Genomic DNA, 57671 nt, shown 5'->3' with positions numbered 1-57671 from the left:
ATAGGCATATTCAGGCAAATGTGGACAGTTCGGATTCATTGTCTTGAATCAATCTCTTGCGAGCCAGATGCCATCATGAAAATCTGTGGATAGCGTGTGTGGCAGACAAGTGCTTTTGCCAGTTATCCCCAGTGTCCCCAACTGCCGCGAAATCGGCCTCACAGGAGCCTTCGTTGTGGATAAATCGGCAGTTGTTAGTCCGGCTCAGTCCGGTCGCTCCAGAGGCCATGGTTTATCCCGAGTTATGAACAGAGGGTGAAGTTTAACGTGGAGAACCGCAAAAGTTTCTTTCATCTGCACCTGATTTCTGACTCAACGGGCGAGACCCTCATTTCGGCGGGACGTGCAGCTTCGGCGCAATTTCAAGGGTCGCTTGCCATCGAGCATGTCTATCCGCTCATTCGAAACCGCCGCCAGCTCTCGCCGGTTCTCGATGCGATCGACGAAAAACCGGGTATCGTTCTCTATACCATCGTCGATCAGGAGCTTGCCGATCACGTGGATCAACGCTGTCGGGAAATTGGGGTTCCCTGCGTGAATGTACTGGAACCGGTGCTCGCCACGTTCCAGACCTATCTCGGCGCCATGTCGCGCCGCAGGGTCGGCGCGCAGCACGCGTTGAACGCCGACTATTTCAAACGCATCGATGCGCTGAATTTCGCCATGGACCATGATGACGGGCAGATGCCGGAGACCTATGACGAGGCGGATGTGGTGATCATCGGCATCAGCCGAACCTCCAAGACACCGACTTCGATCTATCTCGCCAATCGCGGCATCAAATGCGCGAATATTCCCATCGTTCCGGATGTGCCGCTGCCGGAAAGTCTGCTGAAGGCAACACGGCCGCTGATCGTCGGTCTTGTGGCGACAACGGACCGGATCTCGCAGGTGCGTGAAAACCGTGAACTGGGCACGGTCAGCGGTTTTGATCGTGGTCATTATACCGACAGGGCGAACATCAATGAGGAGCTGAAATATGCCCGCACGCTCTGTGCCCGCCACCAATGGCCGATCATCGACGTGACCCGGCGCTCGATCGAAGAAACGGCTGCTGCCATCGTTGCCCTGCGTCCGAAGCTGCGTTAAGCCGAATCCAACTGTCAAAGCCTGGAATGAACCGTGACCCAACCGCTTGTTCTTGCCTCCTCCAGCCCCTTCCGCCGCATGCTGATGAAAAATGCCGGTCTCGCCTTTGAGGCCCAGGCCGCAGACATCGATGAACGCGCCATCGAGGCCCGTCTTCATGAAGAGGGAGCAGATCCGCAGCAGGTGGCCCAGGCGCTTGCGCGTGAAAAGGCGCTTGCGGTCAGCCGGCATTGGCCCGCAGCCTTCGTCATCGGGTCCGACCAGACGATGTCGCTTGGAGACCGTGTCTATCACAAGCCGGCAAACCTTGCCGAAGCCCGCGAAACGCTTCTGTCTTTCTCAGGCGAGAGGCATCAGCTGAACAGCGGCGTCGTGATTGTTCGCGATGGCGTGTCGCTGTGGGAAGACGTCGTCATGGCCAAACTGACGGCGCGGCGGCTGAGTGAAAGCTTCATCGATGGCTATCTTGCCCGCGTCGGCGACAAGGCCCTGACCAGCGTCGGCGCCTATCAGCTGGAAGGAGAGGGCATCCAGCTGTTTTCGCATATCGATGGCGACTACTTCACCATTCTGGGCCTGCCCATGCTGCCCCTCCTGCAGGCGCTGCGTGACCTTGGAGCGATCAATGGCTGATTCACGTGAAACGTTAGCCGCGTTCGTTGTCGGCAGCCCTATCCGCCATTCGCGCTCGCCGCTCATCCACGGCCATTGGCTGCGCCAGTTCGGCCTTGATGGCAGCTATCGGGCGATTGAAGTTTTGCCGGCGGATTTTCAGCATTTTATTGCGTCCTTGAAGACCGATGGCCCCTATCGCGGCGGCAATGTCACCATTCCGCACAAGGAGCGCGCCTTTGAACTGGCCGACCAGCCGGATGAACTGGCCGAGGAACTGGGCGCTGCCAACACGCTTTGGCTGGAAGACGGCCTGCTGAAAGCGACGAATACCGATGGTTATGGCTTTACCGCCAATCTCGACCAGCGTCATGCCGGCTGGGACAGAGCGGACCGCGCTGTCATTCTGGGTGCAGGCGGTGCAAGCCGGGCGATCATCCAGGCGGTGCGAGATCGCGGCGTTGCCGAAATCCATGTGGTCAACCGTACGGTATCGCGCGCAAGCGCGCTGGCCAACCGGTTTGGCGTGCGCGTTCATGCCCATCCGATGGAGGCACTGGGCGAGGTGATGGCGGGCGCCGGGCTTTTCATCAACACCACCTCGCTTGGCATGGATGGCGAGGCAGCGCCCGAGATTGATTTTTCCACCATGCGCGCCGATGCGGTTGTGACCGACATTGTTTATGTGCCGCTGGAAACGCCGATCCTGGCCATGGCGAAAGCTGAAGGCCTGGCAACGGTGGATGGTCTGGGCATGCTCCTGCACCAGGCGGTGCCCGGTTTTGAAAAATGGTTCGGAATGCGCCCGGTGGTGGATGACGCTTTGCGCGCCCTCATCGTCAAGGATATGGAGGGCCATGCATGATCAGGATCGGCCTTACCGGATCGATCGGCATGGGAAAGTCGACGACAGCGGCGCTCTTTGCCGCCGAAGGCATTCCGGTCAACGATGCCGATGCGGTTGTGCATGACCTTTACCGCGACGAAGCCGTTGCACCCATCGAGGCAGCTTTTCCCGGCGTGACGGCAGAGGGTGTGATCGATCGCGCTGCCCTTTCAAGCGCGCTTGCGGCAGAACCCCAGCGTTTCAAGGAACTGGAAGCTATCGTGCATCCGCTGGTGCGGGCGCGGGAGGCGGTTTTTCTGGACACGCAACGGGCCGCCGGCCGCACCATGGTGGTTCTCGATATTCCGCTTCTGTTTGAAAGCGGCGCGGCCGACCGGGTTGATGTGGTCGTGGTGGTTTCCTGCGATCCACACATCCAGCGGCAAAGGGTACTTGCGCGACCGGGCATGAGCGAGGACAAGTTCAACCTGATCCTTTCGCGGCAGGTGCCGGATGCGGACAAGCGGGCGCGGGCAGATTTCATCATCGATACCGGCCATGGCATCGAAGCGGCCAGAATCCGCGTGCGCGATATCATCGCCACTGTGCAGGCAGGCATTAAAACGGGACAATGGAGCGCAAAAGATGCGTGAAATCATCTTCGATACGGAAACGACCGGCCTTGAGAACAAGATCGACCGGATCATCGAAATCGGTGGCATCGAGCTTCTGAACCACTTTCCGACCGGCCGGACGTTTCACGTCTATATCAACCCGGGCGATCGCAAGGTTCATCCCGATGCGCTGGCTGTGCATGGCATTACCGATGATTTCCTGAAGGACAAGCCACGTTTTGCCGAGGTGGTCGATCAGATCCGCGAGTTTTTCGACGGCGCCAAATGGGTGGCGCACAATGCTAACTTCGACATGGGCTTCATCAACGCCGAATTCGACCGGCTTGGCCTGCCGCCTGTTCCGTCCGATCAGGTGATCGACACGCTGTCGATGGCGCGGCGCAAGAACCCGATGGGACCGAATTCGCTGGATGCGCTCTGCCGGCGTTATGGCATCGACAATTCGCACCGCACGAAACACGGCGCGCTCCTCGACTCTGAATTGCTGGCCGAAGTCTATATCGAGATGATCGGCGGACGGCAGGCAGCGCTGGGGCTTGCCAGCAATGAGCGGACACGCACCGTTGTTGAAGAGGATGTGGTGGAAATTACCACGCTGGAGCGACCACGTCCGCTGCCGCCGCGTCTGGGTGCAGCAGAGATCGAAGCGCATGAGGCGCTCATCAAATCGTTTGGCGAAAAGGCCATCTGGTCGCGCTACCAGTAACGCCTCCAATCAGAGACCATAAAAAAAGCCCGGCTCGACCGGGCTTTTTCGATACAGCAATTGCAACAGGGCGATCAGCTGTTCAGCGTCTGCGAACGGTTCTGTTCTTCAGAAACACGCTGGGCAAACATCTGGCCGAAATCGATCGGGTCGATCATCAGCGGCGGGAAGCCGCCATTGCGCGTGATGTCGGAAATGATCTGGCGGGCAAACGGGAAGAGCAGGCGCGGGCACTCGATGAAGAGAACCGGCAGCATGTGTTCCTGCGGAAAACCGGTGATGCGGAAAACGCCGCCGTAAACAAGCTCGGCTGCAAACACCACTTTGTCGCCATCCTTGGCTTCAGCGTTCAGCGTCAGCACCACGTCGAAATCGGTCTCCGACAGCGGATTGGCGTTGACGTTCACGTTGATGTTGATCGCCGGAGCCTTGTCGCGAGCCTGCAGCGAATGCGGAGCGCCCGGGTTCTCGAAGGAGAGATCCTTGGTGTACTGCGCAAGAATGGTGAGGGAGGGGGACTGCGTTTCGTTTTCGTTTGCCATTGGCTGTTCCTCGTCTTCGATCTTTTGCGCCGTCTATCACTTAGACCTGCTCCTTACAACCCTTTGGCCGGGGCGGCAGGCTGTCTCAGCGCTCGTCGTCAGGCTTGCGATCCGGCCCTTCGGACCAGGGCGATGAGGGGTTTGGCTTGCGTTGATAATCATCCGAATCCAGATCGAGCGTGCGCGCAACCGGGCCTTTGCCTGGCTCGGCATTCTGACGTGGATTCTGGAACGGGTTGCCGCGGGCTGAGGCCGAATAGCTTGATTTCACCACCACGCGCTGGCCGATCAGACCCCAGAGCAGCGTGCGCACCGCGGGGATGAACAGCAGAAGGCCAAGGATATCGGTGAGGAAGCCGGGTAGCACGAGGAGGATGCAGGCAAAAACGATCATCGCGCCATGGATGATGGCTTCTCCCGGCACGCGGCCTTCGCGCCCTTCCATCTGGATCTGGCGCAAGACGCCGAGCCCCTGCACGCGCAGCAGCATCGCACCCAAAATGCCGGAGAGGATGACGAGCCCAAGCGTCGGCCAGAGGCCAAGCCACCGCCCGACCATCACGAAGCCGGCAATTTCCGCGAGAGGAAGGCCGAGAAGAAGAAGCGGAAACAGGAACAGGCGCATGATATCCTTTGAAGGTCCGTTGCACGGCATGAACGCGAAGACACGGTCACGCTATTTGAATGAGCGTCATATCAGACTATATGAGGTGGAACCTTTCCAATTCCAACGATACTGCGGGTGAAAATGGGCGCGAACGATTTCATAACTCTGTTTTTTCTCGTGGCAGCGGTGCTGATCTTTCTGCAATTGCGCAGTGTGCTTGGCCGCCGCACCGGCCATGAGAAGCCGCCTGCAGATCCCTTCAGCGCAAGGGATACGGCGCGCGGACCGGCAGCCGATGACGGCAAGGTGGTGACACTGCCGCGCCGCGAACCCGTGGACGACGAACAGCGCTGGAGCGAGATCGATGCGGTGGCCAAACCCGGCACTGCCCTGAACGAGGGTCTGCGTGATCTCGTGAAGGCCGATCCGACGTTCCGGCCGAAGGAATTTCTCGCCGGCGCCCGCATGGCCTATGAAATGATCGTGATGGCATTTGCCGATGGCGATCGCAAAACATTGACCGGTCTTCTGTCGAAGGAAGTTTTTGAAGGTTTTGGTGCAGCCATCAGCGAGCGCGAGGCCCGCGGCGAAACCATCAAGTCCACCTTCGTCGGCATCGACGAGGCCGATATCACTCATGCGTCCGTCAAGGATCATGACGAGCAGATTACCGTGCGCATTGTCAGCCAACTGATTTCGGCGACCTATGACAAGGCCGGCACGTTGATCGATGGCGATGCGGAAAACGTGGCTGAGGTCACCGACATCTGGACCTTTGCTCGTGACCTGCGCTCGCGTGATCCGAACTGGAAGCTGGTGGCAACCGAATCCGAGCAATGACCGTTTCCGAAACCTTTTCGCTGACACAGCTGGCATTCTCCGATGTGAGGGGGTGGGAGATCGATGATCCCCGCCCCCTCTTTTCCGTCATGCGCCAGTGTCTTGCGCATCTTGAACGCGGCAAGCCCTATCGAACCGGGTCGCTTGGCCTCAGCTCGGACGACCTTTTGCCGCTTCTTTCGGCTGCCGGTCAGGCTGACATCACCGATGCCGCTTCGGCTCGTGCCTTTTTCGAGGCCCATTGCATTCCCTTCCGCATCGCGCAAGCCGAGGCGAAACCGGGTTTCGTGACGGCCTTTTATGAGCCGGAAGTCGAGGTTTCTGACCGGCCGGAATCCGGCTATGAGTTTCCGTTCTATCGGCGCCCTGCCGATCTTGTCGATCTTAATGACAGCAACCGCCCGGCGGACATGCCTTCATCCTATGCCTTCGGACGTGAGCGGTCCGGTGTGATCGGTCCTTATCCGGACCGGCGGGATATTGATCTCGGTTATCTCGATGGCAGGGGGCTGGAGATTGCCTGGGCGAGATCCAAGGTCGATGTCTTCTTTACTCATGTGCAGGGCGCGGCGCGTCTACGCTACCCCGACGGCAGCCTGCGGCGGATCACCTATGACGGAAAGGCCGGCCATCCGTTTTCCGCCATCGGCAAGCTGTTGATCGATCGGGGAGAGATCCGCCCAGCAGATATTTCGATGCAGGCGATCCGAAAATGGCTTGCAGAGAATCCGGCTAAGGTGGATGAAGTGTTGTGGCATAACCGCTCCTACATCTTCTTTCGCGAGGCAGACGTGAGCGATCCGGCGCTCGGGCCGATTGCTGCCGCAAAAGTGCCGCTGGTTCCCGGTCGCTCGCTTGCCGTGGACCGGCTGATCCATACGTTCGGGTTTCCCTTTTTCATCGCCTCCGACACGTTGACGCATCTGGACGGCGGCCGGCCTTTTGCTCGGCTGATGATGGCGCTCGATACCGGGTCTGCCATTGTCGGCCCGGCACGCGGCGATATCTTTACCGGGTCCGGCGACGAGGCCGGAGACAGGGCCGGTACGGTGCGCAACAACGCCGATTTTCATCTCCTGATCCCCAAGGCAGCAGCCGTTCGGTACGGCCGATGAAGGGCGGGCGGAAGCTGAGCGCCGAAGAGCGCATTCTCTGGGGCACCGTCGCGAAGACGACGAAGCCGCTCTCCGGCCGCATGGAAGAGCTTTTGTCCTTCGAAGAGGAGACGGCTCTGCCGGAGCCTAAAATCAAGGAGGGAAAGGCGCGCGGGCAGAAGGCAGGCGCGTCCAGTGAGCCCGCAGATACAACGCCGAAAAAGCCGCAACCGACGGGTCTGCACCATCCGTTGGAAAAGCCGGTCAAGCGCAAGATCGCCCGTGGCCGCCTCGCGCTCGAAGCACGTATCGACCTGCACGACATGTTCCAGAGCGAGGCGCATGGCATGCTCCTGGATTTCCTCATGCGCGCTCATGAGCGGGGCTTGCGTCATGTGCTTGTCATCACCGGCAAGGGAAGTTCCTATGGTAGCGAAGGCGCCCTGAAGCGGGCCGTGCCGATGTGGTTTTCCAAGGCCGAATTCCGCTTCCTGATATCTTCCTATGAGCCTGCGGCACGCCAGCATGGCGGGGAGGGCGCGCTTTACGTGCGGCTGACCCGGCGCGGTGGCGAGCGGTGACGCCGTTTGGTGAAGCCATGCGGACGCTGCGTCTGCGAAAGGGTGTGAACCAGCAGCAGATGGCGGCAGCATTGCGCGTTTCGCCGGCCTATCTCTCGGCGCTGGAACACGGCCGGCGCGGTCGCCCGAGCTTTGATTTCCTGCAGCGTGTGGCCGGCTATTTCAACATCATCTGGGATGAGGCGGAAGAACTGTTCATGCTGGCGGAAACGTCGGATCCGCGGGTAGTGGTGGACACGGCCGGTTTGCCGCCGAAATATACCGCCCTTGCCAATCTTCTGGCGCGCCGCATTAGCACTTTGGAACCGGACGTGATAGACGACTTGACGGAGCTGCTGGAAAAAGCCTCAAATCGGGGCTAACGGCGCATGTCATCCCCTGTTTTCGCGAGCCAACGCTTTGGAAACAGGGCCGGAACTTCCTATAGTCCGTGTCAAGGACAACGGTGATTCGACGCCTCACCGTCCGCAGCCAAGAAACTAGAAAGTTGATTGATGAGCGATACACCCGTCAGCGATAGCGCGAGTGCAGAATACGGAGCCGATTCGATCAAGGTCCTGAAAGGGCTTGACGCGGTTCGTAAACGTCCCGGCATGTATATCGGGGATACGGACGATGGCTCCGGTCTCCACCATATGGTCTACGAAGTCGTCGACAATGCGATCGACGAAGCGCTGGCGGGACATGCCGACATCGTCACCGTTACGCTGAACGCCGATGGATCGGTCACCGTTACCGACAACGGCCGCGGTATTCCGACCGATATCCACACCGGCGAGGGTGTGTCGGCCGCCGAAGTTATCATGACCCAGCTGCATGCCGGCGGCAAGTTCGACCAGAACTCCTACAAGGTCTCGGGTGGTCTGCACGGCGTTGGCGTGTCCGTGGTGAACGCGCTCTCCGTCAAGCTGAACCTCAAGATCCGCCGCAGCGGCCGCGTTCATGAAATCAGCTTCACCCACGGCGTTCCCGACAGTCCTCTGAAGATCATCGGCGAATACGAAGGTCGATCCGGCACGGAAGTCACCTTCCTGCCGAGCACAGACACTTTTACCAAGACGGATTTCGACTACGGGACGCTGGAGCATCGCCTGCGCGAACTCGCGTTCCTGAATTCCGGCGTGCGCATTCTGCTGACCGACAAACGTAAGTCCGATATCCGCCAGGAAGAAATGCTCTATGACGGCGGCCTCGAGGCCTTCGTGCGTTATCTCGACCGCTCCAAGAAGCCGCTGGTCAACACGCCGGTGGCGATCAAGGGCGAAAAGGACGGCATCACCGTCGAAGTCGCCATGTGGTGGAACGACAGCTATCATGAAAATGTGCTGTGCTTCACCAACAACATTCCCCAGCGCGATGGCGGCACGCATATGGCCGGTTTCCGCGGCGCGCTGACCCGCCAGATCACCTCCTATGCCGACACATCCGGCATCACCAAGAAGGAAAAGGTGACGCTGCAGGGTGAAGACTGCCGCGAAGGCCTGACCGCCGTTCTCTCCGTCAAGGTTCCGGATCCAAAATTCTCGTCGCAGACCAAGGACAAGCTGGTTTCGTCGGAAGTGCGCCCGGTCGTTGAAAACCTCGTCAACGAGGCGCTCAGCACCTGGTTTGAAGAGCATCCGACCGAAGCCAAGATCCTCGTCGGCAAGGTTGTGGAAGCAGCCGTTGCCCGCGAAGCGGCCCGTAAGGCACGCGAACTGACACGCCGCAAGGGCGCGCTCGATATCGCTTCGCTGCCCGGCAAGCTTGCAGATTGCTCCGAGCGCGATCCGGCAAAGTCCGAGCTTTTCCTCGTGGAAGGTGACTCCGCTGGCGGCTCGGCAAAGCAGGGCCGTTCGCGCGAAAGCCAGGCCATCCTGCCGCTGCGCGGCAAGATCCTCAACGTGGAACGTGCGCGCTTCGACAAGATGTTGTCGAGCCAGGAAATCGGTACGCTGATCACCGCCCTTGGCACGTCGATCGGCAAGGACGAGTTCAACGCCGACAAGCTGCGTTATCACAAGATCATCATCATGACGGACGCTGACGTCGACGGCGCCCATATTCGCACGCTTCTGCTCACCTTCTTCTTCCGCCAGATGCCGGAACTGATCGAGCGCGGTCATCTCTATATCGCCCAGCCGCCGCTCTATAAGGTGACGCGCGGCAAGTCCGTGCAGTATCTGAAGGACGAAAAGGCGCTGGAAGAGTACCTCATCGGCCAGGGCCTTGAGGATGCAACGCTGACGCTGGGGTCCGGCGAAGTGCGTGCTGCTGCCGATCTGCGCGATGTCATTGCCGATGCGCTGCGTCTGCGCTCGCTGCTCGATGGTCTGCATTCGCGTTATAGCCGCGCGATCGTCGAACAGGCGGCCATTGCCGGCGCGCTCAACCCGGAACTCACCGACAATCCGGTGCGTGCGCAGGAAACGGCCGACGAAGTCGCCCGTCGCCTCGATATCATCGCGGAAGAAACCGAACGCGGCTGGTCTGGCCACGTGACGCCGGAAGGCGGCATCCGCTTCGAGCGCATGGTGCGTGGCGTGAAGGAAGCAGCCTTCCTTGACGTGGCGCTGATCGGCTCGGCCGATGCCCGCCATATCGACCAGATGACGGCGCGCCTGCACGATATCTATGGTACGCCGCCGATCCTCACACGCAAGGAAGGCAAGTTCGAGATTGCCGGCCCCCGCGCTCTGCTCGATGCGATCTTTGCGGCTGGCCGCAAGGGCCTGTCGATGCAGCGTTACAAGGGTCTCGGCGAAATGAACGCCGAACAGCTTTGGGAAACGACGCTTGATCCGAACGTCCGCTCGCTTCTGCAGGTGAAGGTTCTCGATGCCACGGATGCGGACGGCATGTTCGCCCGGCTGATGGGGGATGAGGTTGAACCGCGCCGCGAGTTCATCCAGGAGAACGCGCTCAGCGTTGCCAACCTCGACATTTGATCAAAAATTGTTTCACGTGAATCTTTCCTGTGGATTGATTCACGTGAAACATTCTTTTTGAACCTCTGGTTCGAAGATGCCCGCGTCGAATGCGGCCCAAGCCAAAAAAGCCAGTACGAACAATGTTGCAGAACGGCTTGCCCTCGCAACGGAACTTTATGTCTCTCTTCGGATTGAGGCAGGGCGCTCCATCACGCTTGATAGCGTCTACCGCTTTCGGCGATATTGCGCCGCACATGTAACCTGTTAGTTTACCTCCCCCATGCTAGATCTCGTCTTGCGCCCCTTATGGCGCAGGCAAGTACATCGGAAAGAAAGGTGGCGCCTCGCATGTTCTACCAGCTTTATGAGTTGAACCACGCCGCGATGGCGCCTCTTCGCGCCTCAACTGAAGCCATGCGCTTCCTCTATGACAATCCCATGAACCCGTTTGCGAAGACCACGATGGGCCGCACCTATGCGGCCGGTCTTGAAGTCTTCGAACGGATGACGCGGCGTTACGGCAAGCCGGAATTCGGCCTTCCCACAACCACTGTCGATGGCGAGACTGTCGCCGTCACGGAAAAGGTGGTGTGGTCAAAGCCGTTCTGCGATCTCCTGCATTTTGAACGGGCGCTGCCGAAGGGCAGGGATGCTGATCCGAAGATCCTCGTCGTTGCCCCGATGTCCGGCCACTATGCCACGCTTCTGCGCGGCACGGTCGAGGCGCTGATACAGGGCGCTGACGTCTACATCACAGACTGGCAGGACGCGCGAAATGTGCCGGTGACGGACGGTCTCTTCGATCTCGACGACTATATCGACTACATCATCGAGATGCTGCATCATCTCGGGCCGAACACCCATGTTGTTGGCGTCTGTCAGCCGTCCGTGCCGGTGCTTGCTGCTGCAGCCGTGATGGAAGCAGCCGGCGATCCGCTGGCGCCTGCCTCCATGACCTTGATGGGCGGCCCGATCGACACACGCATCAACCCGACTGCCGTCAACAAGCTTGCCCAGGACCGTCCGCTGAAGTGGTTCAAGGACAACGTCATCATGACGGTGCCCTGGCCGCAGGCCGGTTTCATGCGGCCGGTCTATCCGGGCTTCCTGCAGCTCTCCGGTTTCATGTCGATGAACCTTGATCGCCACGTGGTCGCGCACAAGGAGTTCTTCCAGCATCTCGTCAAGAACGACGGAGAATCGGCGGAAAAGCATCGCGACTTCTACGATGAATATCTGGCCGTGATGGACCTGACGGCGGAGTTCTATCTGCAGACGGTCGATACCGTGTTCATCAAGCATTCGCTGCCAAAGGGCGAGATGATGCACCGTTCCGCCAAGGTCGATACATCAGCGATCCGCAACGTCGCGCTGCTGACGATCGAAGGCGAAAACGACGATATCTCGGGTGTCGGCCAGACGAAGGCTGCGCAGACCATCTGCCCGAATATTCCAGACGCTCTGCGCGAACATTATGTGCAGCCGGATGTCGGTCATTACGGCGTCTTCAACGGCTCGCGCTTCCGCCGCGAAATAGCACCGCGCATCCTGGCTTTCGCCCGCGCCCACACAAAAGCGGCCCGCAAGGCACCGGTTCCACGGGTTATCAAGGGCGGCAAGTCCGCCTGATACCTTGAGTACATGCCGATTTCCTGAAATAAAATCAGGGCCTTTGCCGATTTGGCAAGGGCCCTTCTTGAAGGCGGGTGCAGCACTTACCAAATCGAGATCAGACGAGCAGGCATGAGGCCGGTTCGTATGACAACTGAGGTAACGCACCCCATGAACCAGCAAGCATTGATACGTCCGGAATGGACGCCGGCGACCATCGCCCTGATGGTGCTCGGCTTTGTGGTCTTCTGGCCGCTGGGCCTTGCCATGCTCGCCTATATCCTGTTCGGCGATCGACTTCGCGATTTCAAACGCGAGGCGAATGCACGGGCAGATGGCTTCTTCTCCGGCCTGCGCCGGTCCGGCCGCCGCTCGCCATTTGCCAACGGCACCTATTCCACCGGTAATGTTGCGTTTGACGATTGGCGCAAGGCAGAACTTGACCGCATGGAAGAGGAACGCCGCCGGATGGACGAAATGCGCGAGGAATTCGATTCCTACCTGCGCGAACTGCGCCGTGCCAAGGATCAGGAAGAGTTCGACCGTTTTATGCGTGAGCGTCGCGGTCGCGGATCAGACACCCAGTATCCAGCGGTCTGATACCTGCCATCCTGACGAAAGATCCCGGCCGGCACCGCAAGGTGCCGGTTTTCTGTTGCGCCCCCGTGGCAAGGCTGGCTAGAACCACCGCATGTTCGCCCTCTTGAAAAAGTCGAAGAAGACCAAGCCCCCGGTCAAGAAGACCGAGCGCGTGCTGCATGTCGGCGATCGCGCCATGCCCTTGACGATCCGCGAGCATCACCAGGCAAGCCGCATCACCCTGCGCATCGAACCGGGTGGACGTGCGCTGCGGCTGACCGTGCCGACAGGCCTTGCCAAGCGCGAGATCGACGCTTTTCTCATCCGCCATGACGACTGGCTGCGCATGAAGCTTGCAAAGTTTGCCGCCGATTCTGGTTTACGCCCCGGCGGTACGCTTTCTCTTCGCGGCGTGCCGCATCGCATCGTTCATACCGGTTCTCTTCGTGGCCTGACCGAAAGTGGCGAAGAAGACGGTGAGCCCGTGATCCGGGTGAGCGGGCTGGAAGACCATCTGGGGCGACGGCTTGCCGCATTCCTGAAAAAGGAAGCCCGGGCGGATCTGGAAAAGCTGGTAGCCCGCCATGCGGCCGCAGTAGGCAAGCCGGTCAAATCGCTCTCGATGAAAGATACCCGCAGCCGCTGGGGATCCTGTTCCTGGGACGGTAACTTGAGCTTTTCCTGGCGGATCGCCATGGCACCGCTCTTCGTGATCGACTACCTCGCCGCCCATGAGGTGGCGCACCTGAAGGAAATGAACCACGGGCCGCAATTCTGGGCGCTTTGCGAAAAGCTTTGCCCGGGAATGGAGCCGGCCCGGAGCTGGCTGAAACAGAACGGGTCGCAACTGCACGCCATCGATTTCAGCTGAGACGGGCGCCTTGGTCGCAGGGCCGCAATATGGCTCGACTCAACGCCCAAAACATGCGAATCCGCCTTTCCATGACACCAGATATCAAAATCTGCGGATTGAAGACACCGGAGGCCGTCGATCTGGCGGTGGCCCGCGGCGCGACCCATATCGGCTTCATCTTCTTCGAGAAGAGCCCAAGGCACATCGATCCGATGAGCGCGGGCATTCTGGCTGACCGGGTGAGGGGACGCGCAAAAATCGTCGCCGTCACCGTTAATGCCGATAACGAAGAGCTGGAAGACATTATTGCCTTCCTGAAACCGGATATCCTTCAGTTGCACGGTGCCGAGACCCCTGATCGCGTCCTGACGGTCAAGGCGCTGTATGGCCTGCCTGTGATGAAAGCGTTTTCCGTGCGCGGCATGGATGATCTGCGCAAGATCGAAGCCTATGACGGGCTTGCCGATCGCTTCCTGTTCGATGCCAAGGCCCCTGAAGGCTCTGAACTTCCCGGCGGTAACGGTGTTTCGTTTGACTGGGCGATCATGGACGCGCTTGACGACAGCGTCGATTACATGCTTTCCGGTGGCCTGAACAAGGATAACGTGGTTCAGGCGCTGACGGCGACGCGCGCGCGTGGCATCGACTTGTCCTCGGGCGTGGAAAGCGCACCTGGTGTCAAGGACCTCGACAAGATGAACGCCTTCTTCGACAGGATCGATGCGTGGCGCGTCAGTGGATCAAAGGGAGTAGAGACGTGAACCAGCCTCTGAAACCGAATTCCTTCCGGGCCGGTCCCGATGAAGATGGCCGCTTCGGCATTTATGGCGGCCGCTTTGTCGCCGAAACCCTGATGCCGCTGATCCTCGACCTGCAGGACGAGTGGAACAAGGCCAAGACCGATCCGGAATTTCAGGCCGAGATTGCGCATCTCGGCAAGCATTATATCGGGCGTCCGAGCCCGATGTATTTCGCTGAGCGCCTGACGGCGGAACTCGGTGGCGCAAAGATCTATTTCAAGCGCGATGAGCTGAACCACACGGGCAGCCACAAGATCAATAACTGCATTGGCCAGATCCTGCTCGCCAAGCGCATGGGCAAGACCCGCATCATCGCTGAAACCGGCGCCGGCCAGCATGGCGTGGCATCAGCCACCGTTGCCGCCCGCTTCGGCCTGCCTTGCGTCGTCTATATGGGCGCAACCGATGTGGAGCGTCAGGCACCGAACGTGTTTCGCATGAAGCTGCTCGGCGCCGAGGTGAAGCCTGTCACATCCGGCCACGGCACGCTGAAGGACGCGATGAACGAGGCCCTGCGCGACTGGGTGACCAATGTGGATGATACCTATTACATCATCGGCACGGCCGCCGGCCCGCATCCGTATCCGGAAATGGTGCGCGAGTTCCAGTCGGTCATCGGCAAGGAAGCCCGCGGACAGATGATGGAAGCCGAAGGCCGCCTGCCGGACATGCTGGTGGCAGCCGTGGGCGGTGGCTCGAACGCCATCGGCCTCTTCCATCCGTTCCTTGACGACGAAAGCGTTTCGATCGTCGGCGTCGAAGCCGGCGGCAAGGGGCTGGAGGGCGAGGAACACTGTGCTTCGCTGACGGCTGGCCGTCCCGGCGTGCTGCACGGCAACCGTACCTATCTGCTGCAGGACGATGACGGCCAGATCAAGGAAGGCCATTCCATCTCGGCCGGTCTCGATTATCCCGGCATCGGGCCTGAACATTCGTGGCTGCGCGATACCGGCCGCGTCGAATATGTGCCGATCAAGGATGACGAGGCGCTCGCCGCGTTCCAGATGCTGACGCGCACCGAAGGCATCATCCCGGCGCTCGAGCCCAGCCATGCGCTGGCCGAAGTCATCAAGCGCGCACCGAAGATGGACAAGGACCAGATCATCCTGATGAACCTCTGTGGCCGTGGCGACAAGGACATCTTCACCGTCGGCAAGCTTCTCGGAATGGGTCTCTGATCATGACTGAACGTATGGATGCACGTTTCGCCGACCTGAAGGCTGAGGGCCGCCCGGCACTCATCACCTATTTCATGGGCGGCGATCCCGATTTCGAAACCTCGCTCGGCATCATGAAGGCGCTGCCGGAAGCCGGTGCCGATGTCATCGAGCTTGGCATGCCGTTTTCCGATCCGATGGCCGATGGCCCGGCGATCCAGATGGCGGGCCATCGGGCCCTCGCCGGTGGTCAGACACTGGCGAAGACGCTGGATCTCGCACGCGCTTTTCGTGAAGGCGACCAGAAAACGCCGATCGTGCTGATGGGGTATTACAACCCGATCTATTCCTTTGGTGTCGACCGCTTCCTGGATGAAGCGCTTGAGGCGGGCATCGACGGCCTGATCGTTGTCGACCTGCCGCCTGAGATGGACGATGAACTGTGTATCCCGGCTTTGGCCAAGGGCATCAACTTCATTCGCCTTGCGACGCCGACGACTGACGAAAAGCGCCTGCCAAAAGTTCTGCAGAACACATCAGGCTTCGTTTATTATGTCTCGATGAACGGCATCACCGGCTCGGCCCTGCCGGATCTCTCCAAGATCGCAACCGCCGTCAACCGCATCAAGGCGCATACGGACCTGCCGGTCTGTGTCGGCTTTGGCGTGAAGACGGCCGATCATGCGCAGGCAATCGGTGCCGCCGCCGATGGCGTGGTGGTGGGTTCTGCCATCGTTGCCCAGGTGGCCGGCAGTCTCGATGCTGAGGGACGTGCGACGAGCCACACGATTTCCGCAGTCTCGACGCTGGTGCGCGGCCTTGCGACCGGCGTTCGTTCGGCACGCCTTGCTGCTGCCGAATAAAGTTACCACATTGACGATGGTCAATCAGGAGTTTTGCCCGTGAACTGGATCACCAACTATGTGCGCCCGCGCATCAATTCCATGCTGGGTCGCCGGGAAGTGCCGGAGAACCTCTGGATCAAGTGCCCGGAAACCGGCGAAATGGTCTTCCACAAGGATCTGGAAGAAAACAAGTGGGTCATTCCCGCCTCCGGTTTCCACATGAAGATGCCGGCCAAGGCGCGTTTGGCCGACCTGTTCGATGGCGGCGTTTTTGAAAACCTGCCGCAGCCGAAGGTGGCGCAGGATCCGCTGAAGTTCCGCGATTCGAAGAAATATGCCGACCGCCTGAAGGATAGCCGCGTCAAGACCGAGCAGGAAGATACGATCCTGGCCGGTCTCGGCAAGGTCGAGGGCCTGACCCTTGTCGCCGTCGTGCATGAATTCAACTTCATCGGCGGCTCGCTCGGCATGGCTGCCGGCGAAGCGATCGTGAAGGCTGCCGAACGGGCTCTGGCCGAGCGCTGCCCGCTGGTCATCTTCCCGGCCTCCGGCGGCGCGCGCATGCAGGAAGGCATTCTCTCGTTGATGCAGCTGCCGCGCACCACTGTTGCCATCGACATGCTGAAGGAAGAGGGCCTGCCCTATATCGTGGTTCTGACGAACCCGACGACCGGTGGCGTGACCGCATCCTATGCCATGCTGGGCGATGTCCATATCGCCGAGCCGGGCGCGGAAATCGGCTTTGCCGGCAAGCGCGTCATTGAGCAGACGCTGCGCGAAAAGCTGCCGGAAGGGTTCCAGACGGCGGAATATCTGCTGGAGCACGGCATGGTCGACATGGTGGTCAAGCGCCACGATATCGCTCATACGCTGGCAACGATCCTCAAGATCATGCTGAAGCAGCCGGCTGGCGATACGAGCGACGAAGCAGGACAACCGCTCGCACTCAGCGCCTGATTTTCCGATGAACGCCTCGGGGACTGACATGAACGACGTGGCCCATAGCGAGGCGGAACAGGTCATCAACGACCTGATGAAACTGCACCCCAAGGGTTTTGATATGACCCTTGAGCGCATGCGTCGCCTGCTTGAGGTTCTGGGCAATCCCCAGCTGAAACTGCCGCCGATGATCCACGTCGCCGGCACCAACGGCAAGGGCTCCGTCTCGGCCTTCTGTCGTGCGCTTCTGGAAGCTGGCGGTTATTCCGTTCACGTTCACACCTCGCCCCATCTCGTCCACTGGCATGAGCGTTACCGGATCGGCCGCAAGGGCGAACCGGGGACGCTGGTGGAGGATGCCGATCTTGCCGATGCCCTGCGCCGGGTGGCCGAGGCCAATGCGGGCCAAGCCATCACCGTGTTCGAGATCCTGACGGCCGCGGGTTTTCTGCTGTTTTCCGAACGGCCCGCCGATGCCGTGATCATCGAGGTCGGCATGGGCGGGCGTCTCGATTGCACCAATGTCGTCGATAATCCCGCCGTATCCGTCATCATGCCGATCTCCTTCGATCACCAGGCCTATCTCGGTGATCGGGTGGAACTGATCGCAGCGGAAAAGGCCGGTATCATCAAGAAGGGCCGCCCGGTGGTGATTGGCCACCAGGAATTCGAGGCGGCGCGCGAAACGCTTGCGGCGACCGCCGATCGTCTTGGTTCTCCGGCAACCATTTACGGCCAGGACTTTACCGCCCACGAAGAATTTGGGCGCATGGTCTATCAGGATGAGTTCGGCCTTGCCGACCTGCCTCTGCCGCGCCTGCCGGGCCGCCATCAGCTGGCCAATGCGGCTGCTGCAATCCGCGCCGTCAAGGCTGCGGGTTTTCCCGTCACCGAAGCGATGATGGAAACGGCGATGACATCGGTCGAATGGCCGGGCCGTCTGCAGAAACTGACGGAAGGTGCTCTTCTTCAATACGCGCCGGCCGGGGCGGAAATCTGGGTGGATGGCGGGCACAATCCCGGTGCCGGCGAGGTGATTGCCGAAGCCATGGCCTCGTTTGAGGAAAAGCAGGCCCGTCCGCTTTATCTCATCATCGGCATGCTCAACACCAAGGACCCAATCGGCTATTTCCGCGCCTTTGCCGATATTGCCGAATATGTTTTTGCCGTGCCGATCCGCGGCAGCGATGCCGGGCTTGATCCGGTGGTTCTGGCCAATGCGGCCTATGATGCGGGCCTCGTGGCCGAGCCGTCGCTGACGGTTGCCGACGCGCTGAAGGAAATCACCGAGCGCCAGATCGAAGGGCAGTTGCCGCCGCGCATCCTCATCGGTGGTTCGCTTTATCTGGCCGGAAACGTGCTGGCCGACAATGGCACCCCGCCGCGCTGACGATGTGAGCTTCAACGCAAGCCATGAAAAAAGCCCGGTCATGCCGGGCTTTTTTCGTCTCATACGAATGGATGCGCTTAGATGGCGCCGGAGATCCAGGCGGAAAGCGCGGTTTTCGGCGCTGCACCCACCTTGATGTCTGCCACTTCGCCACCCTTGAACATGGCAAGGGTCGGGATGGAGCGTACGCCGAACTTGGCGGCCAGTTCCGGGTTTTCATCGATGTTGAGCTTGGCGACCTTCACCTTGCCGGCCATCTCGTTGGAAATCTCTTCGAGGCTCGGACCGATCATCTTGCAGGGGCCGCACCATTCAGCCCAGAAATCCACAACGACGGGCTCTGAGGATTCCAGAACTTCCGACTGGAAGTTCGCATTGTCGACTTTCACGGTAGCCATGGGGCTCTCCTTCAACGATTTCGTGTTGGCAAGAATGTGATGCGCGGCCGCGTCAAATTCAATGCTGCCTATCTCACTTTGTATTGAGTTCGGCAAGGGAGCGGGAAAGCAGCGCCGGTGGAAGCGTGATGACGGCTGCTGTTTCCGTGTAAACCAGCACGCAGGAAATCTCCCGGTCCGGATAAAGCGGCTTCAGGGTTTCCCGGTAGATGGCAAGCTGGGCCCGGTGGGCCAACGGTACCTCGGCAGCAGATCGGGGCGCAAAGCGGTTCGTCTTGTAATCGAGAATGGTGACGGTTCCATCGGCCGCAACGCTCAGGCGGTCGACGCGGCCGGATACGGCGTGATTGCGGCCGTTCAGGAGCAGTGTGCCCATGATCGATACTTCCGGCTGCGCGTGGGCCTCAAAGACGGATTGAAGGTCTGGATGGAGCAGCACTGCCATGATGGAGGTTAAAAGCGCCTGCCGTTCCGGCTGTGACCAGAAACCCGCCGTGCGGGAGAGATAACGTCGGGCGGCGTCCTCCTGCTCTGCCGGTGGGAAGCTTGGCAACATCTGCAGCATGCGGTGCGTCAGCCGACCCTTCTGCAGGGCACGCCCTGAGGATGCCTTTTCTCCGAACAGCGGAGAGACAAAGGCCGCCTCGCCATCTTCTTCATCGATCATCACACCGGCGCCGGAGGGGCTGAGTGGTCGGGGCAGGGGGCGTGATGGCGGCAAGGGGCGAGATAAGGCCTCGGGTAGGCTCTCCTGCGCCGGTGCAACGGTTGCTTCCTCATGCTTTGCAATCTGGCGAAGCGGGCCGGCCGGTGCCCGCCACTGGTATCCGCTCCATTCCCCCTCTGCGCCGGAAAAACTTGCCGCCTTGCAGCGGTCACCATCGGCAGACAATGCGCGGGCCACCATGGCCTGCCAGCTTTCGTCGTTTTCCAGCTTGCCGCGATAACCGCAGACGACCAACCGGTCGGCAGCCCGCGTCATCCCGACATAAAGCAGGCGGCGATATTCTTCCTCGGCCGCCAGCTTCACCCGCTCGTCATCGGCCGAGGTCAGCGCGTTGGAGAGAGTTTTGCCCGGCACCCAGGCCGGCACGTCGTGACCGTCGATCTTCAGGAAGCGGAACTTTGGCACATGCGAGTGGATAAAGGCCTTTGAGCCGCTATCGACCAGAAACACCACCGGCGCCTCCAGCCCCTTGGAGGCATGCACGGTCATGATGCGCACCTCGTCGCGTCCGCTGTCCTGCTCACGCTTGATGGTGGGCGATTCCAGCTCCAGCGTCGAAATGAAGCTTTGCAGGCCCGGCAGCGTCTTGTCCTCATGGTCAAGCGCAAGGCTCAGGAACTCGTCGAGAATATCGGCGGCCTCGCTGCCAAGCCGGGCAAGGAAACGTTTGCGCCCGCCATCGGCTCCGAGAATCCGGGCAAAGAAGTCATGCACGCTGAAACGTGCCGCCATGCCGATGATGTCATGCAGACGGGAAACCACGGCGGAAAGCCTGATGTCGCCGTTTTGCCCCAAGTCCTGCATGTGCTGCCAGACGCTGGTGTCGGCCGGTCGCAGTGCTGCCAGCCCAAAGATATCCTCTTCGGTCAGATCAAAGAGTGGGCTTTTCAGGGCTGCGGCCAGCGACAGGTCGTCATGCGGCTGAAGGACGAAGCGGGCGAGCGCCATCAGGTCCTGCACGGCGATATGGTTGGTGAGCTTCAGGCGGTCTGCCCCGGCAACGGGGATTTCGCCGCGCCGCTTCAGGGCCCGCGTCAGCGCATTAACGAAGGCATCGCGCTTGCGCACCAGAACCAGAATGTCGCCGGGACGGATCGTGCGTTCGTGATCTTTTTCGATGATGGTCTGGCGGCCGATCATCTCGCCGATCACATGCGCCATGCGGGCAGCCAGAATGGCAGAGGGTGCCCGGTCGGGCGTTGCGTCGAAGGGGGCCGTCCAGTCGTCCTCGATATCGGCGACATCAGGCACCACGGTTTCCCAGAGGTCCACGGCGCCCGCATGGCCGATGCGGTTTGACCGGTGGATGACGGGATCTCCGACAGCGCTCAAGCCCCGCGCATTGGCCTCCAGCGAAAACACCTGATCGACGGCGCTCAAGACATCGGCGGTTGAGCGGAAGGAGAGGGGCAGCCGCACCGGATGAAAGGCCTGACCGCTGAGATCTACCCGCTTCTGCGTCTCGGAACGCTCCTGCGCAAACCGCTCCGGACGGGCCCCCTGGAAAGAATAGATCGATTGTTTTTCATCGCCGACGGCAAAGATCGTGCGTCGGGTTTCGCGCGCGCTGTGGCCGGAGAAAAAGTCTTCCGCCAGCGATTTGATCACCGCCCATTGCACCGGGCTCGTGTCCTGAGCCTCGTCCACCAGAATGTGGTCGATGCCCTGATCAAGCTTGTAATGCACCCAGGCGCCGACCCCGTCGCGGGTCAGAAGATCAGCGGTGCGGGCAATCAGGTCTTCGAAGTCCAGCAGGCTGCGGCGACGCTTCAGCTCTTCGTAATCCTCGTTCAGCCGGTCCGCGAGTGTGAGCGCCGCACGGGTCGCCTCGAACATACGCAGGATGCGCAATCGTTCTCTGGTATCCACCACATGCTGGCGCGCTGCCGCCACGGCATCGGCCAGTTGCGGGGCTGCCGTCAGCATGGCTTTTGCGACAAGCGAGCTGTCCGCCTTCGGCTTGCCGGCCTGTGTGAGGAACACCTGATCGAGAATTTTGGCACGCGCGAACGGATCTGGCTCGGCTAGCGCCCGCTTCAGCAAAAGTCCGGCTTCGCCCGCCTTTGCGCCGCCCTTTGCCTCGGCAAGCTCAAGATAAAGGCCAAGCAACGGGCCGGAGAGGCCGGGAAGCGGCCAATAGGCCTCGATGAGCGTGGCTTCACTGTCATTTTTGCCGAGGTCAAACGCTTTTCGCAACAGCGCGTCCGGACCGCCATGATCGTCTGCTTCGGCAAGGAACCGGCGGATGGCGGTGCGGTTGGCGATGATGTCGGAGATGAGGCCTTCCAGGCCGGTTTCGTCCCCGAGATCCAGCACATGGGCAAAGGCTGCGGCGAGGGCTGAATCCTCTTCCGCGGAGGTGGCCGTCAGCAGCGACCGGCGGGCTTCAGCCAGAAGTGCTGAGGCCGAGGCATCGTCCAGCACCGAAAAATGCCCGGCAACATTCGCTTCCAGCGGGAACTGGTGCAGCAGCGCCTCGCAGAAGGCGTGAATGGTCTGGATCTTCAGGCCACCCGGCGTTTCAAGCGCTTTGGCAAACAGGCGCCGCGCATCGGCAAGCTTGAAGGAATCCGGCTCACGGCCTTCGATGCCGGCGATCCGTTCGGCCAGTTTGGCATCTGGCAACACCGCCCATTCGGCCAGACGCTGGAACACGCGGTTCGACATTTCCGAGGCGGCCGCCTTGGTATAGGTGAGGCAGAGAATGGCGGATGGGCGGCAGCCGGCGAGAAGCAGCCGGATCACCCGCTGCGTCAGCACATGGGTTTTTCCCGAACCGGCATTGGCCGAGACCCAGGCCGAACTTGCCGGATCGGAAGCAAGCGCCTGCTGGCGCGCCGTCCAGGTGAGCCAAGTGGCCGGATCATCCGCCAGCTGCGCGATATCCGGCAGGTCGTCTTGCAGCTCACTCATCGGCATCACTTTCTTCGGCATCGGCTGTCGACCATTCCGCCACCCGCGCCAGATGATCGTATTCGCCGCCGAAATTGCTCTGCATGACCGGGATCAGCCGCGAGGCAAAGCCGACATCGCCGTCGCGTAGGCGAATGACGAAGGCGGTCAATTGCTCGATCGAATCCTCGCCGAGTTCCTGAGCCGACTTCGGTTTGCTGCGCGCCGTTTCGCGCCCACCCTCGTTATTCACAGTGTCGCACGTGAAACGTTCGCCGGGACGAAGACGGACGTAAAGCAGGTTATCCGGCCGGAGCGCACCAATACCCTTAAAGCCACCGGCCTGAAGGGCTGCAGCTTCGAGCGGCAATTGCGGATCGAGCAGCGCCCGGGCCTGCGCCACCGAGGGGCTGAGGCCCGTCTTGTAATCGATGATATCGGCGTATCCGGAGCCCTTGATATCGATGCGATCGGCAATGCCGGTCAGCCGAATGCCGGCGCCGGGAATTTCAAATCCGGCCGGCAGTTCGGTATAGGTGCGACGGATATCCGGCGCGCGGTCTGCCTCCCAGCGCAGGAAGGCGCGGGCTACCTCGCGAAAACGCGGACGCCACACCTGGTCGATATGAACCGGCAGCGTTTCGGCCAAAAATTCCTCATCGATCAGCCGTTCCATCACCTGCCACGCTTCGGGAGAGCCGGGAACGGGAGCGATCCGGGTGTAGCGCTCGATGATGCGGTGATAGAGTGTGCCGCGCTCGGCCACACCCGGATCCTCGTTGAAGGGAGAGAGCGGATCGAGCTTCAGGATGCGGCGGGCATAAATGGAATAAGGGTCGCGGCGCAGCCGTCCGACCTCGCTGAAGGAATATTTCGTCGGCTGCAGTTCCGCGGGCGCCTTGGGGGCTGGACGGCGCGCAAGCGGTTGGCGCTCGCCGGCATCGGCTCGGTCAAGAAGCCGCGCCCATGTCCGGTAGACATCGCCGCGGGCCCGCAGATCCTTTGCCAGCGCCTCGCCGCCGAGCGCCAGAAGACGCTGGAGCCATCGCGAGGCAACCGTCGGCGCCCCGCCTTGGCGCAGCGCACGCGAATAGATGATGTGGCGCGTGCCGTTCGCCATCTCAAAATCATGCGCCAGCTGGCCGATCCGCCGCTCCGGCGGCTCAAGCCCTATATCGGTCTTCATGGTGCGCGACAGGAAGGGGTTGTTGACCGACTGTCCCGGCCAGGAGCCTTCGTTCATACCGCCGAGAATGAGCGTGTCCACCCTCTGCAACCGCGCTTCCAGCGTGCCGAAGATGAAGATGCGCGGATGGCTGAGCGCCCGCGGCTTGACCGCTTCGCTGGTCAGCAATGCGGCGATGATGTCGATCCATTGCAGGCCATCAGCCTCGATCTGGCCATCCGTCTCGATGATTTCTGCAAGAAGTGCCGCCAGCCGTTCGCCGGCTTCTCCTGTCCAGAGTGCCCGCAGATCGCCGTCGGGACCGGCCGCAATGGCCTCCAGCGCGCGGCCGGTTCGTTCTGCCCAGTCAGACAGCGGCAGCCGTGCGGTTAGGCTGCGGCCATCGGGCCGTTTGGCAATGAGCGCGGAGGCGAGTGGTTCAACGGCGCGGGCAATGTTTTGCGCGAGTGTCTGCGCGTCTTCGGCAGCGTTTTCCGGCAGCGACAGCCGCCATTGCGGTGTATGCCGATCCTCTTGCTGTTCTCTCAGCCGTCGCGCGAGAAGCGCCGCAAGCGTTGCGATATCCGGCTCACCGATGCCGCCGCGCAGTGCCAGAAGCTCCAGGGCTTCGCCCGCCTGCTTGCGTTGATCGGCGGGCAGACCGAACACGGCGAGCGGATGTTTGATGAGTGCGGTGATGGCCACCGGATCGCCCGGCCGCAAAATGGCTTCCAGCGTCAGCGCCAGAAGCGTGCCCTGTGGCGTCGCGGACAGCGGCGTACCGGCGGTATCGTCGGCGGTGATGCCGAAACGGGCAAGTTCTGCCGAGACCCGTCGAGCCAGCGCCCGGTCCGGCGTGATCAGTGCCGCCTGCGATTCGCCGCCGTCGATGCCGGGCTTTTCCAGCGCCAGCCGCAGCGCGATTGCAATGGCTGCGGCTTCCTCGCGCTCATTGGCGGTTTCGATCAGGCTGATATCGGCAAAGGCGGCTTGGATCTCTGAAAGCTCGGTTTCCTGCCGCCAGTCGTTCCAGCGGTCAGTGGCCTCGGCGGGCGCAAGGGCCTGTGAGAGGAGTTTTGCCCTCGTTGTCAGGTCTTCGGGGGCGTTTCCAAGCGGCTCCACCTCATCGCGGCGGATCTGGAGCTTTTGCAAAAGCCGGTGAAGGCCATATTGCGGGTGGCTGCGGCCGGAAGGGTCGGGCCGGGTGCCCGGCATCTGCTCGCCCAGCATCTGCCACTGGTCTTCAGGCATAAAGAAATCAAGCCCCGGCAGCACCACGGCGCCGTTCGGCAGGTTGGCAATCGCGGCGATGAGATTGGCAGCGGCCGGCACAGCGCCGGTGGAGCCGGCCACGATCACCGGCCCATCGTGCAGGCGCTCGCCAATGCGGCGTGCTTCACCGTTGAGGATCGCGGCCTTGTGGCGGGCGGGGGAGGATCGGCGAAGCTCTTCCAGCCGTGCCGGCCAGAAGCTGCTGGCAATCTTCAGGAATTCTGCCGTCAGCTGCCACCAGAGCGAATGATCGCCGGTTTCCAGCCGCTCGAGATCCGACCAGTCGCGTTCCTCGGTTTCGATGGCATCGATCAGTTCGGCGAGCGCCCGGGCAAGCCAGATGGCATCTGCGGGACTTGCCGGCGCCACAAGCGGCGATTCCTGATGCACATCCATGATGGCGCGGGGCAGGGCATTGCGCCAGGCAAGGATCAGGCGGCCAAGCTCCAGAAGCCGGGCTGTGCTGCTGATCGGCATGGAAAGATCCATCTCCTCCGGTGCCACCAGATCGAAAAAACCGGCATCATCATCGGTTTCGCCCAGCGGCCGGATCAGCGGCAGGATAGCTGAGCGCCCGCCCAGGAGATCGACGAATTCCGAGCGCAGTACGCGCGCCGCGCGCCGCGTCGGAACGTAGATCGTCACCTTCGAGAGCGACAGCGGATCGCTTGCCTCGTAGCGGAAGGAGGAGAGGAGACGGCCATCGCAAAGACTTTCTGCCACCGTGCGCAGGAAGGGCACCGCCGCGGGCACAGTCAGGACGCGTTTTTGCCCGCGCGCACTCATGCTCCGCCCGTTGGCGAAGAATTCTTTAGGAAAGTCTCGGCCTCCTCAAGCCCTTCCGGCGATCCGACGGTGATCCAGTCGCCATGAAGCTCGATGCCGTGGAGACGGTTGCGGGCAATGGCCTTGTCGAAACAGAGGTTGAGGTTGAAGGCATCGTCGGGCGCATCATCAAAGAAGCTCGTGTCGACGGCAAAGGCGCCGGCATACACCACGGGATGGGCGTCGCCCACCCGGTAACGCGTCAGGCGGCCCGCCGGGTCCATGTGGAAATCACGCGTGCCATTGTGGCCGATTGTCCGGTCCATCGGCGCACACAACATCAGCATGTCCATCGCGTCCGGATCGAAGGTCTTGATGAGGCGGGTGAGGTTGGAGGCTTCGCCGGCGGGTTCGTTGACCCAGAAAAGATCGGCATTCATCACCAGAACCGGTCCCGGCGGCAGAAGCTTCAAGCCTTTGACCAGCCCGCCGCCATTGTTCATCAGGCGCTGCCGTTCGTCGGAGATGAGGATGTCGAGATCGCTGCGGGACGAAAGATAGGCTTCCATCTGCTCGGCATGGTGATGCACGTTGATGGCGAGCCGTTTCACGCCGCATTCCACCAGAAGGTCGAGCACGTAGTCCAGCATCGGCCGCCCGCCCACAGGCACAAGCGGTTTTGGCGTGAGGTCGGTCAAGGGGCGAAGGCGGGTGCCGAGCCCTGCGGCCAGCACCATGGCGTTCTCGATGATCATCCGGAACCTATGACTGTCTAAACTCTATTCCAGCTTCTGCCATCCAATCGCGCAAGGGCGCAAGCACCGGATGTTGCAGGGCGGATGCGAGATAGGCAAGCGTGCGCGGCATATGCTTCATGTATCCCGGCTTGCCGTCGCGGTCTTTCAGGCGCACCCAGAGGCCGGCGAGTTTGCAATTGCGTTGTGCTGCCATGATCGCAAAGGCTTGCCGGAACCCGGCCTCATCAAATTTGCCGCGCTGGTGGCGCAGCGTGAGATAATGCTGCAACAGGTCCTCGCCAAGGGCAGGCGGAATGGTGACGCGGGCATCCTGCACCAGCGAAGCAACGTCATAAGCGGTCGGGCCGATCATCGCATCCTGGAAATCGATAAGGCCGACGCGCTGGAGCCCGCTCTGTTCTGCGCGCCAGATCAGGTTGGGCGAATGCATGTCGCGCAGCAGCAGGTGGTGCTCGCAAGCCCCAAGCTTTTCGATCAGGCCATCCCAGATCGCGCCATAGGCCAGCCGTTCCGCCTCGCTGACGGTGCCGCCGCCTCGCTGCCACGGCAGATACCAGTCGAGGATCAGCCGGGTCTCGATCTTCATGGCGACGGGATCGAAGTCCGGCACCTTGTGCGTATGGTCGGGCGTGACCGGAAGTTCCCGCAGCAGCGGGCTTTGGTGCAGGTGCGCAAGGCAGGCGATGCTTTCGCGGTAACGCTCCCCGATCGGCTGCCCGTCTTCATCCAGCACGCCGTCAAAACCCAGATGCTCGATCAGCAGGATCCCGGCTGCATAGTCGACCGCCAGAATTTCCGGTGCGGCAAGCCCCATGCGCCGCAAATGTTCGGCAATGGCGACGAAGGGATAGGCGTCTTCGGCGAGATGCGCGACCTTCGGATAGGGTTTTCCATCCAGCACCGGCGGACCTTCCGGGCGAAGCGGCCAGTCCATCAGGATGGTGGGTTTGCCGTCGATGCCGGTGATCGTTTCATAGGCGCGCAGGGACGCATCGCCGGTCAGGAAGCGCCGCCGGGCATCGCCATGACCGTGGGTCTGGAGAAAGGCGCGGATGGCCAGCACCCGGCGAATGCGATCGAGCGCGGCTTTCGGGCCGTTAAATTCCGCCCGCCGGCCTTCGCCGTCATGCACGAGGGTGAGGCGGATCCGGTCACCTGGCAGTTGCGCATCGGCCATCTCAGGCCATTCAACGAGGCATATGCCGTCGTTCAGCGCTTCGTCAAAACCCAGTTCATCCAGCTCAGAACCATCGGCCAATCGGTAGAGATCGAAATGGGCGACAGGAATGCGCAGATCATAGGCCTGCACCAGCGTAAAGGTAGGGCTTGGCACTTCCAGATCATCATCGTCTGCCATGGCGCGCAGGAAAGCCCGCGCCAGCGTCGATTTGCCAGCGCCGAGGTCGCCCGACAGCGCCAGGCAATCGCCGGTCTTCAGCGCGAGGGCCAAGTCTTCACCGAGACGGATCGTGTCCGCCTCGCTCAAGAGGTCAAGCTGGAGAGGGGCGTTGTCGTTCATTCGGCGGCAATGGACCGGGCGGTGATGGCGCTCGGGATTCGACAGGTGACGGTGGTTCCTTCACCGGTCTGGCTGTCGATCTTGACATCGCCATGATGCAGCGTGACGAAGCTTTCAACGATGGACAGCCCAAGCCCTGCGCCGCTTTTCTTGCCGCCCTTGCCGCTGGAGAAACGGTCGAACACCGTCTTCAGCATGTCTTCGCTCATTCCGGGGCCATGGTCGGCGACGGAGAAAAAGAAGTCCGAACCCTTGCGCCAACTGCTCAAGGTAACCGTCGCGCCTTCCGGAGAGAAATTGGCCGCATTGGTGACGAGCTTGATCAGGATCTGCTTCAGGCGCTGCTGATCTGCGACAATCGTGCCGAGATTTTTCGCCGCTATGATTTCCAGCGTCACGGAGTTTTCGTAAAGCCGGTCGGAGATCTGCATGGCGACGTCATCCAGCAGATCGTCAATGTCCATCTCGGTATAGTTCAGCTCCATGATGCCGGCATCGACGGTTGCCAGATCGAGGATATCGTTGACGATGGTGAGCAGCACCGCCGAAGATGTGGAGATATGGTCGACATATTCCGTCTGGCGCTCGTTGAGCGGACCGATGCCCGGCGTCTTCAACAGATCGGTAAAGCCGATGATGTTGGTAAGCGGCGAGCGCAACTCGTAGGAGACGTGTTGAACAAAATCGTTCTTCAGCTCGTCCGCCTTGCGCAGCGCTTCGTTCTTTTCCTTCAATGCCCGTTCGGCACGCGCACTGTCGGTCATGTTGACGAAGGTCAGCATGGTCTGGGCATTCGGCAGCGGAATGACCGCGTAATCCAGCACGATGCCGGAGAAAAGCTCGAACGTTCCCTGCAGCGAGGGGCGCTCGTCATCGAAATTGGTCAGCATCTGGCCAAACAGACGCCAGCCATCCGGCTTGTCGTATTCCATGGCGCAGGCCGCTTCGATGGCCTTGATATGGGTGCCGGGTTTTGTCTGGTCGTCGGTGATGCCCCAGATGGCGCGAAACGCCGGGTTGGAGAGGCGGATGCGCCCGTCCGGCCCGAACACGGCAACGCCTTCGGCCAGATGATCGATGGTTTCGCCCTGCACCTTGACCAGCGTGTTGTAACGGGTTTCCAGATCCACCTGTTCGGTGAGGTTTTCAAACACCCAGGTCACGCCGCCCTGTGGATGCGCGGTGGCGATCACCTGCAGGGTCTGGGCGTTCGGAAGGTGCCAGCGGTTGGTCTGGGTATCCAGCGACCGGTAGACGGAAAGCACGCTTTCCTTCCAGTTGCGCCAGTTCAGCTGCTCCGGCAGCTTGTTCTGGCTGCGCAGCCGGTCGAGAAGCTCGTTGTGGTCAGGCCGGCTTTCCAGGAAGCCGAGATCGAGATCCCACAGGCGCGCAAAGGCCTGGTTATAAAACTGCAGTCGCTGGTCGCGGTCGAAGATGGCAACGGGCGTTGCCAAATGGTCGAGCGTCTCGGCATGGCTTTTGAGCGTGCGCGTCAGTTCGGCACGGATGGCATCGGCCTCCGAGACATCCACTGCCATACCGGCAGATCCGCCCTTGCCGATCACATCCACCACGTCAAAAACGCTGCGATTGCCGCGCACCACGGTCGAGACCCGCTCATGGAAGGGGGAGGCGATGGTGGCGCTGGCGCGGATCTTTTCGCGCGCGATGGTTCCGAGAAACTCGCGGCCTTCTTCGACGGCCTGCGCCGCGTTTGCCGCTTCCACGGCTTCGCCATAGGCATGATTGACCCAGGCCAGATTGCCATCGGGATCACGGTGCCAGACCGGCTGTTCCAGTGCATCGAGCAGCGACTGGAACAGACCCATGGAGGTGACGAGGCGTTCGCGCTCGATCTTCAACTCCGCGAGTTCCGCGCGAAGATTGTTGAGCGCGATAAAGCGGATGAAAGCCTTGCCGCCGGAGACCCGACCCTGCACTTCGAGAATTTCGTCGCGCTGCGTCTCCACCACCATTTCGAAACTGCGGGCATGGCCGCGCAGCGTCTCTATGGCGCGCTCAAGCTCTGCAGCCGAATGCGGCCGGAGCCATTTGCCAAAGGCAAGAAACTCGCGGTCTTCCTGTGGCGCACCGGTTTCCGCCGGCAGCTGGCCGAGGAATTCCGGGCGCGAGGGCCCTGCTTCCCAGATCACGATCCGGCGGTTCTTGTCGGCAATCAGCGCTTCGTATTTGGAAATACGCTGCTGAGCTTCAGACAGCGCGCTGCGCATGTCCTCGCTTTCGGCCTCCAGATTGCCGCGCTGGCGCACCAGCCAGATGGTGGACAGCAGCGCTGCTGCAATCGCACCGATGGCCAGCGACGAGAAGATCACCTCGGACGAGGTGAACAGCCGTGTTGCGCCATAGGCGGCATCCTGCGCAAACGCTGCACCGGCAAAACCGGAAAGCGCCGTGCCCGCAAGGCCCGCCCGTACCAGACGATACAGTCGATTGAAGCGAAAGCGCCCGGCTTTCGCCAGGCCCTCAGCCTTCAGAATATGTGTCGATGCCGGTGCCTCGTCGCAACCAACATCTATTGGAGCCCCTACAAGAGGAGCTGTGGAATTTACCGCCATTCGGGTCTGTCTCCGTCCCATGTGCCGCATCGCCGACAAGACATCCCAGTCCGCGCGACACGAAACAGGTGCGCGAATCAAGTCTGAGAACAATAACTGCTTCGGGAATCCGGGCAAAGGGTGGCGGCAAAAAAAGAAGCCGCGCATTTGTCAAGTGCGCGGCTACCATATATTGTGGATAGTTTAGTGAAAATTAGTACCTGTAGTGGTCTGCCTTGAACGGGCCCTGCTGGGACACGCCGATATAGGCCGCCTGTTCGGTGGAAAGCTCAGTCAGCTTCACGCCGAGCTTGGCCAGATGCAGGCGCGCGACCTTTTCGTCGAGGTGCTTGGGCAGGATATAGACGCCCGGCTTGTATTCGGCAGGCTTGGTGAACAGCTCGATCTGGCCGAGCACCTGGTTGGTGAACGAGGCCGACATGACGAAGGACGGATGGCCGGTGGCGTTGCCGAGATTGAGCAGACGGCCTTCCGACAGGATGATCATGCGGTTGCCCTTGGGGAACTCGATCATGTCCACCTGCGGCTTGATGTTCGTCCACTTCAGGTTCTTCAGCGCGGCGACCTGGATCTCGTTGTCGAAGTGGCCGATGTTGCCGACGATCGCCATGTCCTTCATCTCGCGCATATGCTCGATGCGGATGACGTCCTTGTTGCCGGTGGTGGTGATGAAGATATCGGCAGACGAAACGACGTCTTCGAGCTGCACCACTTCAAAACCGTCCATGGCAGCCTGCAGGGCGCAGATCGGGTCGACTTCCGTCACCTTCACGCGCGCACCGGCACCGACCAGCGAAGCGGCCGAGCCCTTGCCTACGTCGCCATAACCGCAGACGACGGCAACCTTGCCGGCCATCATCACGTCGGTTGCGCGGCGGATGCCATCGACCAGCGATTCCTTGCAGCCGTATTTGTTGTCGAACTTCGACTTGGTGACGCTGTCGTTGACGTTGATGGCCGGGAAGGGCAGCAGGCCCTTCTTGGCGAGATCATAGAGACGGTGAACGCCGGTGGTGGTTTCTTCGGTGACGCCCTTGATCGCATCGCGCTGCTTGGTGAACCAGCCGGGCGAAGCCTTGAGGCGCTTCTTGATCTGCGCGAACAGGATTTCTTCTTCTTCCGAACCCGGAACGGAGAGAACATCCTCGCCCGCTTCAGCGCGTGCGCCCAGCAGGATGTACATGGTGGCATCGCCGCCATCATCGAGGATCATGTTGGAGGTGCCGCCATCGGTCCACTGGAAGATGCGGTCGGTGTAATCCCAGTATTCGGTCAGGCTCTCGCCCTTGACGGCGAAGACAGGAATGCCGGCAGCGGCAATGGCGGCGGCGGCATGATCCTGGGTGGAAAAAATGTTGCAGGAGGCCCAGCGCACCTCGGCGCCCAGAACCTTCAGCGTCTCGATCAGAACGGCGGTCTGGATCGTCATGTGCAGCGAGCCGGAAATGCGTGCGCCGGACAGAGGCTTGGATGTACCAAACTCTTCGCGGCAGGACATCAGGCCCGGCATTTCGGTTTCGGCAATGTCGAGTTCCTTGCGCCCGTAATCGGCAAGCGCGATGTCGGCGACGATGTAATCTTTCTCAATGCTCATGGTGGCTCTCCAGCTTTGCAGGGGCTACCGCTCATCGGCAAGCAGCAACACAGGTGCCGTCGCACAGGGCAACGACCTTGCCTGCCGTTTAGCAGGCTTCCCGAAAACTAGCAATAATGATATAAAGAAGTCTTTATATGATCGTTACATCTCTTCGCCAAATCGATCGGCGATGAGTTGCGTGAGCGCCTCGAGGGCTGCCTCGGCATCGGTGCCGGTGGCGCTTACTTCGATGGAACAGCCGGGGCTGGCCGCCAGCATCATCAGGCCCATGATGGAGGTGCCGCCGACGGTCATGCCGTCCTTGGAGACGCTGACCTCGGCGTCAAAACCCGTCACCATCTGCACGAATTTCGCCGAAGCGCGTGCGTGCAGGCCGCGTTTGTTGATGATCAGCAGTTCTCGGGTCAGGGCTTGCATCTGGGTGTTCATTTGCCGCTCAACACACGGCTGGCAACGTTGATGTACTTGCGGCCGGCATCGGCTGCGTCGGCGAGAGCCTTTGCCATGTCATTATCGGCGCGCACGCCGGCGAGCTTGATCAGCATCGGCAGGTTCACGCCGGCGATCACCTCGATCTTGCCGCTGTTCATCACGGAAATCGAGAGATTGGACGGGGTCCCGCCGAACATGTCGGTGAGGATGACGACGCCATTGCCGCTGTCGACTCTGCCCACCGCATCCACGATATCCTGCCGCCGCTGGTCCATATCGTCCTCTGGACCGATACAGACAGTCTCGATGTTTTTCTGAGGGCCCACGACATGCTCGAGGGCATGACGAAATTCCTCAGCCAGCTTGCCATGGGTGACAAGCACCAGTCCGATCATATTGAAATCACCCCCCAGGATACGGATACGCTCGGTCTCTTTTCGCACTGCAACAGGACCAATGGCGGTGGGAAGCCATCTTGTCCATGTAAAGTCGAAGTGCAAGCTAAAAATCTTCGGATCACACGCATGAAAACGGATGTTCTCCTCTGAGTTCGGGCCGAAGGGCAGAAAGGATTGCCAATGGATGATGTGTGCCGCGCAACAATCGCATCAGCGGCAGGCTGCCGGCTGCCCCAAGATCCAGCCGTTCATCGTCCGGTGGAAGGCGTTCTGCTTCATCCTCGGTGACGAGAGCGATGGCCAGATTGAGGACAGCCTTGCCGATACTGGAAACCCTTGCAATTCCGCTATGGCGGATCTCGATCAGGCCGGCGATGGAAGACGGTCTTGAGGCGATCACGGCATTTTCGCGCGCCGTCACGAAAACCTGATCGTCGGCAATGAGGGCGGCAAAGGCGCCGGCTTGGTGCGCTGCATTGAGGCAAGCCAAGGCCATTGTCGATTTGCCGCTGCCGGAGGGGCCGCAAAAGAGAAGGCCGCGTGTGCCGATGACGATCGCCGTGCCATGAATATTGTGTTGAGCCTCCCTCACGCAGCCTCCCCGGCTGGAAGGGACAGGGTGAAGCGGGCGCCGGTGACGTTTTTCCCATCCGTCAGGTTTTCAGCCTTCAACGTGCCACCGTGCGCTTCGGCAATCTGGCGGCTGATGGAGAGGCCAAGGCCGGAGTTCTGGCCAAAGCTCTCGCCTTCCGGGCGGTCGGTGTAGAAACGCTCGAAAATCCGGTCAATGTCTTCGGCGCGGATGCCGGGTCCATTGTCATCCACTTGCACCACGCAGTTGTCTCGGTTCTTGTAGAGCTTGACGGAAATGCGCCCGCCCTTATCAGGCACGAAGGAGCGGGCGTTTTCGATGAGGTTGGTGATGATCTGGCCAAGGCGCAAGTCGTGGCCATGCACGCGGTAGCTGGTCTTCACGCCGGGCTTGTGATCGACCGAAAGCTCGATATCGACAGGCTTGCGGCCGGTGCGGATCTGGCGCGAGATGTCGACAAGGTTGCTCGCCAGCATTTCCATGTCCACCGGTGCCGCATCCGAGCGGGCCAATTCGGCATCCAGTCTCGAAGCATCGGAGATATCGGTGATCAACCGGTCGAGGCGGCGCACGTCATGTAGGATGATGGCGGTGAGGCGCTGCTTGGAATCCTCGTTTTTCGCCAGCGGCAGGGTTTCCACCGCGCTGCGCAACGAGGTGAGGGGGTTCTTCAGCTCGTGGCTGACGTCGGCCGCAAAGCTTTCGATGGCATCGATGCGATCATAGAGCGCGTTGGTCATGTCGCGCAGCGCAATCGAGAGGTTGCCGATTTCGTCCTGACGCGCGGAAAAATCCGGAATTTCCTCGCGTTGCTTCACGCCGCGGCGCACGCGGATGGCGGCGGCTGACAGGCGGCGCAGCGGGTTGGCAATAGTAGACGACAACAGCAGCGACAGAAGAATGTTGACGAGCGTTGCAACGCCAAACACGCGCATGATCGCCAGCCGCTCGGCATGGACGATATTGTCGATGTCGCCGGCTTGCGTGGAAAGCAGCAGCACGCCGAGCACGGCACGGAAACGCTGGACGGGCACGGCGACCGAAACGATGAGTTCGCCCTTGTCGGTGACGCGCACCACGGCGCCGCGCACGCCGGTCAGCGCATTCATCACTTCCGGATAGATGGAGCCGTCGCCGCCCGGTGCCTCGCGATAGGCCGGGAGATTTCCGGGTTGCAGCACGCGGTTGACGATGCTGGCAAACCACTCGTTCCAGGTGGCGGTTTCGCTTTCCACCGGCGGCAGGTCGTAGCGCAGCACCTGGCCGCGTGAATAGAGATGGCGCGAATCAAGCAGCAGATTGGCATCGGCATCAAACAGGCGCGCGCGCGTGCGGGTCGGCGAAATCAGTCGCCGCAGCACAGGCGCCACCCGCTCCGGATTGATCGGAAAACCGAGATCCTCATCGTTCGGCACCGGCGTGATGCTCTGGCCGGCCTGCAGTTCCAGAAGTTTGCCGGGATCGATGGTGATGGAATTGGTATCGACGGAGGCCGAAGCCGAAATCGCGCCGGCAATGATTTCGCCTTGCGTCAGCAGGCTTTCGACGCGGGCATCGATCAGGCCCTCGCGGAACTGGTTGAGGTAGAGAATACCCGCCACCAGAACCACGGTCGCTGCAATGTTGAAGAACAGGATGCGGCGGGTGAGGCTCGAAAACACCGCATTGCCGAAAATGCGGCGAATGAGCGTGAAGGGATGCGACCATAGCCTTCGCGTCGGGCGGGTGCTTCTTGCCTCCGCCCCTTCCGTTTCGCCGGATTGTATTGCCTGATCGGCCACGCCTTCACCTTTCACGCAACCGCCTGCCGTCCTGGCGGTCGATGTGCTGCGCGTATGTCTGCAGCCATTCAGGCCGCTTCGCGGAACCTGTAGCCTACGCCGTAGAGCGTTTCGATCATATCGAAATCGCCGTCAACCATTTTGAACTTCTTGCGAAGGCGCTTGATATGGCTGTCGATGGTGCGATCGTCCACATAGACCTGTTCGTCATAGGCGGCATCCATCAGGGCATCGCGGCTTTTGACTACGCCCGGGCGCTGCGCCAGCGAATGCAGGATGAGGAATTCCGTCACCGTCAGCGTCACCGGCTCGCCCTTCCAGGTGCAGGTATGGCGTTCCTGGTCCATGGCGAGCTGTCCCCGCTCCAGTGTGCGGGCTGCCTGATCGGCAATGGCTTTTGGCGTGCCCGGCGCTGCCTGGCCTTCGCGGCTCGTTGCGCGGCGCAGGATCGCCTTGACCCGCTCGACAAGAAGGCGCTGCGAAAACGGCTTGGTGATGAAATCGTCGGCGCCCATCTTCAGGCCGAACAATTCATCGATTTCCTCATCCTTGGAGGTGAGGAAGATCACCGGCATATCGGATTTCTGGCGCAGGCGGCGCAACAGTTCCATGCCATCCATGCGCGGCATCTTGATATCGAAAATCGCCAGCTGCGGCGGGCGGGCCAGAAGTCCGTCAAGCGCAGAAGCACCGTCCGTATAGGTCTCAACGCGATATCCTTCCGCCTCCAGTGCAATCGACACTGACGTTAGAATATTGCGATCGTCGTCCACCAACGCGACTGTTTGCATTCTGTCTATCTCCGCCATTCTCAACGCATCTCCTGGATTGTGGCCCAGCCGGACGACTGTCCGGGTTTGCGTGTCTTGAGGATAAAGGTGGAACAAATTGTGGCAAAGATAAAGGGGAGGGTGTTTTGGCCTCTCCCAGCAAGGCTCTCAAGGGTGCGCGAGAATCCGAACATTTCTTCGCCTTTAAACGATTTAAACAGAACGAAAAGTTTTTAAATCGATTAAATAATTGATTTTATTGACGTAATTCCATTTTCTCTCTTGCTCTTTTAAAAAACGCTGTTTAGCCTTGTCTCATTACCAACGTCAGCTGAAGGGAAGCGCGACATGGAGGCACTCGGTGTTTACAATCCGTCGAATGGCATTGCGGCCATCGGTCTTGGCGGTGCGGCGCGCGTCAACTACAATCTGAACGAGAGCGAACTGTACGAAGCAGCGCTGCGTTCGGGTGAAGCAGAGCTGACGGTGGATGGCGCATTGCGTGCCGTCACGGGCCAACACACAGGCCGTTCGCCGAAGGACAAGTTCGTCGTTCGCGATGAAAACACCGATCCGAAAATCTGGTGGGACAACAACAAGCCGATGTCGCCGGAGCATTTCGAGATCCTGCGTCAGGACATGCTGGCCCATGCCGCCGGCCGCACGCTTTATGTGCAGGACCTGATCGGCGGTGCTGATGTGGACAATGCGCTGCCCACCCGCATGGTGACCGAACTTGCCTGGCACGCGCTGTTCATCCGTAACCTGCTGATTCGCCCGGATCGCTCGACGCTGCCCTCCTTCCAGCAGAAGCTGACGATCATCAACCTGCCGAGCTTCCGCGCCGATCCGGCCCGCCATGGCTGCCGCTCGGAAACCGTGATCGCCTGCGACTTGACGAACGGCCTCGTGCTGATCGGCGGCACGTCTTATGCCGGCGAAAACAAGAAGTCCGTCTTTACGGTTCTCAACTACCTGCTGCCCGAAAAGGGCGTCATGCCCATGCACTGCTCGGCCAATGTCGGCCCCGCCGGTGATTCGGCCGTGTTCTTCGGCCTGTCGGGCACCGGCAAGACGACGCTGTCTGCCGATCCGAACCGCACGCTGATCGGCGATGACGAGCATGGCTGGGGCGAAAACGGCATCTTCAACTTCGAAGGTGGTTGTTACGCCAAGGCGATCCGCCTGTCGGCCGAAGCCGAGCCGGAAATCTACGCGGCCACCCGCCGCTTCGGCACCGTGCTGGAAAACGTCGTGATGGACGAAAACCGCGTGCCTGACTTCGATGACACGTCGCTCACGGAAAATACCCGCAGCGCCTATCCGCTGCATTTCATTCCGAACGCGTCGGCAACCGGTCTTGCGCCGCATCCGAAGACGATCATCATGCTGACGGCCGATGCCTTTGGCGTGATGCCGCCGATTGCCCGGCTGACGCCGGAACAGGCCATGTACCACTTCCTCTCCGGTTATACCGCCAAGGTTGCCGGCACGGAAAAGGGCGTGACCGAACCGGAAGCCACCTTCTCCACCTGCTTTGGCGCACCGTTCATGCCGCGTCATCCGACGGAATACGGCAATCTGCTGCGCGATCTGATTGCAAAGCATGAGGTCGATTGCTGGCTGGTCAACACCGGCTGGACCGGTGGCGCCTACGGTATCGGCCGCCGCATGCCGATCAAGGCCACCCGCGCGCTTCTGACGGCAGCGCTGACGGGCGAGCTGAAGAAGGCAGAGTTCCGCACCGACGAGAACTTTGGTTTTGCCGTGCCGGTCGCCGTGCCTGAGGTGGACAGCACCATCCTCGACCCGCGGTCCACCTGGGCCGATGCGCAAGCCTATGACGCGCAGGCGCAAAAGCTGGTCAACATGTTCATCTCGAACTTCACCAAGTTCGAGAACCATGTGGACAGCAAGGTGCGCGACGCGGCCCCCGGCGTGCTTGCCGCCGCCGAGTGAGGATTCACGTGGAACAATGAGCGCCGCCGGTCCTTCTGGGGCCGGCGGTTTTCTTTTGGCGGCTTTTGTGAAATAGAGGGCGCCGGAGAAGAACCATGGCCAGCGATCCCCTTGTCATCAACAGCCGCATCACCATCGCCGGATGGGAGCTGACGGAACAGTTCGTTCTGGCGGGCGGTCCCGGCGGGCAGAATGTCAACAAGGTCTCCACTGCCGTCCAGCTGTTCTTTAACCTGATGGGCTCTCCGGCGCTGAGTGACCGGGTGAAGGCCAATGCCGCGCAGCTGGCCGGCCGCAGGCTTTCCAAGGACGGCATTCTGCTGATCGAGGCCAACCGTTTTCGCAGCCAGGAGCGCAACCGCGAGGATGCCCGCGAGCGGCTGAAGGAGCTGCTGCTCGATGCCGCCAAACCGCCACCACCGCCGCGCCGCAAGACAAAACCCACGAAAGGCTCGGTTGAACGGCGGCTGAAGGAAAAATCCGGGCGCTCCGAGGTGAAGAAGATGCGCGGCCGCCCCGGCGGCGACTGAGACGGAGGCACATGCATGGCAACGCTTCTCAACGGCATCCGGCACCTGCCGGAATTTCTGGACCGGGAGGCTCAGGCGCGGCTGGTCGAGACCGTGCGCGCCATCGTCGCGCAGGCCCCTCTTTATGTGCCCGCCATGCCGCGCACGGGAAAACCGATGTCGGTGCGCATGACCAATTGCGGATCGCTTGGCTGGGTGACGGACAAGGACCAGGGCTATCGCTACCAGCCGCATCATCCCGCAACGGGAGAGCCGTGGCCTGCCATTCCCGGCGAACTCCTGGAAATCTGGGATACGCTGTCCGGTTACCCAAAGCCGCCGGAAGCCTGTCTCATCAACTTTTATGCCGATGATGCCCGCATGAGCCTGCATCAGGACCGCGATGAACAGGCGCTCGATGCGCCCGTCGTGTCGCTTTCGCTCGGCAATACCTGCCTGTTTCGCATCGGCGGGCTGGAGCGGGCAGATCCCACGGGATCGTTTCGCCTGCAAAGCGGCGATGCCGTGGTGCTGGGCGGGGAGGGACGTCTGGCGTTTCACGGCGTCGACCGGATCTATCCGGCCACCTCGACGCTTTTGAAGAAGGGCGGGCGCATCAACCTGACGCTGCGCCGGGTCAATCGCTGACGATTGATCTTCATCGCCAGCGATTGATCGCCTACAGTTTACGCAGCGCCACCGTTTCGATGAAGTGATTGCTGCCCTTGCGCAGGATCAGATCGGCGCGCGGGCGCGTCGGCAGAATATTCTGGCGCAGGTTCTTCAGGTTGATATTTTCCCAGAGACCCTCGGCAATGGAGAGCGCCGTGACCTCGTCAATCGTCGCATACCGGTTGAAGAACGAGTTCGGGTCGCGAAACGCCGTCTGGCGCAGGCGCATGAAGCGTTCCACATACCAATTGTGGATCTGGCTTTCCTCGGCATCGATATAGATCGAGAAATCGAAGAAATCCGAGACGATCGGCACGATGGTGCCATCGGCCGGCAACGTGCGCGATTGCAGCACGTTGATGCCCTCGAAGATCAGGATGTCCGGCCGGTCGACGACCGTGTGTTCGTCGGCCAGCACGTCATAGGTCAGATGCGAATACCGCGGCGCCATGACATTCGGCTTGCCCGCCTTGATGGCCGACAGGAAGCGCAACAGCGCGCCGACATCGTAGCTTTCCGGAAACCCCTTGCGCTCCATCAGGTTTTCGCGCTTCAGCACGGCGTTCGGATACAGAAAACCGTCGGTGGTAACGAGATCGACCTTGGGGCTGGAGGGCCAGCGCGCCAAAAGCTCTTTCAGGATGCGGGCGGTCGTTGATTTGCCGACCGCAACTGAGCCTGCGATGCCGATAACGAAGGGCGTCTTCACCTGATCCGACAGGCTCAGGAACCGGTTGCGCTGCTGGAAGAGCAATTGCGAGGCTTCCACATGAGCCGACAGAAGACGCGACAGCGACAGATAGATGCGCCGGACTTCATCCAGATCAATCGGGTCATCCAGCGAACGCAGGCGTTTGACCTCGTCGGCCGTCAGCGTCAGCGGCGTATCGGCCCGAAAATGCGACCATTCTTCCGAGGTAAACAGGAAGAACGGTGAATAATTGCTGGCAGCAGACGGCTTTGGCGGAATATCGGGTTCAACGCTCTGGCTGGCGATCGTCATGGGGATTGTCGGCTCGCCTTTTCCTGAAGGCCCGATTGGGCCGTGCGGCGTTGAAGTTCATCCAGCACATCCTGCAACGGAATGCCCGCAATCTTCAATACGACCAACAGATGATAAAGAAGATCGGCCGCTTCTGCCGTCAGGTTCTGCCGGTCGTTGAGGATGGCGGCAATCACGGTTTCCACCGCCTCCTCGCCCAGCTTCTTGGCGGCCTTTTCCTGGCCAGCGGACACGAGCTTTGCCGTCCAGGAGCTTTGCGGATCTGCCTTGGCACGCTCGGAGACAATCGCCTCCAGATCGGTGAGGGAAAACTGTGTCATCCGTGTCTCCTCAGTCGAGCCGCATCGCAATGCCATGGTCAGCCATGTAGCGCTTGGCCTCACCGATGGAATAGGTGCCGAAATGGAAGATGGAGGCGGCCAGAACCGCCGTTGCATGGCCATCGCGCACGCCGGCCACCAGATCGTCCAGCGAGCCGACGCCGCCAGACGCGATCACCGGCACGCGAACCGCATCGGCAATCGCCCGCGTCAGTTCCAGATCATAACCGACCTTGGTGCCATCGCGATCCATGGATGTCACCAGCAGTTCGCCGGCGCCCAGTTCCACCATGCGGGCGGCAAATTCCACCGCGTCGATGCCCGTCGCGTTGCGTCCACCATGGGTATAGATTTCCCAGGCGCTCATATTGTCGGATCCGACGCCCTGGCTGCGCCGCCGCTTGGCATCGATGGAGACGACAATGCACTGGTTGCCGAACTTGTCGGCAGCCTGCGCCACGAAATCCGGGTTGTTGACGGCGGCCGAATTGATCGACACCTTGTCGGCACCGGCAAGCAGCAGCTTGCGGATATCGGAAACCGCGCGCACGCCGCCACCCACGGTGAGCGGCATAAAACAATGTTCCGCCGTCTCGGCCACCACATCGAAGATCGTGTCGCGATTGTCGGCAGAGGCGGTAATGTCGAGGAAACAAAGCTCGTCGGCACCCGCCGCATCATAGGCCTTTGCCGCCTCCACCGGATCGCCGGCATCGATGAGGTCAACAAAGTTGACACCCTTCACAACGCGGCCGTCCTTCACATCGAGGCAGGGGATGACACGGGCCTTGAGGGTCATCGGACAGCCTCCATCTTTTGCTTGCGCGTCCTCGTTGCTGCGCAACTGCGGGCGACGCGGCTGTCCTTCACATCGAGGCAGGAAATGACACGGGCCTTGAGGATCATGCCGAAACTCCCCTCGCAGCCCGGATCAGCGCCAATGCTTCTGCCGGATCGATACGTCCGTCATAAAGCGCGCGGCCGGAAATGGCGCCTTCGAGATTGGCGGCATCGGGCTGCAGCATGCGCCTGACATCATCGATGGAGGCAAGGCCACCCGACGCGATTACCGGGATTGCGGTGCTGTTGGCAAGTTCCAGCGTCGAGGTCCAGTTGATACCGGCGAGGATCCCGTCGCGGTCGATGTCGGTGTAGATGATGGCGGCGACGCCGGCGCCCTCGAATTTTTGCGCAAGTTCCACGATGCCAAGCTCGGAGGCTTCCGCCCAGCCTTCCACCGCCACCTTGCCGCCCTTGGCATCGATGCCGACGGCAATCTGGCCGGGGAACTTTTTGCAGGCCTCAATGACCAGCGCCGGATCCCGCACGGCAACGGTGCCGAGGATGACCCGGGCAAGGCCGCGCGACAGCCAGGCTTCGATATGCTCCAGCGTGCGAATGCCGCCGCCGAGCTGAACCGGGTTTTTCGTCGCCTTCAAAATGGCATCGATGGCAAATCCGTTGCGGCTTTCACCGGCAAAGGCGCCGTCGAGATCCACCACATGCAGCCATTCAAAACCCTGGTCCTCGAAGGCCTTGGCCTGAGCGGCGGGATCGGGGTTGTAGACCGTTGCCTGGTCCATATCGCCAAGCTTCAGGCGAACGCACTGGCCGTCTTTCAGGTCGATAGCCGGGAAAAGGATCATGTCAGGGCTTCCAGCGCAGGAAATTGGAGATGAGGGCAAGGCCAAGCGTCTGGCTCTTTTCCGGATGGAATTGCGCGCCCGCCGTATTTTCATGGGCGACGAACGCCGTCATGGGGCCGCCGTAATCGGTGGTCGCCACGATATCGTCAGGGTTTTCTGCCGCCAAGTGATAGGAATGCACGAAATAGGCGTGCAGCCCGTCCGGGCCTGTGGGGATGCCGTCGAAAAGGGCGTGCGGGCGGTGAAGCGTCAGCGTGTTCCAGCCGATCTGCGGGATCTTGAGTGTCGGGTCCGACGGCGTCATTTCCTTGACGTCGCCGCGGATCCAGCCAAAACCTTGCGTCACGTCCTTTTCCAGCCCCCGCGAGGACATCAGCTGCATACCGACGCAGATACCGAGAAAGGGACGGCCTTTTGTCTTGACCGTTTCGAACAGCGCCTCTTCCATGCCCTCGACCGCGGAAAGGCCGCGACGGCAATCGGCATAGGCGCCGACGCCGGGCAGGACGACGCGATCGGCTGCTGCCACGATGTCGGGGCTGTCGGTCAGCTCGATTGTCGCATCAAGGCCCGCTTCGCGCGCGGCCCGCTCAAAGGCCTTGGTGGCGGAGCGAAGATTGCCCGATCCGTAGTCGATGATTGCAACGCGCATCAGCGTCCCTTCCCCATATCGAAAAGCCCGAGCGCCGGGCCGCCGTAACCGGGGCCGTCCTTGCGCGGGGAGATTTTGGTCCAGTCTGCTGCCGGAACCGCAAATTTTTCCGGCTCGGGCAGGGCGGCGAAAAACATCGCCTCGGCGGTGGCAAGGTCCGGCGCCAGCAGCACCGCATCTTCACGCCAGCCGCGACGTATGAGGCTTTGCACCTGCATATGGCGTGCCTCAAGGCCGATCAGAAGTCCGAGCGCCAGGCTGGACAGCGTTCCCGCCCAGAAAAAGCCGGGCTGGTCAGCCAGCCATCCGGCCAGCACCTGCACGCCAAGAGCGCCAAGTCCGCTCCACCAGCAGCGGTGCAGCAAAAGCCAGGGGCCCGGAAACACCAGCGCCAGCAGCGACATCCTGTCTGCGATGAAGCGGGTGGTGCGATGATCCCGTTCCGGTCCATCCGGTGGCGTGAGGATGATATAGCGTTTCAAAGGTCCTCCTGACGGGCGTCAGACCAGCGTGCCCTTGGTGGATGGCACCCGTCCCGCCTGGCGGGGATCGATTTCGGTCGCCTGGCGCAACACCCGCGCCACGGCCTTGAAGCAGGTCTCGGCAATATGGTGGTTGTTGGCGCCGTAATGGTTCATCACATGCAGCGTGATGCCGGCATTCTGGGCCAGCGCATGGAAGAATTCACGCACCAGTTCGGTATCGAACGTGCCGATTTTCGGCGCGCTGAAGGCGACGTTCCAGACGAGGAACGGCCGGCCGGAAAGGTCAACGGCAGCCTTGGTCATGGTTTCGTCCATGGCCAGATCGATCGAGGCATAACGGGTAATACCGCGCCGGTCGCCCAGCGCCTTCGAAATTGCCTGGCCGATGGCAATGCCGGTGTCTTCCACCGAATGGTGATCGTCGATGTGCAGGTCGCCGTTGCAATCGATATCCATGTCGATCAACGAATGGCGCGACAGCTGGTCGAGCATATGATCGAAGAAGCCGATGCCCGTCTTGATGGTCGATTTGCCGGTGCCGTCGAGATCGACGGTCACGGAAATGGCGGTCTCGTTGGTCTTGCGCGAAATCGTGGCGCGGCGTTCGGTCATCATACCCACCGGATCTATCAGTCTTCGGAACGTCTGCGCTCATTATCAGCCGCAAAGCTGCGGTGCAAACGAATAGACGGCCCGGATGTTTCCGCGCGACGGAGCGGATTTGCAATCTACGGCGCACCACTTACATGAGGTTCCAACAGCCGGAATGGACCGGCGACAGGAAGCCCGATTGTGGGCGACAGGTGAAACATATGACGACAATCATTACCGTGCGGAAAGGCGGAAAGGTCATCATGGCCGGAGATGGCCAGGTGAGCCTTGGCCAGACCGTGATGAAGGGCAATGCGCGCAAGGTGCGCCGCATCGGCAAGGGCGAGGTGATCGCCGGATTTGCCGGTGCCACGGCTGATGCCTTCACGCTGCTCGACCGGCTGGAAAAGAAGCTGGAACAGTATCCGGGCCAGCTGATGCGCGCGGCCGTCGAGCTTGCCAAGGACTGGCGCACCGACAAATATCTGCGCAACCTCGAAGCCATGATGCTGGTGGCAGACAAGACGGTGACGCTGGCCGTGACCGGCAATGGCGATGTGCTGGAACCGGAACACGGCACGATTGCCATCGGGTCCGGCGGCAATTTTGCCTATGCGGCGGCGCGCGCCATGATGGATTCGGACAAGGATGCCGAACAGATCGCCCGTACCGCGCTCGATATCGCAGCCGATATCTGCGTCTATACCAACCACAATCTGGTGGTCGAATCGCTTGACGCCGAATGAGCGTCCGGCAATCCCCTAACGAATGTTGACCATGGGTCCCTGGGGCCGGGCTGATCGAAAAAGCCGGCCGGGCAGGGATGCCGCAAGAGGAAGATATGACCACTTTTTCTCCCCGCGAAATCGTCTCCGAACTGGACCGCTACATCATTGGCCAGCATGAGGCGAAACGTGCCGTCGCCATTGCGCTTCGAAATCGCTGGCGCCGCCAGCAGCTCGACGAAAGCCTGCGCGACGAGGTGATGCCGAAGAACATCCTGATGATCGGGCCGACCGGCGTCGGCAAGACGGAAATCTCCCGGCGCCTCGCCAAGCTTGCCGGTGCGCCCTTCATCAAGGTGGAAGCAACCAAGTTCACCGAAGTCGGTTATGTCGGCCGTGACGTCGAGCAGATCATCCGCGATCTCGTCGAGATCGGCATCGGCCTGGTGCGTGACAAGAAACGCGCCGAAGTGCAGGCCAAGGCGCACCAGAGTGCGGAAGAACGTGTGCTCGATGCGCTTGTGGGCACCACGGCTTCGCCTGCCACACGTGAAACATTCCGCAAGAAGCTGCGCGCCGGCGAGCTGGACGACAAGGAAATCGAAATCGAGGTGGCCGATGCCGGTTCCGGCATGCCCGGGTTTGAAATGCCCGGCATGCCCGGCGCCAATATCGGCGTGCTCAACCTGTCGGAAATGTTCGGCAAGGCCATGGGCGGCCGCACCAAGAAGGTGCGCACGACGGTCACGAAATCCTATGGCGACCTCATCCGTGACGAAAGCGACAAGCTGATCGACAACGAGGTGATTCAGCGCGAGGCCGTGCGGTCGGTCGAAAACGACGGCATCGTCTTTCTGGACGAGATCGACAAGATCGCCGCCCGCGATGGCGGCATGGGGGCGGGCGTGTCTCGCGAGGGCGTGCAACGAGACCTGCTGCCGCTTGTCGAAGGCACCACGGTTTCGACCAAGTATGGCCCTGTCAAAACCGACCATATCCTGTTCATCGCGTCCGGCGCCTTCCATGTCTCGAAACCGTCCGACCTCCTGCCGGAGCTTCAGGGCCGCCTGCCGATCCGCGTCGAGCTGAAGGCTCTGACGAAGGAAGATTTCCGCCGCATCCTGACGGAAACCGAGGCAAGCCTCATCCGCCAGTACCGGGCGCTGATGGAAACCGAACAGCTGGCGCTCGATTTCACCGAGGATGCCATCGATGCACTGGCAGATGTTGCCGTGCATCTGAACTCGTCGGTTGAAAACATCGGCGCGCGGCGTCTGCAGACGGTGATGGAGCGGGTGCTCGATGAGATTTCGTTCAACGCGCCGGATCGTCCGGGATCTGCCGTCACGATTGATTCGGCCTATGTGAAGCAGCATGTCGGCGACATCGCCGCCGATACCGATCTGTCGCGTTACATCCTGTAAAACGTGGCAAGGGGGCAACGGCCGGTGGCCGTACGCCTGCTCATGACGGGAAATTGAAAGGCGCGGGCTCGACTCCGCGCCTTGCTTTTCAGTAATGCAGCACCAGTTGATTATGATGCGATGCGCATGTCTGATTCGTCAGAAAGTGCAGGGCCATCCGGCCGGCTCATCATGAAGTCCTGAGGCACTGAAATCTTGCGACGTATCCTTCTGGCATTGCTGATGATTTTTGCCTGGAGCGCATCTCATGCGCTGGCTGGCGGCTTGAATGTCGTTCCGCCAGGCAACCGTAATGCCGAACAGCCCAAGGTGCCGGGTGCTTCCGTGCGCCGCACCAAGGCCGGCAGAAGCACGTTTGACGAAAAATACGACAAGATCCGCGAGCTTCTGGCCAGCGACAAGTCGCTGATCTCCAAGATCAAGCAGACCTCGCGCCAATACGATATCGATCCGATCCATATCATCGGCGCCATCGTCGGCGAACACACCTATAATGTCGATGCCTATGACCGGCTGCAGTCCTATTACGTCAAGGCCGCCGCCTATGCCGGCGACCGCTTCCGCTTCGGCTACAAGGACGAGACGATCGGTGCCTTCGTCGAGCGCGCGCAGTTTTCAAAATGCGATGATTTCAACGATTCCTACCGGCTGTGGTCCTGCCGCGAGGGTGTGTGGGACCGGGTTTTCCGTGGCAAGACGGTGGAGGGCGTGTCCTACCCCGACAACCGCTTCAGCGCGGTGTTCTTCCAGCCGTTCTTTGCAGGTCAGACGTTTGGCCTTGGCCAGATCAACCCGCTGACGGCGCTGATGCAATCGGACATGGTGGCGCGCCGCTCCGGTTATGCGAAGCTCGATGCCTCGGATGCGGCCGATGTCTACAAGGCCATTATGGATCCGGATCAGTCGCTCGCCTATATGGCCGCCACCATCCGCCGCGCCATCGATGATTATGCGCAGATCGCTGGAATGGACATTTCCCATAATCCCGGCATTACCGCGACGCTTTATAATGTCGGCAATTCCGCAGACCGCGCCGCAGCGCTTGCCGCGCGCAACCGCAACGGCGGGTTCTCCTGGCCCGAGGAGAATTATTACGGCTGGCTGGTGAACGACAAGCTCGATGAATTGAAATCGCTGCTCTGAGTTCTGATATAAGGTCTCCAAGCAAATGCTTACAGGAGAACCGGTCATGGACATGCGTCCCGAGCCTTTCGAGCCACCGGCACCGGTTCCCCGCACTGTTCCGCCTGGCCGGCTGGAGATCATCCGCACGGTTCTGCGCAATCCGCTCGAACTCTGGGGTGAGCCGTCCTATACGCTGCCGTGGATCGAGACGAAGTTTTTTGCCGAGCGCACCATCATCGTCAATGATCCGGGTCTCATCCGGCATGTGCTGGTGGATAATGTCGCCAATTACGAGATGTCGGAAATCCGCCAGCTCATCCTGCGGCCGATCCTGCGGGACGGGCTGCTGACGGCGGAAGGCCCTGTCTGGAAGCGTTCGCGAAAAGCCATGGCGCCGGTGTTTACCCCCCGCCATGCGCGCGGCTTTGCTGGCAAGATGCTGGCGCAATCGCAGAATTATGTCGAGAAATATGCCGATATCGGCCCGGAGGGGCGCGTCGAGGATATTTCCGTCGACATGACGGAAATTGCTTTTGCCATTCTGTCGGAAACACTGTTTTCCGGCGATATCGTCACGCAGAGCGACAAGTTTTCCGATGACGTGGACAGCCTGCTGCACCGCATGGGTCGCGTCGATCCAATGGATCTTTTGCGCGCGCCGCCCTGGGTGCCGCGTCTCACCCGCATTGGTGGCGCCAAGGTTCTGGGCAAATTCCGCGAGATCGTGCGGCTCACCATGGAAAAGCGCAAGGCGATGATGCGGGCCGACCGCGCCTCAACGCCCGACGATTTTCTGACGCTGCTTCTCGACCTTGCCGGCCCCGACGGGCTGACGCTGGATGAGATCGAGGACAATATCCTCACCTTCATCGGTGCTGGTCACGAGACGACGGCGCGCGCGCTGGCCTGGACTCTCTACTGTGTTTCCCATTCGCCGCAGGTGCGCGGCCAGATGGAAGAGGAGATCGACCGGGTGATGGCCTCGGGGGCCGAACCCGTCGAATGGCTGGACCTGATGCCGCATGTGCGGGCAGCCTTCGAAGAGGGTATGCGACTTTATCCGCCGGCACCCTCCATCAATCGCGCCGCCATTGCCGATGATCGCTGGACAAGTGCCGAAGGAAAGACTGTCGAGATTGCCGCCGGCACCACCGTTCTCATCATGCCGTGGACGCTGCATCGCCACGCGCTCTACTGGGAAAAACCCCGCGCGTTCATGCCGGAGCGGTTTTTGCCGGAAAACCGCGGCAAGATCCATCGTTTCCAGTACCTGCCTTTCGGGGCCGGGCCGCGCGTCTGCATCGGCGCGACATTTGCCATGCAGGAGGCGGTCATCGCGCTTGCCGTGCTGATGGCGCGTTACCGGTTCGATGCGGTGCCGGGTGTCGCACCCTGGCCGGTGCAGAAGCTGACAACCCAGCCGCGTGACGGGCTGCCGATGCGTGTGAGCCCGCGCTGACCGATCCCGACTGGCAGACTTTTGCCGCCACCTAGGCCTCAAACGGATTGCGCGCGATGATGGGCGCGTTTCTCGCGGGCTTCGCCCTTGCCTGCCACCAATGCCGCATTGACTAAGCGGTCTGCGCGCGCAAAAACCACAGGTGACGCAATGATGGAGCATCCGGATGAACCGAATCGAGAAACATGGCCTGGCCATTGACGAGGCGCTGCATGCCTTTCTGGTCCATGAGGCGCTTCCCGGCAGCGGCATCGATCCCGAACATTTCCTGGAAGGGTTTTCGCGCATCGTCCACGAGCTTGCGCCGAAAAACCGCGCGCTTCTGAAGACGCGTGACGCGCTGCAGGAAAAGCTCGACGAATGGTACCGCAAGAACGGCGCGCCGGGGGATTCGGCGGTTTATGAAGCCTTCTTGCGCGAGATCGGTTATCTCCTGCCGGAAGGGCCGGATTTTAAGGTCGAGACCGGCAATGTCGATCCGGAGATCGCCGAAATCGCCGGCCCGCAGCTGGTCGTGCCGGTGATGAACGCCCGTTATGCACTGAACGCTGCCAATGCGCGCTGGGGCTCGCTCTATGACGCGCTGTACGGCACGGATGCGATTGCCGAGACCGACGGTGCCGAAAAAGGCGCGTCCTACAATCCGGTCCGTGGTGCAAAGGTCATTGCCTGGGCGCGGCGCTTCCTCGACCAGTCCGTGCCGCTCGAAGGTGCCTCCTGGACGGATGTGACGGCCCTTTCCCTCGTCGACGGCGCGCTCTCGGTGTCGGCTAAGGACAAGACGGTCACCCTTGTCGATGCCGCACAGTTTGCCGGCTATCGCGGCGAGGCATCCCGCCCGACACACCTGCTTTTCACGCGCAACCGGCTGCATGTCGAAATCGGCATCGATGCGACGACTGCCATCGGCAAGGATGATCCGGCGCATATTTCCGATGTCTGGCTCGAATCGGCCATCACCACGATCATGGACTGCGAGGATTCAGTCGCTGCCGTCGATGCCGAGGACAAGGTTGTGGTCTACCGCAACTGGCTCGGCCTGATGAAGGGCGACCTGTCCGAAGAGGTGTCGAAGGGGGCCAGCACCTTTACCCGCCGCCTGAACCCCGACCTCCAGTATACGGCGCCGGATGGCGCACCCTTTGAGGTTCATGCCCGTTCGCTGATGCTGGTGCGCAATGTCGGCCACCTGATGACCAATCCGGCCATTCTTGATCGGGACGGTCACGAGGTGCCTGAGGGCATCATGGATGCGGCGGTAACCGCCCTGATTGCTCTTTATGATGTCGGCCCGAACGGGCGTCGGCAGAATTCGCGTCTCGGCTCGATGTATGTGGTGAAGCCGAAGATGCACGGGCCGGAGGAAGTGGCCTTTGCCTGCGAGATCTTTTCGCGCGTCGAGGACTTGCTCGGCATGGCGCCCAATACGATCAAGATGGGCATCATGGACGAGGAGCGCCGCACCACGGTCAATCTCAAGGAATGCATCCGGGCGGCCCGCCAGCGCGTCGTCTTCATCAACACGGGCTTCCTTGATCGCACCGGCGACGAGATCCACACCTCGATGGAAGCCGGGCCGATGATTCGCAAGGGCGACATGAAACAGGCGCCCTGGATTGCCGCCTATGAAAACTGGAATGTCGATATCGGGCTTGCCTGCGGCCTCTCCGGTCATGCGCAGATCGGCAAGGGCATGTGGGCGATGCCGGACCTGATGGCGGCCATGCTGGAGCAGAAGATCGCCCATCCCAAGGCCGGCGCCAACACGGCCTGGGTTCCATCGCCGACGGCGGCCACGCTTCATGCCACGCATTATCATACAGTGAATGTCGCCGAGGTTCAGGCGGGGCTTGCCTCGCGCGCGCGGGCAAAACTCTCGGATATTCTCTCCGTGCCGGTGACTTCTCGCCCCAACTGGACGCCGGAAGAGGTGCAGCGCGAACTCGATAACAACGCGCAAGGGATCCTCGGTTATGTCGTGCGCTGGATCGACCAGGGCGTCGGCTGCTCCAAGGTGCCGGACATCAACAATGTCGGGCTGATGGAAGACCGGGCGACGCTGCGCATTTCCGCCCAGCATATGGCGAACTGGCTGCACCACGGGCTGGTCACGGAAGCGCAGGTGGTGGAAACCATGCGCCGCATGGCAGCCGTCGTTGATGTGCAGAATGCCGGCGACCCCCTCTACCAGCCGATGGCCGGCCGTTTCGAGCAGTCGGTTGCCTTCCAGGCGGCGCTCGATCTGGTGCTGAAGGGGCGCGAACAGCCGAACGGTTACACCGAGCCTGTCCTGCACCGTCGCCGGCTGGAAGCCAAGGCAAAGGCCTGATTGAAAAAGGCCCGTGGCGCATCGTCACGGGCCTTCAAATGCCGCATACGAAAACGGCGCGTCTGGCGCGCCGTTTGACAGTGTGTTGCGGAAAAGACCGCAGCTTACTGGATGACGATGACCTTCGTCTCGCGGCCGGGACGCACGCGGCTGTAAAGGTCGATGACGTCCTGATTGATCATGCGGATGCAGCCAGACGAGGCGGCGGTGCCGATCGAGGCCCATTCCGGCGTGCCATGCAGGCGAAACAGCGTGTCCTGGCCCTTGTCATTGAAGAGATACATGGCGCGCGCACCGAGCGGATTGCTGAGGCCCGGGCCCATGCCATCTTCGACGTATCGGGCAATGTCGGGCTTGCGCACGGCCATTTCCTTCGGCGGATGCCAGGTCGGCCATTCCTGCTTCCAGGCCACATAGGCTTCGCCGGCCCAGGCAAAACCCTGCTTGCCAACGCCGATGCCGTACCGCACGGCCTTGCCGCCGGGCAGGATGTAATAGAGGAAGCGTTCCCGCGTGTTGACGATGATGGTGCCCGGGCGTTCCTTGCTGTCGAAATCGACGATCTGGCGGTAGAACTTCTTGTCCATGCGGCTGATCGGAATGGCCGGCAGCGCATAGCCGGCATCGGTGACTGCGCCATAGGATTCGCTGAAGATCGCGTTGGTCTCAACGCGGACGGGCGCTACGGCAACCTGCCGGGTGTCGGATGTGGTGGAGCAGCCGGAAAGGGCCAGCATCGCCAACAGGCCGGATGCAATCATGCGTGTGCGGGTTTGCATGGAGTTCTCTTAAATGGTGGGGTCAGGGCAGATGATGGATGCCATCTTTGATTGAGCGGTTATTTTCTATTAGAAGGGGGTTGGCAAGGCATCGTGGCGCACCCGGGGGGCGCGCCGTCACAAATGAAAAATGCATTGTCTTTTTGCAACAATCCGCAGTGCAAACCATGTGTTATCGATGACGATCGTTCAAATCGGCCCTAACAATCCGTTAATCGACGGCCGGCAATCCAGCCGGGCGATGATGGTGCGCCGTGGCGTGCAGATCCTCTTGAGCGAGATGCGCCACACGCTTTTGCCCGAACTGACGCTGGCCAGTGGCCGCCGCGCCGATCTGGTGTCGATCACCGACAAGGGCGAGATCTGGATCATCGAGATCAAGACCTCGATCGAGGATTTTCGCGTCGACCGGAAGTGGCCCGATTACCGGCACTATTGCGACCGGCTGCTGTTTGCCACCCATAATCAGGTTCCGCTGGAGATCTTTCCGGAAGACTGCGGCCTGCTGCTGTCGGATGGTTATGGCGCGCATCTGTTGCGCGAGGCGCCGGAACACCGTCTGAGTGCAGCCCAGCGCAAATCAATGACACTGTCCTTTGCCCGCGTGGCCGGCCAGCGTCTGCTGGCCGCCGAATGGGCGACCGGCCAGACTTTTGGAGACGGCTGACACCGGTGCCCGCAGTTATTTTGGCGCGCGCTTGGCCAGAATCCGCTGCAGCGTGCGGCGATGCATATTAAGCCGTCGTGCCGTTTCCGAGACATTGCGCTCACACATTTCATAGACCCGCTGGATATGCTCCCAGCGCACGCGATCCGCCGACATCGGATTTTCCGGCACATCCGCCTTTTCACCGGGGCGCTGGGTCAGTGCTGAATAGACATCATCGGCATCGGCGGGTTTTGACAGGTAATCGACCGCCCCCAGTTTCACGGCCGTCACGGCGGTTGCGATATTGCCATAGCCGGTCAGTACGATGACGCGTGTATCCTCGCGCTGCTGGCGGATCGCTTCGATCACGTCGAGCCCGTTACCGTCGCCGAGCCGCAAGTCCACCACGGCATATTTCGGCGGGCGCGCCCGGGATTTTGCAATGCCTTCGGCCACCGATTCGGCCATCTCCACCTGAAAGCCGCGGCTTTCCATGGCGCGCGCCAGCCGGCGCAGAAACGGCGCGTCGTCATCAACGATCAGAAGCGTCGCGTCCGGCCCCAGATCACCGGTGCCATCGCCCGTTTCGCCAGCTTCAATCTTGTCTGCCATCATTGTCTTGTCTCCACCGGGGGCTTCCCGGTCTTCCAGCTCTTATCCGGCATTCTATACGCATGTCATTACGCGTTTACCGGCCTGTCGGGTCACTGTCGATTGTTGGTCACGCCTGCATCTGCATGACCGCACGGGGCCAGGTGACGCGCACCATGGCACCCTCGATATCCGGGCCGCGATTGGCAAAGTCGAGCACGGCCCCGGATCGTTCCAGCAAGGTCTTGGCGATGAAGAGGCCAAGGCCGAGGCCGCCGGCCCGCGGATTTTCGCGGCTTCGTGTCGACATATAGGGTTCCCCGATATGGGTTAAAACATCCGGCGCAAAACCTTGGCCGTCATCTTCAATGGTAATGACCACCTTATCGACATCGTGTTCCACCGTCACGGTTACCTTTTGACGCGCAAAGTCGACGGCATTCTCGATGAGATTTCCGAGCCCGTAGAGAATGCCGGCATTGCGGTTGCCGACCGGCTCCTTGGTGCGGTCGCCCTTCTCCACGAGTTCCAACGCAATGCCGAACTGCCGGTGCGGCGCCATCACCTCTTCGATCAGCGAGGAAAGCGGCAGCCGGCGCATATGCTCCTCGTTTTCTGCCGAAAGGGAGGTCAACCGGCGAAGAATGTCGCGGCAGCGTTCGCTCTGGCTGCGCAAAAGCGCCACGTCCTCGCCGTAGCGCGGGTCAGTTCCCAGTTCGCGCTCCATTTCCTTGGCCACGACGCTGATCGTTGCAAGCGGGGTGCCAAGCTCATGGGCGGCCGCAGCAGCCAGGCCATCCAGTTGCGACAGGTGTTTTTCGCGTTCCAGCACCAGTTCCGTTGCTGCCAGCGCATCAGCGAGCAGTGTCGCCTCCATGGACACGCGATAGGCATAAAAGGCCGCAAAGATCATCATCGAGACGATGGCGCACCAGGAGCCGAGCTGCAGGATCGGGTGGATCAGAAGCATCTCTCCCTCCAGCCAGGGAACCGGATAGGGCGAAAGAACCAGCGTCGTGGTGCAGACGATGGCAAAGCCGAGAAGGCCGAGCGAGTGGCGCAGCGGCAGCGATCCGAACGAGATGATGACGGGCACGCAGATGAGCGGCGCAAACGGATTGGCAATGCCGCCGGTAATGAACAGCAGGCACGCCATCTGGAGAAGATCAAACCCGAGCAGGCCAAGGGCTGCTGCCGGCTGAAGCCGGTGCGTTGGCGGAAACCGCAGCGACAGAACAAGGTTTGCGAGCGCAAGCGCTGCGACCAGCACGGCAGTTTCGATCAGCGGCATCGCATAGTTAAGGACAAGCGCCACGATCAGCACGGTGATCGTCTGGCCCGCCACCGCCAGCCAGCGCAGCCGAACCAGCGTCTGAAGCCGCATGCTGCGGCTGGCGCGGCCAAACTGCGCGTGGCGGATGGAGATCTGTTCCATGCTCATGTCCTCGTCAGGTTCCCCGCGGTTTTGCGCGCGCGGTCGGTGCAGCATTGGCCGGATCTTCCGGCCAGGCATGTCTTGGGTATTGCCCGCGCATGTCGGCGCGCACGTCCCGCCAGGATCCGGCCCAGAAGCCGGGCAGGTCGCGCGTGGTCTGGATCGGCCGATGGGCAGGCGATGTCAATTCGAGAAGAAGCGGCAATCTGCCGCCTGCCACGGACGGATGCGCCTTCAGCCCGAACAGTTCCTGCACCCGCAGCGAAATCGCCGGTTCCTCGCCATCGTAGCGGATCGGATGCCGCTGGCCCGTCGGCGCCTCGAAATGCGTCGGCGCCAGCCGGTTGATTTCCGAGCGCACCGCATGGGGAATGAGGGTGCGAAGTCCCTCGGCAAGGCTTCCCTGGTCGATGGCGTCAAGGCTGCTGCGGCCGGATTGGAATGGTGTGAACCAATCGTCCAGCCGGGATAGCAGCGCCTCTTCCGACACATCCGGCCAGGGCTCGCCGATGGTGCGGTTTAAAAAGCCGATGCGCGCGCGCAGCTGCTCGGTGTCCTTGGAAAACGATAGCGCCCGAAGGCCAAGCTGGCGCACGCCATCCGCCAGCGCTTCGGCGGCCTGCGCACCGCTGGGCCGAGGAAGCGGCGTTTCTTCCAGAATGATGGCGCCGAGCCGCACCACCTTGCGCGCCCGCACCTGCCGGCTCTGCCGGTCGAAATAGCCTTCCTGCCTGATTTCGATGGCGTCAGCGAGTTCCGTTTCCACGCTGTCGCGGTCGATCTCGGCCGCTGCCAGAATGCGCGCCTGTGCCGCCCGTCCCGTCAGGTCTGCAATGACAAGCATGCGGGCGCCCGAGAGCCGTTCGGTCTCCGGCAGTTCGGCGCCGCGACCATTCGCCATCACGAACCGGCCCCGCGCGCCGCGCTGCAGCGCCACCCGGTCGGGATAGGCGTGCATCAGCAGGTGGCCGGCAAGCACAGGTGCCGGGGCGGAACTATGAGACTGCGCGGAGCGCGGTAGGGCATCAGCCAGTCGCCGGGCAAGCTGTCGGGCAGCCTCTGCCCGCTCGCCGCGTTCGTTGCGGAAGGATTTGAGCCTCTGGTCGAGATCGACATCCGGCCCGCCCAGCCCCTGTTCCGTCATCAGCACGGCCAGCTGGCAGGCGGCCAGTCCCTGGCCCTGCTCTGCGCCGGCAATCGCCATGGCCGCAAGCCGCGGTGGCAGCGAAAGCCCCCGCATCAGGCGACCCTTCGGCGTCAGCATGTCGGAGGTATCGAGCGCGCCCATCATGTGCAGCAATTGGCGCGCTTCATAGAGCGCTCCTGCCGGCGGCGGATCGAGGAACGAGAGGTCGGCCGGATCGCGCACGCCCCAATGGGCAAGATCCAGCGCAAGGCCGGAAAGGTCGCTTGCCAGAATCTGCGGCGGCGTGAAGGCCGGCATGGCCGCCGTCTGGCCGGCATGCCAGAGGCGGACGACGATGCCGGGCTGAGTACGCCCGGCACGGCCCGCTCTCTGGTCTGCCGAAGCGCGCGATACTTTGACGGTTTCCAGCCGGGTGATGCCGGTTGACGGTTCAAACACCGGCAGACGCTGCAATCCGCTGTCGATCACGATGCGCACGCCATCAATGGTGATCGACGTCTCGGCAATCGAGGTGGCAAGCACCACCTTGCGCTTGCCTTCTTGCGTCGAGCGGATCGCCAGATCCTGCTCCTTTTGCGAAAGATTGCCGTATAGAGGTGTGACCACGGTCGTCTCCGGCAGCTTATGAGAAAGCCGCTCGGCGGTGCGCAGAATTTCCCCCTGGCCCGGCAGGAAGGCAAGGATCGATCCCTCTTCCTCTGCATGGGCTCTCAGGATGGCACGCGCCATGGCATCCTCGATACGCTCCGAGGGCCCGCGTTCGCCGTGGCGGATGTCGATGGCAAAACTGCGACCTTCGCTGACGATCACAGGGGGATTGCCGAGAAGATCTGCCACGCGCTCCACATCGAGCGTTGCAGACATGACCAGAAGTTTTAGGTCTTCGCGCAGCGCGCCCTGCGCATCGAGCGCCAGCGCCAGGCCAAAATCGGCATCCAGCGAGCGCTCGTGGAATTCATCGAACAACACCGCCGAGACGCCTGACAGCTCGGGATCCTCCAGAATCATGCGGGCAAACACGCCCTCCGTGACCACCTCGATGCGGGTTGCCGCGGAAATACGGTTATCGAGGCGCATGCGATAACCGACGGTATCGCCGACTTTTTCCGACAGGAGCGAGGCCATGCGCGTCGCTGCGGCCCGGGCGGCCAACCGCCGTGGCTCGAGCAGAATGATCTTGCCGCTGCACCAGTCCTGGTCGAGCAGGAAAAGCGGCACCAGCGTTGTTTTGCCAGCGCCGGGCGGGGCTGACAGAACGGCGCGGTTGGCGCGCGCCAGACCGGCGGCGATATCCGGCAGAACCTCGCTGACCGGCAGGCGGGGCAGGGGGGCATGCGTGTGCGTCATGCGGCAGATGTCCCGGCGCGCACCGTTTCATAGGCAAGGATGGCACCGGCCAGATCCTCAAGGGCGGCGCCCACCGATTTGAACAGGGTAATTTCATCGTCGGATTGCCGGCCCGGATGCTGCCCGCGTGTCAGCTCGGCAAGATCTGCGCGGATATCACCCGGCGCAAGCGTGCCGTTTCTCAAGGGCATGACAATGTCGCCGGCCTCGTGCATGGCTCCGTCGCGTGTATCGACAAAGACGCTGGCGCGGGAAACAGCCGTGTCGTCGCTCTCACGCATGGTCGGCTTGAAGGCGCCAACGAGGTCGAGATGGGCGCCGGGCTTCAGCCAGTCGCCGCGGATTAGCGGTTCGACGGACAGGGTTGCGCAGGAAACGATGTCGGCGCTACCAACGGCTGCCTCAAGGTCTCGCACCGGTTCCACATGAAAACCTGCCCCTTGCGCCTCGCGTGCCATGTTTGCGGCCTTGTCGAAATCGCGCCCCCAGATCCGCAGCCGCTGCAGCGGGCGATGAACACAATGGGCTTCTATAAGATTGAGCGACAACCGCCCGGTCCCCACCATC

The 57671-nt window shown here is 61.3% G+C and carries 53 protein-coding genes (1 of these 53 only partly in view); 27 read left to right on the top strand and 26 right to left on the bottom strand.

All coding sequences use genetic code 11. From position 1 onward, the window contains the following. Positions 1–267 precede the first annotated feature (267 nt). The 5 genes from AC4CWF_RS18660 to dnaQ are packed head-to-tail and all read left to right on the top strand — an operon-like array spanning position 268 to position 3868. On the top strand, positions 268–1089 hold the full coding sequence (locus AC4CWF_RS18660; RefSeq protein WP_491283107.1) for a pyruvate, water dikinase regulatory protein: 822 nt from the start codon (positions 268–270) through the stop codon (positions 1087–1089). A gap of 33 nt (positions 1090–1122) precedes the next feature. Continuing rightward, a complete protein-coding gene (locus AC4CWF_RS18655; protein WP_491283106.1) occupies positions 1123–1722 on the top strand; it encodes a Maf-like protein in 600 nt (199 codons plus the stop codon). Next, on the top strand, positions 1715–2566 hold the full coding sequence (locus AC4CWF_RS18650; protein WP_491283105.1) for a shikimate dehydrogenase: 852 nt from the start codon (positions 1715–1717) through the stop codon (positions 2564–2566). The genes AC4CWF_RS18655 and AC4CWF_RS18650 overlap by 8 nt, the downstream gene beginning before the upstream one ends. Then, the gene (coaE, locus tag AC4CWF_RS18645; protein WP_491283104.1) at positions 2563–3180 is read left to right on the top strand and encodes a dephospho-CoA kinase; all 618 of its coding nucleotides are present in this window, start codon (positions 2563–2565) and stop codon (positions 3178–3180) included. Before AC4CWF_RS18650 ends, coaE begins: the two co-directional genes overlap by 4 nt. Continuing rightward, the gene (gene dnaQ, locus AC4CWF_RS18640) at positions 3173–3868 is read left to right on the top strand and encodes a DNA polymerase III subunit epsilon (RefSeq protein ID WP_491283103.1); all 696 of its coding nucleotides are present in this window, start codon (positions 3173–3175) and stop codon (positions 3866–3868) included. Before coaE ends, dnaQ begins: the two co-directional genes overlap by 8 nt. A 74-nt stretch (positions 3869–3942) precedes the next feature. Here dnaQ and secB read toward each other — a convergent pair whose 3' ends face one another. Both secB and AC4CWF_RS18630 read right to left on the bottom strand, forming a co-directional pair. Continuing rightward, positions 3943–4410, bottom strand: coding sequence for a protein-export chaperone SecB (gene secB, locus AC4CWF_RS18635; protein WP_491283102.1), 468 nt, complete (start codon positions 4408–4410; stop codon positions 3943–3945). Between the two features lie 85 nt (positions 4411–4495). Further along, positions 4496–5035, bottom strand: a complete 540-nt coding sequence (locus AC4CWF_RS18630) for an FxsA family protein (protein WP_491283101.1) — start codon at positions 5033–5035, stop codon at positions 4496–4498. Positions 5036–5158: 123 nt separating this feature from the next. Here AC4CWF_RS18630 and AC4CWF_RS18625 point away from each other — a divergent pair, with 123 nt between their 5' ends. From AC4CWF_RS18625 to AC4CWF_RS18565, 13 genes are all read left to right on the top strand, one after another. Then, complete coding sequence (locus tag AC4CWF_RS18625) at positions 5159–5857, top strand: Tim44/TimA family putative adaptor protein (RefSeq protein ID WP_491283100.1); 699 nt, start codon at positions 5159–5161, stop codon at positions 5855–5857. Further along, the gene (mltA, locus tag AC4CWF_RS18620) at positions 5854–6972 is read left to right on the top strand and encodes a murein transglycosylase A (RefSeq protein ID WP_491283099.1); all 1119 of its coding nucleotides are present in this window, start codon (positions 5854–5856) and stop codon (positions 6970–6972) included. The genes AC4CWF_RS18625 and mltA overlap by 4 nt, the downstream gene beginning before the upstream one ends. Further along, a complete protein-coding gene (locus tag AC4CWF_RS18615; protein WP_491283098.1) occupies positions 6969–7532 on the top strand; it encodes a Smr/MutS family protein in 564 nt (187 codons plus the stop codon). Before mltA ends, AC4CWF_RS18615 begins: the two co-directional genes overlap by 4 nt. Next, a complete protein-coding gene (locus tag AC4CWF_RS18610; RefSeq protein WP_491283097.1) occupies positions 7529–7894 on the top strand; it encodes a helix-turn-helix domain-containing protein in 366 nt (121 codons plus the stop codon). Before AC4CWF_RS18615 ends, AC4CWF_RS18610 begins: the two co-directional genes overlap by 4 nt. A gap of 132 nt (positions 7895–8026) precedes the next feature. Next, the gene (gene gyrB / locus AC4CWF_RS18605) at positions 8027–10459 is read left to right on the top strand and encodes a DNA topoisomerase (ATP-hydrolyzing) subunit B (protein WP_491283096.1); all 2433 of its coding nucleotides are present in this window, start codon (positions 8027–8029) and stop codon (positions 10457–10459) included. A gap of 330 nt (positions 10460–10789) precedes the next feature. Then, positions 10790–12070, top strand: a complete 1281-nt coding sequence (locus AC4CWF_RS18600) for a polyhydroxyalkanoate depolymerase (protein ID WP_491283095.1) — start codon at positions 10790–10792, stop codon at positions 12068–12070. Positions 12071–12223: 153 nt separating this feature from the next. Next, positions 12224–12652 carry a DUF2852 domain-containing protein gene (locus AC4CWF_RS18595; protein ID WP_491283094.1) on the top strand — a complete coding sequence of 143 codons (429 nt, stop codon included), beginning with the start codon at positions 12224–12226 and terminating at the stop codon, positions 12650–12652. Between the two features lie 91 nt (positions 12653–12743). After that, the gene (locus AC4CWF_RS18590) at positions 12744–13502 is read left to right on the top strand and encodes a M48 family metallopeptidase (RefSeq protein ID WP_491283093.1); all 759 of its coding nucleotides are present in this window, start codon (positions 12744–12746) and stop codon (positions 13500–13502) included. 71 nt (positions 13503–13573) lie between these two features. Beyond that, complete coding sequence (locus AC4CWF_RS18585) at positions 13574–14245, top strand: phosphoribosylanthranilate isomerase (protein ID WP_491283092.1); 672 nt, start codon at positions 13574–13576, stop codon at positions 14243–14245. After that, on the top strand, positions 14242–15462 hold the full coding sequence (trpB, locus tag AC4CWF_RS18580; RefSeq protein WP_491283091.1) for a tryptophan synthase subunit beta: 1221 nt from the start codon (positions 14242–14244) through the stop codon (positions 15460–15462). The genes AC4CWF_RS18585 and trpB overlap by 4 nt, the downstream gene beginning before the upstream one ends. Before the next feature lie 2 nt (positions 15463–15464). Further along, positions 15465–16304, top strand: a complete 840-nt coding sequence (trpA, locus tag AC4CWF_RS18575; RefSeq protein ID WP_491283090.1) for a tryptophan synthase subunit alpha — start codon at positions 15465–15467, stop codon at positions 16302–16304. A gap of 39 nt (positions 16305–16343) precedes the next feature. Continuing rightward, positions 16344–17243 (top strand): acetyl-CoA carboxylase, carboxyltransferase subunit beta, encoded by a 900-nt coding sequence (gene accD, locus AC4CWF_RS18570; RefSeq protein ID WP_491283089.1) that lies wholly within the window; start codon positions 16344–16346, stop codon positions 17241–17243. Positions 17244–17271: 28 nt separating this feature from the next. Next, positions 17272–18615, top strand: a complete 1344-nt coding sequence (locus AC4CWF_RS18565; RefSeq protein ID WP_491283088.1) for a bifunctional folylpolyglutamate synthase/dihydrofolate synthase — start codon at positions 17272–17274, stop codon at positions 18613–18615. Positions 18616–18692: 77 nt separating this feature from the next. Here AC4CWF_RS18565 and trxA read toward each other — a convergent pair whose 3' ends face one another. The 12 genes from trxA to chvI form a co-directional block, all read right to left on the bottom strand. Next, positions 18693–19013: a thioredoxin gene (gene trxA, locus AC4CWF_RS18560; protein ID WP_491283087.1), complete on the bottom strand. Its 321-nt coding sequence runs from the start codon at positions 19011–19013 to the stop codon at positions 18693–18695. 73 nt (positions 19014–19086) lie between these two features. Next, positions 19087–22653, bottom strand: coding sequence for a double-strand break repair helicase AddA (gene addA / locus AC4CWF_RS18555; protein WP_491283086.1), 3567 nt, complete (start codon positions 22651–22653; stop codon positions 19087–19089). Further along, complete coding sequence (gene addB, locus AC4CWF_RS18550; RefSeq protein ID WP_491283085.1) at positions 22646–25855, bottom strand: double-strand break repair protein AddB; 3210 nt, start codon at positions 25853–25855, stop codon at positions 22646–22648. Before addB ends, addA begins: the two co-directional genes overlap by 8 nt. Beyond that, positions 25852–26589: a nucleotidyltransferase family protein gene (locus AC4CWF_RS18545; protein WP_491283084.1), complete on the bottom strand. Its 738-nt coding sequence runs from the start codon at positions 26587–26589 to the stop codon at positions 25852–25854. Before AC4CWF_RS18545 ends, addB begins: the two co-directional genes overlap by 4 nt. Before the next feature lie 7 nt (positions 26590–26596). Then, positions 26597–28111: a tRNA (adenosine(37)-N6)-threonylcarbamoyltransferase complex ATPase subunit type 1 TsaE gene (gene tsaE, locus AC4CWF_RS18540; protein ID WP_491283083.1), complete on the bottom strand. Its 1515-nt coding sequence runs from the start codon at positions 28109–28111 to the stop codon at positions 26597–26599. Then, a complete protein-coding gene (locus tag AC4CWF_RS18535) occupies positions 28108–30687 on the bottom strand; it encodes an ATP-binding protein (protein ID WP_491283081.1) in 2580 nt (859 codons plus the stop codon). The genes tsaE and AC4CWF_RS18535 overlap by 4 nt, the downstream gene beginning before the upstream one ends. Positions 30688–30880: 193 nt before the next feature. Next, a complete protein-coding gene (ahcY, locus tag AC4CWF_RS18530) occupies positions 30881–32281 on the bottom strand; it encodes an adenosylhomocysteinase (RefSeq protein WP_491283080.1) in 1401 nt (466 codons plus the stop codon). A 144-nt stretch (positions 32282–32425) separates the two neighbouring features. Next, positions 32426–32701 carry an HPr family phosphocarrier protein gene (locus AC4CWF_RS18525; RefSeq protein ID WP_491285499.1) on the bottom strand — a complete coding sequence of 92 codons (276 nt, stop codon included), beginning with the start codon at positions 32699–32701 and terminating at the stop codon, positions 32426–32428. Between the two features lie 8 nt (positions 32702–32709). Further along, complete coding sequence (locus AC4CWF_RS18520; RefSeq protein WP_491283079.1) at positions 32710–33111, bottom strand: PTS sugar transporter subunit IIA; 402 nt, start codon at positions 33109–33111, stop codon at positions 32710–32712. 121 nt (positions 33112–33232) lie between these two features. After that, positions 33233–33706 carry an HPr kinase/phosphorylase gene (locus tag AC4CWF_RS18515; protein WP_491283078.1) on the bottom strand — a complete coding sequence of 158 codons (474 nt, stop codon included), beginning with the start codon at positions 33704–33706 and terminating at the stop codon, positions 33233–33235. Beyond that, positions 33703–35487, bottom strand: coding sequence for a stimulus-sensing domain-containing protein (locus tag AC4CWF_RS18510; RefSeq protein WP_491283077.1), 1785 nt, complete (start codon positions 35485–35487; stop codon positions 33703–33705). The genes AC4CWF_RS18515 and AC4CWF_RS18510 overlap by 4 nt, the downstream gene beginning before the upstream one ends. A gap of 68 nt (positions 35488–35555) precedes the next feature. Continuing rightward, positions 35556–36278: a two-component system response regulator ChvI gene (gene chvI / locus AC4CWF_RS18505; RefSeq protein ID WP_210106877.1), complete on the bottom strand. Its 723-nt coding sequence runs from the start codon at positions 36276–36278 to the stop codon at positions 35556–35558. Between the two features lie 327 nt (positions 36279–36605). On the opposite strand from chvI, the gene AC4CWF_RS18500 reads away from it, so the two are divergent. The 3 genes from AC4CWF_RS18500 (at position 36606) to AC4CWF_RS18490 (ending at position 39373) form a co-directional block, all read left to right on the top strand. Then, complete coding sequence (locus AC4CWF_RS18500) at positions 36606–38216, top strand: phosphoenolpyruvate carboxykinase (RefSeq protein WP_491283076.1); 1611 nt, start codon at positions 36606–36608, stop codon at positions 38214–38216. A gap of 95 nt (positions 38217–38311) precedes the next feature. After that, positions 38312–38746, top strand: a complete 435-nt coding sequence (arfB, locus tag AC4CWF_RS18495) for an alternative ribosome rescue aminoacyl-tRNA hydrolase ArfB (RefSeq protein WP_491283075.1) — start codon at positions 38312–38314, stop codon at positions 38744–38746. A gap of 15 nt (positions 38747–38761) precedes the next feature. After that, positions 38762–39373 carry an alpha-ketoglutarate-dependent dioxygenase AlkB family protein gene (locus AC4CWF_RS18490; protein WP_491283074.1) on the top strand — a complete coding sequence of 204 codons (612 nt, stop codon included), beginning with the start codon at positions 38762–38764 and terminating at the stop codon, positions 39371–39373. A 31-nt stretch (positions 39374–39404) separates the two neighbouring features. Here AC4CWF_RS18490 and coaA read toward each other — a convergent pair whose 3' ends face one another. The 7 genes from coaA to hisB form a co-directional block, all read right to left on the bottom strand. Next, complete coding sequence (gene coaA / locus AC4CWF_RS18485) at positions 39405–40400, bottom strand: type I pantothenate kinase (RefSeq protein ID WP_491283073.1); 996 nt, start codon at positions 40398–40400, stop codon at positions 39405–39407. Next, positions 40397–40720, bottom strand: a complete 324-nt coding sequence (locus AC4CWF_RS18480) for a phosphoribosyl-ATP diphosphatase (RefSeq protein ID WP_491283072.1) — start codon at positions 40718–40720, stop codon at positions 40397–40399. The genes coaA and AC4CWF_RS18480 overlap by 4 nt, the downstream gene beginning before the upstream one ends. A 10-nt stretch (positions 40721–40730) precedes the next feature. Then, on the bottom strand, positions 40731–41519 hold the full coding sequence (gene hisF / locus AC4CWF_RS18475; protein WP_491283071.1) for an imidazole glycerol phosphate synthase subunit HisF: 789 nt from the start codon (positions 41517–41519) through the stop codon (positions 40731–40733). 103 nt (positions 41520–41622) lie between these two features. Then, positions 41623–42366, bottom strand: coding sequence for a 1-(5-phosphoribosyl)-5-[(5-phosphoribosylamino)methylideneamino]imidazole-4-carboxamide isomerase (gene hisA / locus AC4CWF_RS18470; RefSeq protein WP_491283070.1), 744 nt, complete (start codon positions 42364–42366; stop codon positions 41623–41625). A gap of 1 nt (position 42367) precedes the next feature. After that, positions 42368–43018: an imidazole glycerol phosphate synthase subunit HisH gene (hisH, locus tag AC4CWF_RS18465; RefSeq protein ID WP_491283069.1), complete on the bottom strand. Its 651-nt coding sequence runs from the start codon at positions 43016–43018 to the stop codon at positions 42368–42370. Beyond that, positions 43018–43500, bottom strand: a complete 483-nt coding sequence (locus tag AC4CWF_RS18460) for a DUF2628 domain-containing protein (RefSeq protein WP_491283068.1) — start codon at positions 43498–43500, stop codon at positions 43018–43020. Before AC4CWF_RS18460 ends, hisH begins: the two co-directional genes overlap by 1 nt. A gap of 18 nt (positions 43501–43518) precedes the next feature. Beyond that, the gene (gene hisB, locus AC4CWF_RS18455) at positions 43519–44115 is read right to left on the bottom strand and encodes an imidazoleglycerol-phosphate dehydratase HisB (protein WP_491285497.1); all 597 of its coding nucleotides are present in this window, start codon (positions 44113–44115) and stop codon (positions 43519–43521) included. A 200-nt stretch (positions 44116–44315) separates the two neighbouring features. Here hisB and hslV point away from each other — a divergent pair, with 200 nt between their 5' ends. The 5 genes from hslV (at position 44316) to AC4CWF_RS18430 (ending at position 51156) form a co-directional block, all read left to right on the top strand. Further along, positions 44316–44840, top strand: a complete 525-nt coding sequence (hslV, locus tag AC4CWF_RS18450; RefSeq protein ID WP_491283067.1) for an ATP-dependent protease subunit HslV — start codon at positions 44316–44318, stop codon at positions 44838–44840. 95 nt (positions 44841–44935) lie between these two features. Beyond that, positions 44936–46243, top strand: coding sequence for an ATP-dependent protease ATPase subunit HslU (gene hslU / locus AC4CWF_RS18445; RefSeq protein ID WP_491283066.1), 1308 nt, complete (start codon positions 44936–44938; stop codon positions 46241–46243). Positions 46244–46438: 195 nt separating this feature from the next. Continuing rightward, positions 46439–47386 carry a DUF1402 family protein gene (locus AC4CWF_RS18440; RefSeq protein WP_491283065.1) on the top strand — a complete coding sequence of 316 codons (948 nt, stop codon included), beginning with the start codon at positions 46439–46441 and terminating at the stop codon, positions 47384–47386. Positions 47387–47432: 46 nt separating this feature from the next. Beyond that, a complete protein-coding gene (locus AC4CWF_RS18435) occupies positions 47433–48827 on the top strand; it encodes a cytochrome P450 (protein WP_491283064.1) in 1395 nt (464 codons plus the stop codon). A 166-nt stretch (positions 48828–48993) separates the two neighbouring features. Then, positions 48994–51156 carry a malate synthase G gene (locus AC4CWF_RS18430; RefSeq protein ID WP_491283063.1) on the top strand — a complete coding sequence of 721 codons (2163 nt, stop codon included), beginning with the start codon at positions 48994–48996 and terminating at the stop codon, positions 51154–51156. 104 nt (positions 51157–51260) lie between these two features. Here AC4CWF_RS18430 and AC4CWF_RS18425 read toward each other — a convergent pair whose 3' ends face one another. Then, positions 51261–51935 (bottom strand): L,D-transpeptidase, encoded by a 675-nt coding sequence (locus AC4CWF_RS18425; RefSeq protein WP_491283062.1) that lies wholly within the window; start codon positions 51933–51935, stop codon positions 51261–51263. A 178-nt stretch (positions 51936–52113) separates the two neighbouring features. Here AC4CWF_RS18425 and AC4CWF_RS18420 point away from each other — a divergent pair, with 178 nt between their 5' ends. Next, positions 52114–52602 carry an MmcB family DNA repair protein gene (locus AC4CWF_RS18420; protein WP_491283061.1) on the top strand — a complete coding sequence of 163 codons (489 nt, stop codon included), beginning with the start codon at positions 52114–52116 and terminating at the stop codon, positions 52600–52602. A 15-nt stretch (positions 52603–52617) separates the two neighbouring features. Here the strand turns inward: AC4CWF_RS18420 and AC4CWF_RS18415 are convergent, their stop codons facing one another. From AC4CWF_RS18415 to lhpI, 4 genes are all read right to left on the bottom strand, one after another. Next, positions 52618–53196 (bottom strand): ActR/PrrA/RegA family redox response regulator transcription factor, encoded by a 579-nt coding sequence (locus AC4CWF_RS18415; RefSeq protein WP_491285495.1) that lies wholly within the window; start codon positions 53194–53196, stop codon positions 52618–52620. A 109-nt stretch (positions 53197–53305) separates the two neighbouring features. After that, on the bottom strand, positions 53306–54610 hold the full coding sequence (locus AC4CWF_RS18410; RefSeq protein WP_491283060.1) for an ActS/PrrB/RegB family redox-sensitive histidine kinase: 1305 nt from the start codon (positions 54608–54610) through the stop codon (positions 53306–53308). A gap of 13 nt (positions 54611–54623) precedes the next feature. Continuing rightward, entirely contained in the window at positions 54624–57104 is a 2481-nt protein-coding gene (hrpB, locus tag AC4CWF_RS18405) for an ATP-dependent helicase HrpB (RefSeq protein WP_491283059.1), read from the bottom strand. Then, positions 57101–57671, bottom strand: the 3' portion of a protein-coding gene (gene lhpI / locus AC4CWF_RS18400; protein ID WP_491283058.1) for a bifunctional Delta(1)-pyrroline-2-carboxylate/Delta(1)-piperideine-2-carboxylate reductase. 386 nt of this gene lie beyond the right edge of the window; 571 of the gene's 957 nt are visible here — the last part of the coding sequence; the start codon falls outside the window, past its right edge; its stop codon occupies positions 57101–57103. Before lhpI ends, hrpB begins: the two co-directional genes overlap by 4 nt.

This window comes from Neorhizobium sp. PAMB6630, assembly GCF_058242775.1.
This window is presented reverse-complemented; position numbering and strand designations above follow the sequence as displayed.

Excerpts from the sequence above, each read along its gene's own strand:
- mltA (WP_491283099.1), top strand. The coding sequence starts at position 5,854 with ATGACCGTTTCCGAAACCTTTTCGCTGACACAGCTGGCATTCTCCGAT.
- AC4CWF_RS18425 (WP_491283062.1), bottom strand. The coding sequence starts at position 51,935 with ATGCAAACCCGCACACGCATGATTGCATCCGGCCTGTTGGCGATGCTG.
- AC4CWF_RS18630 (WP_491283101.1), bottom strand. The coding sequence starts at position 5,035 with ATGCGCCTGTTCCTGTTTCCGCTTCTTCTTCTCGGCCTTCCTCTCGCG.
- AC4CWF_RS18415 (WP_491285495.1), bottom strand. The coding sequence starts at position 53,196 with ATGGCAGACAAGATTGAAGCTGGCGAAACGGGCGATGGCACCGGTGAT.
- AC4CWF_RS18520 (WP_491283079.1), bottom strand. The coding sequence starts at position 33,111 with ATGATCGGACTGGTGCTTGTCACCCATGGCAAGCTGGCTGAGGAATTT.
- hrpB (WP_491283059.1), bottom strand. The coding sequence starts at position 57,104 with ATGACGCACACGCATGCCCCCCTGCCCCGCCTGCCGGTCAGCGAGGTT.
- AC4CWF_RS18435 (WP_491283064.1), top strand. The coding sequence starts at position 47,433 with ATGGACATGCGTCCCGAGCCTTTCGAGCCACCGGCACCGGTTCCCCGC.
- AC4CWF_RS18565 (WP_491283088.1), top strand. The coding sequence starts at position 17,272 with ATGAACGACGTGGCCCATAGCGAGGCGGAACAGGTCATCAACGACCTG.
- AC4CWF_RS18600 (WP_491283095.1), top strand. The coding sequence starts at position 10,790 with ATGTTCTACCAGCTTTATGAGTTGAACCACGCCGCGATGGCGCCTCTT.
- AC4CWF_RS18585 (WP_491283092.1), top strand. The coding sequence starts at position 13,574 with ATGACACCAGATATCAAAATCTGCGGATTGAAGACACCGGAGGCCGTC.
- gyrB (WP_491283096.1), top strand. The coding sequence starts at position 8,027 with ATGAGCGATACACCCGTCAGCGATAGCGCGAGTGCAGAATACGGAGCC.
- AC4CWF_RS18545 (WP_491283084.1), bottom strand. The coding sequence starts at position 26,589 with ATGATCATCGAGAACGCCATGGTGCTGGCCGCAGGGCTCGGCACCCGC.
- AC4CWF_RS18625 (WP_491283100.1), top strand. The coding sequence starts at position 5,159 with ATGGGCGCGAACGATTTCATAACTCTGTTTTTTCTCGTGGCAGCGGTG.
- secB (WP_491283102.1), bottom strand. The coding sequence starts at position 4,410 with ATGGCAAACGAAAACGAAACGCAGTCCCCCTCCCTCACCATTCTTGCG.
- dnaQ (WP_491283103.1), top strand. The coding sequence starts at position 3,173 with ATGCGTGAAATCATCTTCGATACGGAAACGACCGGCCTTGAGAACAAG.
- AC4CWF_RS18595 (WP_491283094.1), top strand. The coding sequence starts at position 12,224 with ATGAACCAGCAAGCATTGATACGTCCGGAATGGACGCCGGCGACCATC.
- AC4CWF_RS18615 (WP_491283098.1), top strand. The coding sequence starts at position 6,969 with ATGAAGGGCGGGCGGAAGCTGAGCGCCGAAGAGCGCATTCTCTGGGGC.
- AC4CWF_RS18490 (WP_491283074.1), top strand. The coding sequence starts at position 38,762 with ATGGCAACGCTTCTCAACGGCATCCGGCACCTGCCGGAATTTCTGGAC.
- hisF (WP_491283071.1), bottom strand. The coding sequence starts at position 41,519 with ATGACCCTCAAGGCCCGTGTCATCCCCTGCCTCGATGTGAAGGACGGC.
- AC4CWF_RS18410 (WP_491283060.1), bottom strand. The coding sequence starts at position 54,610 with ATGGAACAGATCTCCATCCGCCACGCGCAGTTTGGCCGCGCCAGCCGC.
- AC4CWF_RS18525 (WP_491285499.1), bottom strand. The coding sequence starts at position 32,701 with ATGCAAGCCCTGACCCGAGAACTGCTGATCATCAACAAACGCGGCCTG.
- hslU (WP_491283066.1), top strand. The coding sequence starts at position 44,936 with ATGACCACTTTTTCTCCCCGCGAAATCGTCTCCGAACTGGACCGCTAC.
- AC4CWF_RS18480 (WP_491283072.1), bottom strand. The coding sequence starts at position 40,720 with ATGACACAGTTTTCCCTCACCGATCTGGAGGCGATTGTCTCCGAGCGT.
- hisH (WP_491283069.1), bottom strand. The coding sequence starts at position 43,018 with ATGCGCGTTGCAATCATCGACTACGGATCGGGCAATCTTCGCTCCGCC.
- arfB (WP_491283075.1), top strand. The coding sequence starts at position 38,312 with ATGGCCAGCGATCCCCTTGTCATCAACAGCCGCATCACCATCGCCGGA.
- AC4CWF_RS18500 (WP_491283076.1), top strand. The coding sequence starts at position 36,606 with ATGGAGGCACTCGGTGTTTACAATCCGTCGAATGGCATTGCGGCCATC.
- tsaE (WP_491283083.1), bottom strand. The coding sequence starts at position 28,111 with ATGAACGACAACGCCCCTCTCCAGCTTGACCTCTTGAGCGAGGCGGAC.
- coaA (WP_491283073.1), bottom strand. The coding sequence starts at position 40,400 with ATGACGATCGCCAGCCAGAGCGTTGAACCCGATATTCCGCCAAAGCCG.
- AC4CWF_RS18430 (WP_491283063.1), top strand. The coding sequence starts at position 48,994 with ATGAACCGAATCGAGAAACATGGCCTGGCCATTGACGAGGCGCTGCAT.
- hisA (WP_491283070.1), bottom strand. The coding sequence starts at position 42,366 with ATGATCCTTTTCCCGGCTATCGACCTGAAAGACGGCCAGTGCGTTCGC.
- AC4CWF_RS18420 (WP_491283061.1), top strand. The coding sequence starts at position 52,114 with ATGACGATCGTTCAAATCGGCCCTAACAATCCGTTAATCGACGGCCGG.
- AC4CWF_RS18650 (WP_491283105.1), top strand. The coding sequence starts at position 1,715 with ATGGCTGATTCACGTGAAACGTTAGCCGCGTTCGTTGTCGGCAGCCCT.
- trpA (WP_491283090.1), top strand. The coding sequence starts at position 15,465 with ATGACTGAACGTATGGATGCACGTTTCGCCGACCTGAAGGCTGAGGGC.
- AC4CWF_RS18535 (WP_491283081.1), bottom strand. The coding sequence starts at position 30,687 with ATGGCGGTAAATTCCACAGCTCCTCTTGTAGGGGCTCCAATAGATGTT.
- hslV (WP_491283067.1), top strand. The coding sequence starts at position 44,316 with ATGACGACAATCATTACCGTGCGGAAAGGCGGAAAGGTCATCATGGCC.
- ahcY (WP_491283080.1), bottom strand. The coding sequence starts at position 32,281 with ATGAGCATTGAGAAAGATTACATCGTCGCCGACATCGCGCTTGCCGAT.
- hisB (WP_491285497.1), bottom strand. The coding sequence starts at position 44,115 with ATGACCGAACGCCGCGCCACGATTTCGCGCAAGACCAACGAGACCGCC.
- trxA (WP_491283087.1), bottom strand. The coding sequence starts at position 19,013 with ATGGCTACCGTGAAAGTCGACAATGCGAACTTCCAGTCGGAAGTTCTG.
- AC4CWF_RS18590 (WP_491283093.1), top strand. The coding sequence starts at position 12,744 with ATGTTCGCCCTCTTGAAAAAGTCGAAGAAGACCAAGCCCCCGGTCAAG.
- chvI (WP_210106877.1), bottom strand. The coding sequence starts at position 36,278 with ATGCAAACAGTCGCGTTGGTGGACGACGATCGCAATATTCTAACGTCA.
- addB (WP_491283085.1), bottom strand. The coding sequence starts at position 25,855 with ATGAGTGCGCGCGGGCAAAAACGCGTCCTGACTGTGCCCGCGGCGGTG.
- coaE (WP_491283104.1), top strand. The coding sequence starts at position 2,563 with ATGATCAGGATCGGCCTTACCGGATCGATCGGCATGGGAAAGTCGACG.
- addA (WP_491283086.1), bottom strand. The coding sequence starts at position 22,653 with ATGAGTGAGCTGCAAGACGACCTGCCGGATATCGCGCAGCTGGCGGAT.